59 protein-coding genes (1 of these 59 only partly in view) are annotated in these 57,498 nt (G+C 43.6%); 16 read left to right on the top strand and 43 right to left on the bottom strand.

Going from position 1 to position 57,498, the window contains the following annotated elements; translation table 11 throughout:
- From pyrH to rpsB, 3 genes are all read right to left on the bottom strand, one after another.
- A protein-coding gene (pyrH, locus tag RH40_RS12745) for a UMP kinase (protein WP_009601954.1) crosses the window boundary here: on the bottom strand, positions 1 to 402 show its 5' portion. It extends 330 nt beyond the left edge of the window; only the first 402 of its 732 coding nucleotides appear in the window; the start codon lies at positions 400 to 402; its stop codon lies off the left edge, out of view.
- A 148-nt stretch (positions 403 to 550) separates the two neighbouring features.
- On the bottom strand, positions 551 to 1,393 hold the full coding sequence (gene tsf / locus RH40_RS12740) for a translation elongation factor Ts (protein ID WP_009601953.1): 843 nt from the start codon (positions 1,391 to 1,393) through the stop codon (positions 551 to 553).
- Between the two features lie 132 nt (positions 1,394 to 1,525).
- Positions 1,526 to 2,254 (bottom strand): 30S ribosomal protein S2, encoded by a 729-nt coding sequence (gene rpsB / locus RH40_RS12735; protein ID WP_009601952.1) that lies wholly within the window; start codon positions 2,252 to 2,254, stop codon positions 1,526 to 1,528.
- A gap of 389 nt (positions 2,255 to 2,643) precedes the next feature.
- Here rpsB and map point away from each other — a divergent pair, with 389 nt between their 5' ends.
- The 3 genes from map (at position 2,644) to RH40_RS12720 (ending at position 6,774) form a co-directional block, all read left to right on the top strand.
- On the top strand, positions 2,644 to 3,522 hold the full coding sequence (gene map, locus RH40_RS12730) for a type I methionyl aminopeptidase (RefSeq protein WP_009601951.1): 879 nt from the start codon (positions 2,644 to 2,646) through the stop codon (positions 3,520 to 3,522).
- A 95-nt stretch (positions 3,523 to 3,617) separates the two neighbouring features.
- Positions 3,618 to 6,251 (top strand): bifunctional uridylyltransferase/uridylyl-removing protein GlnD, encoded by a 2,634-nt coding sequence (glnD, locus tag RH40_RS12725; protein ID WP_009601950.1) that lies wholly within the window; start codon positions 3,618 to 3,620, stop codon positions 6,249 to 6,251.
- A gap of 139 nt (positions 6,252 to 6,390) precedes the next feature.
- Positions 6,391 to 6,774 (top strand): DUF3461 family protein, encoded by a 384-nt coding sequence (locus RH40_RS12720; RefSeq protein ID WP_009601949.1) that lies wholly within the window; start codon positions 6,391 to 6,393, stop codon positions 6,772 to 6,774.
- Between the two features lie 65 nt (positions 6,775 to 6,839).
- On the opposite strand, the gene pgpA is transcribed toward RH40_RS12720, so the two are convergent.
- From pgpA to RH40_RS12690, 6 genes are all read right to left on the bottom strand, one after another.
- Positions 6,840 to 7,346, bottom strand: coding sequence for a phosphatidylglycerophosphatase A (gene pgpA / locus RH40_RS12715; protein WP_009601948.1), 507 nt, complete (start codon positions 7,344 to 7,346; stop codon positions 6,840 to 6,842).
- Between the two features lie 12 nt (positions 7,347 to 7,358).
- A complete protein-coding gene (thiL, locus tag RH40_RS12710) occupies positions 7,359 to 8,324 on the bottom strand; it encodes a thiamine-phosphate kinase (RefSeq protein ID WP_009601947.1) in 966 nt (321 codons plus the stop codon).
- A gap of 85 nt (positions 8,325 to 8,409) precedes the next feature.
- Positions 8,410 to 8,877 (bottom strand): transcription antitermination factor NusB, encoded by a 468-nt coding sequence (gene nusB, locus RH40_RS12705; protein ID WP_009601946.1) that lies wholly within the window; start codon positions 8,875 to 8,877, stop codon positions 8,410 to 8,412.
- Entirely contained in the window at positions 8,877 to 9,347 is a 471-nt protein-coding gene (gene ribH, locus RH40_RS12700; protein ID WP_009601945.1) for a 6,7-dimethyl-8-ribityllumazine synthase, read from the bottom strand. Before ribH ends, nusB begins: the two co-directional genes overlap by 1 nt.
- 282 nt (positions 9,348 to 9,629) lie before the next feature.
- The gene (locus RH40_RS12695; protein WP_009601944.1) at positions 9,630 to 10,364 is read right to left on the bottom strand and encodes a VOC family protein; all 735 of its coding nucleotides are present in this window, start codon (positions 10,362 to 10,364) and stop codon (positions 9,630 to 9,632) included.
- 464 nt (positions 10,365 to 10,828) lie between these two features.
- Complete coding sequence (locus RH40_RS12690; protein WP_009601943.1) at positions 10,829 to 11,443, bottom strand: 3'-5' exonuclease; 615 nt, start codon at positions 11,441 to 11,443, stop codon at positions 10,829 to 10,831.
- 285 nt (positions 11,444 to 11,728) lie between these two features.
- On the opposite strand from RH40_RS12690, the gene RH40_RS12685 reads away from it, so the two are divergent.
- From RH40_RS12685 to arsB, 5 genes are all read left to right on the top strand, one after another.
- Positions 11,729 to 12,040, top strand: a complete 312-nt coding sequence (locus tag RH40_RS12685; protein WP_009601942.1) for a hypothetical protein — start codon at positions 11,729 to 11,731, stop codon at positions 12,038 to 12,040.
- A 41-nt stretch (positions 12,041 to 12,081) separates the two neighbouring features.
- A complete protein-coding gene (locus RH40_RS12680) occupies positions 12,082 to 12,777 on the top strand; it encodes a hypothetical protein (protein WP_009601941.1) in 696 nt (231 codons plus the stop codon).
- Between the two features lie 117 nt (positions 12,778 to 12,894).
- The gene (locus RH40_RS12675) at positions 12,895 to 13,491 is read left to right on the top strand and encodes a class I SAM-dependent methyltransferase (RefSeq protein WP_009601940.1); all 597 of its coding nucleotides are present in this window, start codon (positions 12,895 to 12,897) and stop codon (positions 13,489 to 13,491) included.
- Between the two features lie 132 nt (positions 13,492 to 13,623).
- On the top strand, positions 13,624 to 13,962 hold the full coding sequence (locus RH40_RS12670; protein ID WP_009601939.1) for a metalloregulator ArsR/SmtB family transcription factor: 339 nt from the start codon (positions 13,624 to 13,626) through the stop codon (positions 13,960 to 13,962).
- 45 nt (positions 13,963 to 14,007) lie between these two features.
- Positions 14,008 to 15,072 (top strand): ACR3 family arsenite efflux transporter, encoded by a 1,065-nt coding sequence (arsB, locus tag RH40_RS12665; RefSeq protein ID WP_009601938.1) that lies wholly within the window; start codon positions 14,008 to 14,010, stop codon positions 15,070 to 15,072.
- A gap of 154 nt (positions 15,073 to 15,226) precedes the next feature.
- Here arsB and RH40_RS20905 read toward each other — a convergent pair whose 3' ends face one another.
- Complete coding sequence (locus RH40_RS20905) at positions 15,227 to 15,376, bottom strand: hypothetical protein (protein ID WP_009601937.1); 150 nt, start codon at positions 15,374 to 15,376, stop codon at positions 15,227 to 15,229.
- 201 nt (positions 15,377 to 15,577) lie between these two features.
- The gene (locus RH40_RS12660) at positions 15,578 to 15,787 is read right to left on the bottom strand and encodes a cold-shock protein (RefSeq protein WP_009601936.1); all 210 of its coding nucleotides are present in this window, start codon (positions 15,785 to 15,787) and stop codon (positions 15,578 to 15,580) included.
- A gap of 582 nt (positions 15,788 to 16,369) precedes the next feature.
- On the opposite strand from RH40_RS12660, the gene RH40_RS12655 reads away from it, so the two are divergent.
- From RH40_RS12655 to RH40_RS12640, 4 genes are all read left to right on the top strand, one after another.
- Entirely contained in the window at positions 16,370 to 17,071 is a 702-nt protein-coding gene (locus RH40_RS12655) for a hypothetical protein (protein WP_009601935.1), read from the top strand.
- A 786-nt stretch (positions 17,072 to 17,857) separates the two neighbouring features.
- Complete coding sequence (locus RH40_RS12650) at positions 17,858 to 18,565, top strand: hypothetical protein (RefSeq protein WP_009601933.1); 708 nt, start codon at positions 17,858 to 17,860, stop codon at positions 18,563 to 18,565.
- A 349-nt stretch (positions 18,566 to 18,914) separates the two neighbouring features.
- Positions 18,915 to 20,384 carry a pesticin C-terminus-like muramidase gene (locus tag RH40_RS20100; protein WP_009601932.1) on the top strand — a complete coding sequence of 490 codons (1,470 nt, stop codon included), beginning with the start codon at positions 18,915 to 18,917 and terminating at the stop codon, positions 20,382 to 20,384.
- Positions 20,381 to 20,761 (top strand): lysozyme inhibitor LprI family protein, encoded by a 381-nt coding sequence (locus RH40_RS12640; RefSeq protein ID WP_009601931.1) that lies wholly within the window; start codon positions 20,381 to 20,383, stop codon positions 20,759 to 20,761. Before RH40_RS20100 ends, RH40_RS12640 begins: the two co-directional genes overlap by 4 nt.
- Positions 20,762 to 21,095: 334 nt before the next feature.
- Here RH40_RS12640 and ribBA read toward each other — a convergent pair whose 3' ends face one another.
- The 11 genes from ribBA to vcdP form a co-directional block, all read right to left on the bottom strand.
- Entirely contained in the window at positions 21,096 to 22,205 is a 1,110-nt protein-coding gene (ribBA, locus tag RH40_RS12635; protein WP_009601930.1) for a bifunctional 3,4-dihydroxy-2-butanone-4-phosphate synthase/GTP cyclohydrolase II, read from the bottom strand.
- Positions 22,206 to 22,259: 54 nt separating this feature from the next.
- The gene (locus tag RH40_RS12630; RefSeq protein ID WP_009601929.1) at positions 22,260 to 22,910 is read right to left on the bottom strand and encodes a riboflavin synthase; all 651 of its coding nucleotides are present in this window, start codon (positions 22,908 to 22,910) and stop codon (positions 22,260 to 22,262) included.
- A gap of 5 nt (positions 22,911 to 22,915) precedes the next feature.
- Complete coding sequence (gene ribD, locus RH40_RS12625) at positions 22,916 to 24,013, bottom strand: bifunctional diaminohydroxyphosphoribosylaminopyrimidine deaminase/5-amino-6-(5-phosphoribosylamino)uracil reductase RibD (RefSeq protein WP_009601928.1); 1,098 nt, start codon at positions 24,011 to 24,013, stop codon at positions 22,916 to 22,918.
- Positions 24,014 to 24,030: 17 nt separating this feature from the next.
- The gene (gene nrdR / locus RH40_RS12620; protein WP_009601927.1) at positions 24,031 to 24,480 is read right to left on the bottom strand and encodes a transcriptional regulator NrdR; all 450 of its coding nucleotides are present in this window, start codon (positions 24,478 to 24,480) and stop codon (positions 24,031 to 24,033) included.
- 102 nt (positions 24,481 to 24,582) lie between these two features.
- Positions 24,583 to 25,833, bottom strand: a complete 1,251-nt coding sequence (locus RH40_RS12615; RefSeq protein ID WP_039954700.1) for a glutamate-5-semialdehyde dehydrogenase — start codon at positions 25,831 to 25,833, stop codon at positions 24,583 to 24,585.
- A 10-nt stretch (positions 25,834 to 25,843) separates the two neighbouring features.
- Positions 25,844 to 26,977, bottom strand: a complete 1,134-nt coding sequence (gene proB, locus RH40_RS12610) for a glutamate 5-kinase (RefSeq protein WP_009601925.1) — start codon at positions 26,975 to 26,977, stop codon at positions 25,844 to 25,846.
- A 209-nt stretch (positions 26,978 to 27,186) separates the two neighbouring features.
- Complete coding sequence (gene crl / locus RH40_RS12605) at positions 27,187 to 27,582, bottom strand: sigma factor-binding protein Crl (RefSeq protein WP_009601924.1); 396 nt, start codon at positions 27,580 to 27,582, stop codon at positions 27,187 to 27,189.
- Positions 27,583 to 27,683: 101 nt separating this feature from the next.
- Positions 27,684 to 28,931: an esterase FrsA gene (frsA, locus tag RH40_RS12600; protein ID WP_009601923.1), complete on the bottom strand. Its 1,248-nt coding sequence runs from the start codon at positions 28,929 to 28,931 to the stop codon at positions 27,684 to 27,686.
- Positions 28,932 to 29,178: 247 nt separating this feature from the next.
- Positions 29,179 to 29,643: a xanthine phosphoribosyltransferase gene (gene gpt / locus RH40_RS12595; protein WP_009601922.1), complete on the bottom strand. Its 465-nt coding sequence runs from the start codon at positions 29,641 to 29,643 to the stop codon at positions 29,179 to 29,181.
- Between the two features lie 137 nt (positions 29,644 to 29,780).
- Positions 29,781 to 31,070, bottom strand: coding sequence for an NCS2 family permease (locus tag RH40_RS12590; RefSeq protein ID WP_009601921.1), 1,290 nt, complete (start codon positions 31,068 to 31,070; stop codon positions 29,781 to 29,783).
- A gap of 284 nt (positions 31,071 to 31,354) precedes the next feature.
- Positions 31,355 to 31,441 carry a small protein VcdP gene (gene vcdP, locus RH40_RS21345; RefSeq protein WP_500691345.1) on the bottom strand — a complete coding sequence of 29 codons (87 nt, stop codon included), beginning with the start codon at positions 31,439 to 31,441 and terminating at the stop codon, positions 31,355 to 31,357.
- Between the two features lie 327 nt (positions 31,442 to 31,768).
- Here vcdP and RH40_RS12585 point away from each other — a divergent pair, with 327 nt between their 5' ends.
- From RH40_RS12585 to rimK, 3 genes are all read left to right on the top strand, one after another.
- Positions 31,769 to 33,241: an aminoacyl-histidine dipeptidase gene (locus RH40_RS12585; protein WP_009601920.1), complete on the top strand. Its 1,473-nt coding sequence runs from the start codon at positions 31,769 to 31,771 to the stop codon at positions 33,239 to 33,241.
- Between the two features lie 259 nt (positions 33,242 to 33,500).
- Positions 33,501 to 33,935, top strand: coding sequence for an ATP-dependent zinc protease family protein (locus RH40_RS12580; RefSeq protein WP_009601919.1), 435 nt, complete (start codon positions 33,501 to 33,503; stop codon positions 33,933 to 33,935).
- Entirely contained in the window at positions 33,932 to 34,837 is a 906-nt protein-coding gene (rimK, locus tag RH40_RS12575; RefSeq protein WP_009601918.1) for a 30S ribosomal protein S6--L-glutamate ligase, read from the top strand. Before RH40_RS12580 ends, rimK begins: the two co-directional genes overlap by 4 nt.
- A 43-nt stretch (positions 34,838 to 34,880) precedes the next feature.
- Here the strand turns inward: rimK and RH40_RS12570 are convergent, their stop codons facing one another.
- The 3 genes from RH40_RS12570 to RH40_RS12560 form a co-directional block, all read right to left on the bottom strand.
- Positions 34,881 to 36,236, bottom strand: a complete 1,356-nt coding sequence (locus tag RH40_RS12570) for a sodium-dependent transporter (protein ID WP_009601917.1) — start codon at positions 36,234 to 36,236, stop codon at positions 34,881 to 34,883.
- 179 nt (positions 36,237 to 36,415) lie between these two features.
- Positions 36,416 to 37,174, bottom strand: coding sequence for a DUF2884 family protein (locus RH40_RS12565; RefSeq protein WP_009601916.1), 759 nt, complete (start codon positions 37,172 to 37,174; stop codon positions 36,416 to 36,418).
- A 60-nt stretch (positions 37,175 to 37,234) separates the two neighbouring features.
- Positions 37,235 to 37,711 (bottom strand): GreA/GreB family elongation factor, encoded by a 477-nt coding sequence (locus tag RH40_RS12560; protein ID WP_039954695.1) that lies wholly within the window; start codon positions 37,709 to 37,711, stop codon positions 37,235 to 37,237.
- Between the two features lie 329 nt (positions 37,712 to 38,040).
- Between RH40_RS12560 and dinB the strand changes: the two genes are divergently transcribed.
- Entirely contained in the window at positions 38,041 to 39,090 is a 1,050-nt protein-coding gene (gene dinB, locus RH40_RS12555; protein ID WP_009601914.1) for a DNA polymerase IV, read from the top strand.
- 190 nt (positions 39,091 to 39,280) lie between these two features.
- Here dinB and RH40_RS12550 read toward each other — a convergent pair whose 3' ends face one another.
- The 18 genes from RH40_RS12550 to RH40_RS12465 all read right to left on the bottom strand — a co-directional run.
- Positions 39,281 to 39,685, bottom strand: coding sequence for a protein-disulfide reductase DsbD domain-containing protein (locus tag RH40_RS12550; protein WP_009601912.1), 405 nt, complete (start codon positions 39,683 to 39,685; stop codon positions 39,281 to 39,283).
- The gene (locus RH40_RS12545) at positions 39,682 to 40,566 is read right to left on the bottom strand and encodes an FAD:protein FMN transferase (RefSeq protein WP_009601911.1); all 885 of its coding nucleotides are present in this window, start codon (positions 40,564 to 40,566) and stop codon (positions 39,682 to 39,684) included. Before RH40_RS12545 ends, RH40_RS12550 begins: the two co-directional genes overlap by 4 nt.
- Positions 40,556 to 41,779: a DUF3570 domain-containing protein gene (locus tag RH40_RS12540; RefSeq protein WP_009601910.1), complete on the bottom strand. Its 1,224-nt coding sequence runs from the start codon at positions 41,777 to 41,779 to the stop codon at positions 40,556 to 40,558. The genes RH40_RS12545 and RH40_RS12540 overlap by 11 nt, the downstream gene beginning before the upstream one ends.
- Positions 41,780 to 41,794: 15 nt before the next feature.
- Positions 41,795 to 42,265 carry a DUF4266 domain-containing protein gene (locus RH40_RS12535; protein WP_009601909.1) on the bottom strand — a complete coding sequence of 157 codons (471 nt, stop codon included), beginning with the start codon at positions 42,263 to 42,265 and terminating at the stop codon, positions 41,795 to 41,797.
- Complete coding sequence (locus RH40_RS12530) at positions 42,262 to 42,726, bottom strand: TlpA family protein disulfide reductase (protein ID WP_009601908.1); 465 nt, start codon at positions 42,724 to 42,726, stop codon at positions 42,262 to 42,264. The genes RH40_RS12535 and RH40_RS12530 overlap by 4 nt, the downstream gene beginning before the upstream one ends.
- A gap of 47 nt (positions 42,727 to 42,773) precedes the next feature.
- The gene (locus RH40_RS12525; protein ID WP_009601907.1) at positions 42,774 to 43,964 is read right to left on the bottom strand and encodes a Tad domain-containing protein; all 1,191 of its coding nucleotides are present in this window, start codon (positions 43,962 to 43,964) and stop codon (positions 42,774 to 42,776) included.
- Positions 43,954 to 44,553 (bottom strand): tight adherence pilus pseudopilin TadF, encoded by a 600-nt coding sequence (tadF, locus tag RH40_RS12520; RefSeq protein WP_009601906.1) that lies wholly within the window; start codon positions 44,551 to 44,553, stop codon positions 43,954 to 43,956. The genes RH40_RS12525 and tadF overlap by 11 nt, the downstream gene beginning before the upstream one ends.
- Entirely contained in the window at positions 44,543 to 44,971 is a 429-nt protein-coding gene (locus RH40_RS12515; RefSeq protein ID WP_009601905.1) for a TadE/TadG family type IV pilus assembly protein, read from the bottom strand. The genes tadF and RH40_RS12515 overlap by 11 nt, the downstream gene beginning before the upstream one ends.
- Positions 44,968 to 45,702, bottom strand: coding sequence for a tetratricopeptide repeat protein (locus RH40_RS12510; RefSeq protein WP_009601904.1), 735 nt, complete (start codon positions 45,700 to 45,702; stop codon positions 44,968 to 44,970). Before RH40_RS12510 ends, RH40_RS12515 begins: the two co-directional genes overlap by 4 nt.
- Complete coding sequence (locus RH40_RS12505; protein WP_009601903.1) at positions 45,699 to 46,553, bottom strand: type II secretion system F family protein; 855 nt, start codon at positions 46,551 to 46,553, stop codon at positions 45,699 to 45,701. The genes RH40_RS12510 and RH40_RS12505 overlap by 4 nt, the downstream gene beginning before the upstream one ends.
- On the bottom strand, positions 46,550 to 47,458 hold the full coding sequence (locus tag RH40_RS12500; RefSeq protein WP_009601902.1) for a type II secretion system F family protein: 909 nt from the start codon (positions 47,456 to 47,458) through the stop codon (positions 46,550 to 46,552). The genes RH40_RS12505 and RH40_RS12500 overlap by 4 nt, the downstream gene beginning before the upstream one ends.
- Entirely contained in the window at positions 47,455 to 48,792 is a 1,338-nt protein-coding gene (locus tag RH40_RS12495; protein ID WP_009601901.1) for a TadA family conjugal transfer-associated ATPase, read from the bottom strand. Before RH40_RS12495 ends, RH40_RS12500 begins: the two co-directional genes overlap by 4 nt.
- The gene (locus RH40_RS12490) at positions 48,792 to 49,955 is read right to left on the bottom strand and encodes a CpaE/TadZ family protein (protein ID WP_009601900.1); all 1,164 of its coding nucleotides are present in this window, start codon (positions 49,953 to 49,955) and stop codon (positions 48,792 to 48,794) included. The genes RH40_RS12495 and RH40_RS12490 overlap by 1 nt, the downstream gene beginning before the upstream one ends.
- Position 49,956: 1 nt before the next feature.
- Positions 49,957 to 50,577 (bottom strand): CpaD family pilus assembly lipoprotein, encoded by a 621-nt coding sequence (locus tag RH40_RS12485; RefSeq protein WP_009601899.1) that lies wholly within the window; start codon positions 50,575 to 50,577, stop codon positions 49,957 to 49,959.
- Between the two features lie 12 nt (positions 50,578 to 50,589).
- The gene (locus RH40_RS12480; RefSeq protein ID WP_009601898.1) at positions 50,590 to 51,972 is read right to left on the bottom strand and encodes a type II and III secretion system protein family protein; all 1,383 of its coding nucleotides are present in this window, start codon (positions 51,970 to 51,972) and stop codon (positions 50,590 to 50,592) included.
- 20 nt (positions 51,973 to 51,992) lie between these two features.
- A complete protein-coding gene (gene cpaB / locus RH40_RS12475; RefSeq protein ID WP_009601897.1) occupies positions 51,993 to 52,832 on the bottom strand; it encodes a Flp pilus assembly protein CpaB in 840 nt (279 codons plus the stop codon).
- A gap of 23 nt (positions 52,833 to 52,855) precedes the next feature.
- On the bottom strand, positions 52,856 to 53,038 hold the full coding sequence (locus RH40_RS12470) for a Flp family type IVb pilin (RefSeq protein WP_009601896.1): 183 nt from the start codon (positions 53,036 to 53,038) through the stop codon (positions 52,856 to 52,858).
- Positions 53,039 to 53,110: 72 nt separating this feature from the next.
- On the bottom strand, positions 53,111 to 57,498 hold a 4,388-nt coding region (locus RH40_RS12465; protein WP_009601895.1), incomplete at its 5' end, for an Lcl C-terminal domain-containing protein.

Here is a 57,498-nt window from a genome sequence, read left to right as displayed (position 1 = left end):
GAAAATGACAACTCGACCTTGGCGAAGCTCACGTATAGCATCAGCCCAGTTATAATCATCACAAACCCCTTTAAGAGGTATTGCAGACATAACACGAGCGTTAACATAAGCTCTATGTAGCGCATCTCGCATCGCCAGGCCATTCATTACTGTAGCCAGCATACCCATATGATCGCCAACCACACGGTTCATACCAGCCTCAGCAAGGCCTGCACCACGGAACAAGTTACCACCACCGATAACGACACCAACTTGAACACCGAGTTCAACCAGTTCCTTCACCTCTTGTGCCATGCGATCTAAGATTGCAGGGTCAATACCGAAACCTTCTTCACCTTGTAGTGCTTCACCACTGAGTTTTAATAGAATACGTTGATAGGCTGGTTTAGGGTTAGTTGTCATGGAGTTTACCTTCCAAAAGAGAGTTTTATTAACAGTCATGGATAAGGACTCGAAAATTCTTATCCATGACGGCTAACGGTTCATTACTATAGTCATAAAAAGACCGCAGCCTTGGCTACGGTCTAAACTTTGTGCATAACTCTAAAGGTTAACCTTTCTGAGCAGCAGCAACTTCTTCAGCAAAGCTCATCTCTGCTGCTTTTTCGATGCCTTCACCCACTTCTAGGCGAACAAAGTTAGCAACTGATACGCTCTTCTCTTTAAGCATTTCGCCAACAGTTTTCTTTGGCTCCATGATGAACGCTTGACCTGTCAGAGAGATTTCGCCTGTGAATTTCTTCATACGGCCAACAACCATCTTCTCAGCGATTTCTGCAGGTTTACCTTCGTTCATAGCAATTTCAACTTGAACTTCTTTCTCTTTTGCAACTACGTCAGCAGGTACATCTTCTGGGTTAACGTACTCTGGCTTAGAAGCTGCAACGTGCATTGCAACGTGCTTAAGTGTTTCAGCATCACCTTCACCAGCAACAACAACACCAATTTTCTCACCATGACGGTAAGAAGCAATTGCTGCACCTTCAATGTAAGCAACTCGACGGATGTTGATGTTTTCGCCAATTTTTGCCACAAGAGCAACACGCTCTTCTTCAAATTGGTCAACAAGTGCTTCAACGGTTGCTTTAGAAGTAAGAGCTTCTGCCGCTACTTTTTCTGCGAACGCAGTAAAGTTACCATCTTTAGCAACGAAGTCAGTTTGACAGTTAACTTCAAGAAGTACAGCAACACCATTTTCTTCTTTAATGATGATCGCGCCTTCAGCTGCAACATTGCCCGCTTTCTTAGCAGCTTTTGCTGCACCAGATTTGCGCATGTTTTCAATCGCTAGTTCAATGTCAGCATTCGCTTCAACTAGCGCTTTTTTACATTCCATCATACCTGCGCCAGTACGTTCGCGCAGTTCTTTAACTAGAGCAGCAGTAACAGCCATTCTCTATTCCTCGGTTGATTCTGAATTTGATAAGAAACAGGGGCCCTTTTATACGGCCCCTGCTGATAACTATAACTTAGTCTGTGTAATAATCAGATTACACAAGATGCTAAGTGTGACTAGGAGCGACTATTACTCAGTTTCTACGAAACCGTCTTTTTCAGCAGCTTCTGCAACGTCTTTGTTACGACCTTCTGTCACTGATGCAGCTGCAGCGTTTAGGTAAAGCTGTACTGCACGGATAGCATCATCGTTACCTGGGATAATGTAGTCAACGCCGTCTGGGTTAGAGTTTGTATCTACCACTGCGTATACTGGAATACCTAGGTTGTTCGCTTCTTTAATCGCGATGTGCTCGTGATCAGCATCGATTACGAATAGAGCATCAGGCAATCCGCCCATATCTTTGATACCACCAAGAGATTTCTCTAGCTTCTCCATTTCGCGAGTACGCATTAGAGCTTCTTTCTTAGTTAGCTTGTCAAACGTACCGTCTTGAGATTGACCTTCAAGCTCTTTTAGACGTTTGATAGACTGGCGAACCGTTTTGTAGTTTGTAAGCATACCGCCCAACCAGCGGTTGTTTACGTAGTACTGGTTGCTCGCGATTGCAGCTTCTTTAACAGCTTCAGATGCAGCGCGTTTAGTACCTACGAAAAGTACTTTACCTTTTTTCTCACCAACTTTAGCAAGATCTGCTAGAGCTTCGTTGAACATAGGTACAGTTTTTTCCAGGTTAATGATATGAACTCGATTACGAGCGCCAAAGATGAATGGCTTCATTTTTGGGTTCCAGTAACGAGTCTGGTGACCGAAGTGAACACCAGCTTTAAGCATATCGCGCATTGATACAGTTGCCATTTTAAATTCCTCTATGGGGTTAGGCCTCCACATTCCCCATAATTCCGACCAATTTTTCATTGGCACCCCGGAATATGTGTCGAAATGTGTGTGATTTAAAAATATAGTATTTAGAATGTAGCAAGCTTCGCAGACTTTATAGGTTTAAAGCAGAGAAAACTGACCACTATTCAGGCGCGCTTTATACCATAGAAAGCCTGCTTTTGGCTAGAAAAAAATACTTCCACCTCGATAAGAAGTGGATTGCTGGTTTCGTCATGTCAGAATAGAAGTCGCGTAAACATTCTCATCATCATTGCTTCCTGATAGAATAAGTGCATTTGCAACAGGTTATACCCAAGTCGCCTCAAGATGCTGGGTATATTCTCCAGAATTAAATAGAGAAACCCATGTCAATCAAAATCAAAACAGCTGAAGAAGTTGAACGTATGCGAATTGCTGGCGCTTTAGCCGCTGAAATTCTCGAAATGATTGAGCCCCACATCAAGGAAGGGGTAACAACCGATGAACTGAATCAAATTTGCCATGAATATGGCTTAGAGAAAGGCGCATACTCTGCACCTCTCGACTATCATGGTTTTCCAAAGTCCATCTGCACATCGATTAATCACATCGTATGTCACGGAGTGCCTGCTTCTGAAGATGAAATCGGCAGCAATGGCCAGTTAAAGCCAGCTGTTTTAAAAAGCGGTGATATTATTAATGTCGATATCACGGTTATCATCCCAGATGATAAAGATGCCGATCTCTCCTCTCGCCCGAAAGGATACCACGGTGATACCTCAAAGATGTTTTTGGTTGGAGATGTATCCCCTGCCGACAAACGTTTGTGTATGGTTACTCAAGAAGCCCTATATATTGGAATGCGCAAAGTCAAACCTGGCGCAACAGTCGGCGACATAGGCACAGCAATAGAAAAATACATTAAAGACAATAACAAGAAAAACCCTCGTAATAAGTTTTCAATTGTTAAAGATTTTTGTGGTCACGGCATCGGTAATGAATTCCATGAAGAACCACAAATTGTTCACTATAAAAACAGCGATCGCCGCGTCTTGAAAGAAGGTATGTGTTTTACCATAGAGCCGATGATCAATGCGGGTAAATTTGGTGTAACGGTTGACGCTGAAGACGATTGGACGGTTTACACTGGTGACGGTAAAAAATCAGCGCAATATGAACACACGGTGTTAGTTACTAAAACTGGGTGTGAGGTTATGACACTGCGCAGTGATGACACCATTCCAAGAATGATGAACAATCTATAACCACATTCAATATCCCCCAACTGGGGGATATTTTTTATCCGTGATAAATCTGCTAAATTGGAACAAGCTCGCTTATTAATGCATGGAATCGCTGTATGTCATCTCGCTCTTCAAGTTCTGCTCAAAGCCAATCGATTGACGATCTCAAATTACAATTAAGTGACTTTTCTGCGCGACAAAAAGAGTTATTTGTCAAACGACACCCCGTCTCAGAGTTAGTGTTCGGACGAGCCAAATTTATTGATACTGTATTACAGAACCTATGGTCTCAATACGATCTCTCTCAGCAAACAAACATCAGCCTGATTGCTGTCGGTGGCTATGGGAGAGGTGAGCTACACCCGTTATCTGACATTGATATTCTTATCATATCTCCAGAAACACTTGAGCAGAAAACTGCAGATGTGGTAGGGCAATTCATCACCACGTTATGGGACTTACATTTATCCGTCGGGCATGCAGTTCGCACATTACATGAATGTTCAACCATAGGTAAAGACGATCTGACGGTTGCCACAAGCTTGCAAGAAGCTCGATTTATAACAGGCTGTGAAGATCTCTTTCTTCAGCTAAAAGGAATCGTCCATTCTGATTTATTTTGGCCCAGTGAAACATTTTATCAAGCAAAGCTAGACGAGCAACGCCAGCGTCACGCTAGGTATAATGATACCGCTTATAATCTTGAACCAGATATAAAATCAACCCCCGGAGGGCTGCGAGACATACACACCCTGAGCTGGATCGCGAGAAGACATTTTGGAGCAACCTCATTACTGGAGATGAGCCGTTATGGCTTTCTAACTGATGCCGAGTATCGGGAATTAGTTGAATGTCAGGAATTCTTGTGGCGAGTGCGTTTCGCTTTACACATTGAGCTTAGAAGATACGACAATCGTTTAACCTTTCAGCATCAACCTTCAATTGCCCATTACCTCGGTTTCGAAGGTGAAGGTAATAAAGGCGTTGAAATGATGATGAAAGCCTTCTATCGCACGGTAAGGCGTGTGGCTGAACTCAACAAAATGCTGCTTAAAATTTTCGATCAAGCGATATTAAATAATGATATCCAAGCAGATATTGAACCTTTGAATGACGACTTTCAGCGCAGGGGCCACCTTATTGAAGCTAAAATGCCCGCTTTATTTCAGTCTCGCCCCGAAACCATTTTAGATATGTTCCTGCATATCGCTAACGATTCAACGATCGAAGGCGTTGCGCCCAGTACTATGCGTCAGCTCCGTACCGCTCGAAGAAGACTTAACAAATTTCTCCACACCATTCCCAAAGCGAGACAGACCTTCCTTGAGCTCTGCCGTCACCCAAATGCCCTACACAAGTCTTTTCGTTTGATGCACCGGCTGGGGGTACTTTCTGCCTACTTACCGCAATGGAGCCAGATTGTGGGCCAAATGCAATTTGACCTCTTTCATGTTTATACCGTTGATGAGCACAGTGTAAGGTTACTCAATCATATCAATATGTTCAACGATCCCAACAATCGTGACAAACACCCAATATGCTGCGAGCTCTTTCCTCGTATTCAGAAGAAAGAGCTGTTGATTATCGCTGCAATTTTTCATGATATTGGTAAAGGTAGGAAAGGCGATCACTCGATCATTGGTGAGGGAGAAGCGTACGAATTTTGTATTGAGCACGGCCTTTCAAAACCTGAGGCAAACCTAGTTGGCTGGCTGGTCAGGTATCATTTATTGATGTCTGTCACCGCTCAAAGAAGAGATATCCACGATCCCGAAGTCATTACCGAATTCGCACGCCAAGTGCGTGATGAAGAAAGACTCGAGTACCTGGTTTGTTTAACCGTTGCCGATATTTGTGCGACCAACCCAGCGCTATGGAACAGTTGGAAGCGTACCTTGCTTGCTGAGCTATTTTATTCTACCCAACGCGCACTTAGGCGCGGCTTAGAGAACCCGGTCGATATCCGTGAACGCATAAGACACAATCAGCAAATGGCCATTGCGATACTTCGTAAAGAAGGCATCAATAGCTATGATGTGGAACGACTTTGGCAGCGCTTCAAAGCGGATTATTTTTTCCGTCATACACATCAACAAATCGCTTGGCACTCGCGCCATATCGTCAATCACCAAGATAACACTGCACCTTTGGTTCTTGTCTCAAAAAATGCCACCCGCGGGGGAACCGAGGTCTTTGTTTACAGCAAAGATCAACAGGCACTGTTTGCTCGCGTTGTCGCTGAACTCAATCGACGCAATTTAAATGTCCACGATGCGCAAGTCATGACCAGTAAAGATGGGTTTATTCTCGATACTTTTATGGTACTAGACAACAAAGGCAAAGCGCTTGAAGCAAACCGCCAACAAACCATTGTTAAAAACATCACCAAAGCTCTTGCCGATTCTAAGCCATTAAAAATTAAAGCACGTCGAGCACCAAAAAACTTACAGCACTTTAAGGTCAAGACAAGAGCAGAGTTCCTGCCAACCAAGCATCAAAAACACTCCTTACTGGAATTTATCGCGCTTGATACACCGGGACTACTCGCAAAAATAGGCGCTACCTTTTCAGAACTGGGTATTCATCTGCATGCCGCTAAGATCACAACCATAGGTGAAAGAGCAGAAGATCTATTTATTATCACAGGGGAAGAAAAAGGGAAATTAAGTGAACTCGAAGAAACAAGATTAAAGGAAGCCTTGTTGAAACAGTTCACTAAGGTCGATAATAAGCTCCTGAGCAAGACTTAGTCGATCACGAGCACAAGTTCTCAACTTAAGCAGCAAATCTTCTATCTAGTCTGCCACTTGACTGCTAAATTATTCTAATCTGATTGTTCCAGATCCGGAGCGCCAGTTTGAAGAAGTCATCATCACACAGAGGCCGTCTATGTATACACACCTAAACAGTTTGGGGATCCACGAACCCGAAAAAATTGAGCGCTACGCATTACGTCAAGAAGCCCACAAAGACGTGTTGAAGATTTACTTCCACAAACAAAAAGGGGAGTTGTTCGCCAAAAGCGTTAAATTCAAATACCCACGCCAAGTTAAAAATGTCCTTGTCGATAGTGGTAGCCATCAATATAAAGAAGTCAGTGAAATCAACCGTAACCTAACCCTGGTCATTGATGAGCTGAATAAAATCACCAAACCACAAAAACTATCAGAAACAGACATTAAAGGAAAAATCCTGTCTGATTTGAAACACCTAGAGAAAGTAGTAACCAGTAAAATTGCTGAGATTGAAGCCGATCTAGAAAAAATGAAGTGATGGTGGCCTAATCCACCTTGACGCTTTAAGTAAGAGAAAGGGGAAAGCACTCCCCTATCTTTGAATCAAATAAACCAGGCTAGGTATTTACCAATGAGGTAAAGTGCTATCGCAGACATGACGCCCGCGACGATATCATCAAGCATAATTCCAAGGCCACCATGTACCCGTTTATCCAACCAACCGATCGGCCATGGTTTTACCATGTCAAAAAAGCGAAATAACACAAATCCGGTCAGTAGCCATTTCCACTCTGTTGTTGGTTGATTGAATAATGGAACAACAAGCATGGTGATCCAAAAACCTGCAAATTCGTCCCAGACAATAGAGCCGTGATCATGTACTCCCATATCATCCGAAGTCACTTGGCAAATTTTAATGCCTAATAGGCAGGCAATGACCACTGCGACAATATAACCACTTAAGGATAACTGCACCAAAAGAAGATAAAGTGGGATCGCAGCGAGCGTTCCCATTGTGCCTGGGATCACTGGAGATAAACCACTACCAAAGCCCGTCGCCATCAAGTGCCAAGGGTTTTTAAGTGAAATAAATGATAATGGAGCCTTCATCTCAAAGCCTTTCTATTTAAAATGATCATAGCCACTAACCTCCCACTCGATGGGCTGGCCAGAATAATGAATATCAAAAACGCCCTTACTGCGTATTTGACCAATACAGGTAACTTTGACACCACAATGAGCTAACCGACTGTCCAAGTTTTCTTTGAGTTCATCAGGTACAGTAAAGCACAATTCATACTCTTCCCCGCTTGATAAAGCGTATTGCTTGGCGAGTGTTGGATCATTCAAAAATAGCTCAAGATGTTCAGAGGTAGGAAGCTTTGCTATATCAATACTAACGCCCACATCAGAGCGATGCAAAATATGTTTAATGTCAGAAATAAGGCCGTCGGATAGATCGATTGAAGAGGTTGCAAAGTCCAATAAGGCCTGACCAACTAATACTCTTGGTGTTGAAAGATAGTGCGCTTTTTCCAAGGTCTGGGCATGTGGTCTATGACACAAATCCGGATTCAATATAACATCTAATCCTGCCCTGCTGTCTCCAAGATTGCCTGTCACAAAGACCCAATCCCCCACTTTCGCACCATCGCGTCGCAACGCATTATTGGCATCAACCAAACCATGCACGGTTAAAGTGATACTCAGCGGCCCCTTGGTGGTGTCGCCTCCAACCAATTGAATACCGTAATAATCGGCTAATTCAAAAAAAGCAGTACAAAATGGTTCTAACCAAGCCTCATCAACCTCTGGCATAGTCAGTGCGAGAGATACCCATGCTGGTGTGGCTCCCATCGCCACCAGATCACTGATATTGGAGGCAAGTGCCTTATGCGCAACCCAAGCAGGATTGGCATCAACTAAAAAGTGGGTTCCCGCCACTAAAGTGTCGGTGCTAATCGCAATCGCCACATCATTGGGCGCTTTTACCAGCGCGCAATCATCGCCTGCCGCCAAGACAACGTCCTTACGGGGATGTTGCCTTGCTACAAAGTATTTCTCTATCAGATTAAATTCACCAACCATGGTCTAAATATTCTCTTTCAAGGACACTAAAATGTACAAACGAAAAAAAAGTCAGCGAGTGCTGACCTTTTTTCAAATTTGGGGATTACTTTTTACGAACATGTGGTGCAGCTTTATCTAAGACCCCATTGACGAACTTATGGCTCTCTTCTGCTGCAAACACTTTGGCTAATTCGATAGCTTCGTTAATCACGACTTTATAAGGCACATCTTCACGACGCGTCATTTCATACATCGCCAAACGAAGTAGCGCCAGTTCCATCATATCCAAATCTTGCATTGGACGTGCGGTATAAGGGCGAATTTTACTATCCAATTCAGTATGACTAAGCACAACTCCGGTCAGAAGATCTCTGAAGTAAGCAACATCCGTATCTGGTGTAGAGAGAGCGGGCTCTTGGGCATGATGTTCTTCTTCATCATACTTATCTCCCGATAAAAACTGCTCTTCAATATTGGCAACATTTTCTTTAGTTATTTGCCAAGAGTAGATTGCTTGTAAAGCAAATCGGCGTGCATTACGACGTGCGGCTGGTTTCACACTGGCCCCCATTAGGAATCGATTTCTGAAAGAACGTTTATCATCTCAAGCGCGCTCAGTGCAGCCTCTGCACCTTTATTACCAGCCTTGGTTCCGGCACGCTCAATAGCCTGATCTATGGTATCAACGGTCAAAACACCAAACGCCACTGGAAGACTGTACTCCAGAGAAACTTGGGCAAGACCTTTGTTGCACTCACTACACACGTATTCAAAGTGAGGTGTGCCGCCACGAATAACCGAGCCAAGAGAAACAATTGCATCGTACTTCTTCGTTTTTGCTACGCGCTGTGCAACAAGAGGAAGCTCAACCGCACCAGGACAACGAACAACAGTAATGTTGTCTTCGCTAATTTGACCATGGCGTTTTAAAGTATCGATTGCACCAGACAATAGACTTTCGTTAATAAAACTGTTGAAACGAGAAATAACGATAGCAATTTTTGCATTTGGCGCTGGGAAGCCACCCTCGATCACTTTCATAAGCCTTCCTTTAACTGTATTCATCAAGTGAGAATCGCGGAATTCTAACAAAAGATGTGACCAATATCTAGCGAATGTTCACCTCTTGTTTATGCGCTTCTTTACCGAGATTTTCTATGAACAAAAAAAGCGCGGCTCCCCATGTACTTGGGCATCAAACCGCTCTGTATTAGCCACATATTTTGCAGCTCACACCGAGCACGTAAGACGAGTTGGTAAACCTGAGCCGCATAGGCAAGGAAAAGGGCGTCACAGCATTAACTCTTTAAAAAATGGTGATTATTACCGAGCTAACCCTGCCTCTATAAGACTTCTGCCGTTGATAATCAGTCCACTCTCTGTTGCAATTTCAAACAGACCACTTTTGTTCTCTTCTGGCGCAAGAAAAGGGGGAGCATTATCAATCACCTGAAACTCTAACAAGGTATAAGGACGCTGCCACAACCATTCACGATTAGCGACAGAGGTTAGTTCTGGTTCAGGCAGTGTCTCATCCACCCAACTGAAGAAATACAAGGTAAACCCAAAATCAAGCGCTGGCTGGATAGATTTCAGTACCATACCTTGCTGTTGACACCACGACATCATTTGCTTCTTATCGTGACACCTCATACTAATATGGGCTACTGTCGCACCAGAGCTTATCGGGTGAAAGAGTGTCGTTGATGGCGATGAATTCGAGAACGTGGTCTGTAATAACTCGATCGTCATGCCGCTTGGATCACTCAGGTGTGCAAGGTAACCAATATCTCTAAACTGTCTTGGTTCAGTGACAAAAAAACCCTGTTGACGTAACCACTGGCACGCGAGATCAAGATTGACGACCGTAATACCAATTTTCCAAAATAAATCGTCAGATTGAGTTTGATAAGGCTCGGGAATATGGGTAAAGGATAAACGCGCTCCCTGATTCTCAAACCCCCACCCTTGATCAGTGAGTGTCATCCCTAAAATATTCTGGTAAAAATTATGATGGTCTTTGGCTAAGTTGGCTTTTATCGACACGTTTGAAAACATAAATGGCTCCGCTCTACTCTCTATTCGCACAGGGGCGCGATGAAAACTTTGATACCACCCCAGATATACCCTCAACAAAACCAACCCATTGTATTTCTTTTCCTGTCAAAGAAATCTCAAGACGTTGATATAACCAAGTAACCTCAAGATGCTAGGTTCAGCGAGAATGGCTTGCTTTACAGGCAAGGCAAGGATTTTATATGCAACACATATAAACAAGGACAAATTTACCCTAATCATTACATCAGAAAAACAAGCCTGTTAGAAAAGTCTGTTTGATAAAACAAAACAATCATGCGGTAAGACATCATCAAGAAAGGGAAATTAAGGGGGCTTTATGTCCAAGTAACCTCAAGATGCTAGGTTCAGCAAGAGTGGCTTGCTTGACAGGCAAGGCAACGATTTGAAAATCTAGTCATCTAAAAAGCGCACCAGTAACACCAGCACACTTGGGCATTAGAGTTTTAAGCCCGATGGTTGGCAAGTAGCTGATCCACTTTGCTTTTGGCTGTTTTACTGATTCTCTGCATAAATGTAAAACTTGGCGAGGTAATGCCGTATTGCTCAAGCTCTTCTACCATTAGCAGCCACAACTTTGCCGTTACCTGTGCATCGGCCAAAGCGCGGTGAAATACGCCGTCGTTTTCAATATTTCGGTGGCGAACCAACTCACCAAGTTTGTGTGAGGGGGCATCTTGAATGAGCCGCCTTGCGACTAATAATGAGCAAGCGAACTCGCCAGAATAACCGCAGTTGACTCGCTCTAGCTCCGCATCCAGAAATCGCTTATCGAAGGAGGCGTTGTGAGCGATAAGATTCTCTCCCGCAATAAATTGGCTGAACGAGGTCATGACCTCATCGCAGCTCGGCGCTGTACGCAACATATTATTGGTGATACCTGTATAGCCTTCGATGAAGGTGCTCACTCGAAAACCAGGATTCATTAATCGTTGGAAACTATCGACAACTTGACCATCAACAAGTTTAACCGCACCGATTTCAATGGCGCGATCGCCCATATTTGGAGAAAGGCCTGTGGTTTCAAAATCGAGCACGACAACAGAACTAGCTTGAGTCATGAGGTTTTCCGCTTGAAAATTAAAGCGCAAAGTATCGTTGAAAGTACTAAAAAAGGAAAGATAGCAAGCTCAATATTACTTGGGTATATACCAACAACTTGGTAAGAGATGACTATTTCGCTGCGTTATTTTCCTTGAACTCAACACTGTGATATCGCTCTGAACCCTGCACTTTGAAGTCACTTGGGTATACTATAAGCGTTTGGCATTTGGGGCATGCTCAATATTATTTGAGACCATTCTAGCCAAAGCGGTTGTAAAGGTATTGATTAGGAAGTTGGCGGTATGCGTAAATCAGATAAGAAAATCGAAAATCAAATCAGAGAGGTGTTAACCGACGTTTGTGAGGACACATTAAAAAGCTACGATGGCTTTCTATGGGTGACTCATACGGTCAAATATTCTTCTTTTCCACAGAGCTTAAACATTATCTGCGTATTTGAAACCCATCAAGCGAGAACACACTTTTTAACCGGAGAAGGTCAACTTGACGTCTCTAGTGCTATCAAGAGGGGCTTTAGCCAAGCTGGGATCGATATAAAAAAAGTAGAGAAGCAGATCCATTACGAAATAAAAGACAAAATTAGCGCGGAATAGTCTTTCACAGACACTCAAAGCTTAGAAGGAGTATCTTAGCGATGAAATTAGAGTTCAAGGATTTAACTCAAACAAAGCTATGGCTATCTGAGTCTGAACGACAAGCAATTATTCACATAATAAAAATTAGTTTCTCCAACATCACACCAGAAGCGTATCTCGCTAAGTACTTCGATAGTTCAGACGCATTTGAACGTAGACTGAGACTCTATTTCGACCAAGGTAACCTAGTAGGCTACTGTCTACTTACGTTCAGCGACGAATCAACAATGATCGTAATTCGAGCCTCTGCTGGATTTATCCCTCAATACCGAAAAGGTGATAATACTTTTGTATTTTCTCTATCTGAAAGTTTTAAGTGCTGGCTACGTCGCCCGTGGAAAAAGATCTATTATGCGGACACAATGCTAAGTCCAGCCATGTATCGTGCAATAGCTAAAAACACCGGGATTATATGGCCTCACCCTCATCATCCCGCGCCAGAGAAGGTCTTTGATCTTTTTAACTCTGATGGTGATTTGAGCTCTGCTGAGCCTTTACGTTGCCTAGTTTCAGTCAATCGGTCCAGCAATTACTCGGCAGCCGAATTAACCTCTTTTGCAACGAGTGATAAGTTAGAGATCCAGTATTATCGGAAGTTGAATCCAGACTTCAATAGCGGAGTGGCTTTGTTTGTCATCATTCCAATACACTTTAAGCAGTTTTTAAAGACAGCATTGAAGAAGTTTTATGCCTAATACGTGGTATAACAAATGAAGGTTATGCGCCACATTGCCAAGGTTCAACCCTGTCGAGTTGACTCAAGGCAAACAAGGAATACTTACCTCCAATCTATTCATTAAAATCAGATTCTTATGAACAAAAAAAACCAAATTTGGCATCAATATTATCAAAAAACACTCGCTCGGCCGCATGCAAAACGGACTGAGTTTGCCGTTCAACTGAATCAGTCCAATCTCAGAGTAGCGACTGACTGTGGTTGTGGCACAGGGAGCGAAATTGAATATCTTGAAAAACAGGGATTTACCGTGCATGGCTTCGATATTAATCCTGATTCGGTTGCCATTTGTCGAGACAGGTTTAGTTCAAAGCCATTCGTGGATATTTCAGAGTCTTCGTTTGAATCTTTTGACTATCCCAAATCCGGTGTTGTTATCGCAAATTCCAGTCTGTTCTTTGCAGATCCAAGCCAATTTGACACAACTTGGCACAAGATTGAATCTTCTATTGAGGTGGGCGGCGTATTCGCTGGTGACTTTATGGGGCTCAAAGACACTTGGGCGAAAAACCACCATAGTCCAACAACACCTTTATCGGAATTAGAAGTAAAAGGGTTATTCTCTGATTTTGAAATAATCAGATTCTTTGAACGTGATGAAAATGGCAAAACATCGTCAGGTCAAACGAAGCATTGGCACACATACTCTGTGGTTGCAGTAAAACGTAAATAACAAGCGACTCTTAGTTCTTTTGGTTTCCTAAATTTATTTGCCTCTCCAAAGCCGATGTTTAACGAAAAAGTTGACATATATGGAATTCCATATATATGATATTTCATATATGTTTTTCATTGAAGAGTTCCTATGCTCAATCCAATCCTTCTTTACAAAGCACTTGCTGAGGAAACTCGGCTTAAATCTCTACTTTTAATGCAAAAAAAAGGGGAGTTATGCGTTTGTGATCTAATGAGGGCGCTTAATCTCAGCCAACCCAAAGTCTCTCGACACCTTTCCGAATTACGAAAACACGGACTGGTTCTAGATGAGCGACGCGGTAAGTGGATTTACTACCAAATCAACCCCATGCTCGCACCTTGGGTCAAGCAAGTGCTGGAGATCACCCTCAAACATAATTTGACACTTATCGAGCCTGAGTTGCAGTTCCTCAAAGGTAAGTCGTGTTCAAACGGTGTAAGCGAATGATGTTCAATTTCGCTGGCTTATTAATTTCAATTGAAAGAGGTCTGTATGACTAACATCTCAAGCTGTGTCGAAACCAGCGCATCTGAAAAAATGAGTTTTCTCGATCGATACCTAACCGTATGGATTTTTCTTGCCATGGCCTTTGGTGTCGGAGTTGGCGTATTATTTCCTCAAGTCGCTCAGTGGAACGAGAGTCTATCTGTTGGCTCAACCAATATTCCACTTGCCATTGGCTTGATCTTAATGATGTATCCGCCACTTGCAAAAGTGAACTACAGCCTTCTAGGGGAAGTGACTCGTGATAAACGCGCGATAACGCTTTCTTTGGTGATGAACTGGCTGGTAGGGCCTACCTTAATGTTCCTGTTAGCGATTGTTTTCTTACGAGATCAACCCGGCTATATGGTGGGACTCATCCTGATCGGCCTGGCCCGATGTATTGCTATGGTGTTGGTTTGGAATGACATCAGTGGTGGAAATAAAGAATACGGCGCAACCCTCGTTGCACTAAATAGCGCGTTTCAAATTGTCACCTACAGTTTTATGGCATGGCTATTTATTACTGTTTTACCTCCTTACTTTGGTCTGGAAAGTTTTGTTGTCGATATTACTATCTGGGATATTGCCCAGAGCGTGCTGATTTATTTAGGCATTCCTTTCTTAGCTGGCTTTTTAAGCCGTAAACTCTTGGTCTCAGCTAAAGGTGAACAGTGGTACAACGACGTCTTCATTCCGCGCATTTCCCCCATAACTCTGATTGCACTGTTGGCTACCATCGTTTTGATGTTTAGTCTAAAAGGTGAAATGATCATCGAGTTACCCATGGACGTTCTGCGCATTGCCCTGCCACTGATCATTTATTTTATGGTGATGTTTTTTGTAAGCTTTTATATCGGAAAACGTTTGGGGATCCCTTACGATCAAAATGCGTCTATCGCCTTTACTTCATCAGGCAACAACTTTGAATTGGCCATCGCCGTATCCATCGCTGTATTTGGCTTAAACTCTGATCAAGCGTTTGCCGGTGTTATTGGGCCCTTGGTTGAAGTGCCTGTCTTAATCGCTTTGGTTAACGTTGCTTTGAGAATGAAGCGTAAATACTATGCTTAGAGCCGTTATCGAAAATAACGCGAATATTGCCATGTCTGGTTTAGATATGGCATCTCCTCTAGTCACCTGACTGCGCCTTAATTTTTAATCAAATGGGTGTGTGTCTTGAATTATTTTATCCTGAATCGTTTTATTAAAGTATTGACCACTAGAGCTATTCCTCCAAAACAACACCAGCTTGACCACTTACAATTCTCTGTAGAAGACTATTCACCTTTATTTTTTCATTGATTGACTTTTTTGTATTTTGAATAGCTTTATTTTTACTAATTCTATTCTCGTTATTTATGATTTGATTAGACATATTATGCCCCTTAAAAAATTAAAATTAGAGTGCACTGGACATAGGTATTATTTTAGGATAGAGAATTAAGGTGATTACAGAGAGAAACTTGCTAGGGATGACGCTGGAAAACTATCTTTATATATTATCTTGAAACAACTCTTTGTCAGAGCGACGACCTTGTCGTTCTTATGACAAGGTCATTTAAATTCAACGTTAAGACTAAATAGTCGTTACATTTTCAGCTTGAAGACCCTTTGGACCTCTACCTACAGTAAAAGAAACTTTATCACCTTCAACAAGCTTCTTAAAACCATCGCCTAAAATGTTCCGGAAATGAACAAATAAATCATCACTATTTTCTTGAGAAATAAAACCGAAACCTTTAGTTTCGTTAAACCACTTTACTGTACCAATTACTTGATTAGACATATTATGCCCCTTATAAAATTAAAATTAGGGTGCACTGAACATAAGTATTATTTTTGGGATATAGGATTAAGGAGATTACAGAGAGAAACTTGCTAAGGATGACGCTGAAAAACTTTCTTTATATTTTATCTTGAAACAACTCTTTGCCAGAGCAAGATTCAATATACAGGCTTTTTTAATTAAAGATACCTTTATTTTCAATTTATCTATTCTTACACGTTGAAGTTAGCTACAAAGAAGCACTGAGCTGTTATGGCTTTTATTAAGTGTATCTTCTGAATTCTTCATAGAAACCAACTAACTAAACAAAGATCGTTACTAGCTCTTTTGGTGTGTGTCATCAATTACCGATTTAGTGAGGTTTTAGTAATAACTCCAAGTGTGACAAGGCTTAAATTTTCTTACAACAATCCCATCAATAGAGTTGGTTTATTATTGACCCGTATTGTTTCATGTGTGTTAATTTTGTTGCATTCATTCGTGGCTTATAGATAAGTGTATTTTTTAATATGCCAATTCATCAAATTAAATGAATGCTTACTAAAGCAAAAAATTAGTCAGCTTTTTATGGAGTAAAGATAGATGGACGAACAGAAAATGGAAGATTATCAGACAAAAGGAACTGTGGTTTATGGTACTAAAGGAAGTCTGATTAGCCATTACGATTCTCATGCAAGCGTGAAATTGATTGAACGATGCGAGCTATCTAACACACAACGTAATTTATCCTCCAAGACTGCTGAATCAGTTGTGAGTAAGCTCGATTCCCTAAAAAGTACAACGGGAATTATGTCCTCTGAAAAAGAGCAAGAAGAATTCAAAGTAACTTTGAAAAATACTACTAACCACATATATGTTCCAAGAGAGGTAAGAATAAACGGGGATCTATACGCGCAATCTAGTTTCACTACTTTGGGGCCGGGAGAATCTGGTGATTTGAAATTGACAGTAAATAACAACAAAAATTTAGAAAATGGAAACATGGGGCTTAATATTAAAGGTCTAATTGTGGGCGGAGATTCTGACGCGAGTGGTTCAGTTGAATTTGATATGCACATTGATAGACCTGACACTGACTCATTATGGACACTTTACAAAATTAATACTGACATTTATGGAAATATTAACTGCAATGATAATGTCTCAGGTGAAAGAAAACAGATTCTAACCTTAGTTGAGTTTGAACCAAAAGATACTTTTTCTTCTACTTATCCTAGCTTTTGTATTGCATCGTATTCAGCCTCTGAAACAGCACGTTCTTTTGTCGTAGAAATTTGCTTATAATTTAATCAATATACTGCTTAATAAGGTTTAGATACGAAAGAATGAAAAGTACTAATCATTTAACTTTAACCAACCATAAAGATACTATATTTTTTATCTAGTAAAACTATTTAGGACACTCACTGTAAATATACACTAAAAGAGTGATTCTTTAGGTATTTTTATTGGTGTGTGTCCCGAATTATTTATCTTGCAAAAATATAAAATAAGGGTAAATATTAAAATGTTTATTAAAATTTCATTTATCGCATCCTTTCTTCTTCTAAATAATCAAGTTCAAGTAAATCTAATAAATAATGATATTAGAGAGAACATTTCATTTGATCACCTGTCACAGGCTAACACTCTATTAACTTGCCCTATTGGCGATATATATTGTGATGTGATTTTGAGAGATTTATAGTCTTTATCAGGCCAGCTGTAAAGCTGAAGGTGTGTCTCATTTTCCCATTTTAGTACCTTATTTCATGCGTAAATTCCATTATTCAGGACACACACTTTTAACAGTTAAACCTCTGAGTTAATAAAAATAGAGAGATAAACGTTCTGTATATTGGTGGCTTTGAATATTTATTTTTTAAGTCTCAAATCGATTTAATCATAGGCCAAGGCGCTGAGATGATAACAACAAAACTAGGACGTCCAACATCCGTGTATCTCGCCAGTGAGAGTGACCTGTTACTCATTCAAAAAAATACCAGAGTATAGATAGCATAGCGCAATATTCGCGCTCAGAAGTAACACCTGAACAAATTTTTTTCTAAATCAACCTGTAGGAATTAAATAATGAAAAAAGTCACCACTTTAGCAGCCCTAGTATTTGCTAACTCAACGTTTGCGATGAATGTTAATACTATGCTTTTAGTAAGCGATGAGTATGGAAATGGTGTATTTACTGTATCCAATGAAAAAACGATACCTGAATTTATACAAACGAAAATTATTCAATTAAAAGTCCAAGACAATGAGCTAGTGAAAACGCCTTATACCGAAGATAACTTTGATGACTGGAAAGTTACCCTTACTCATCCCAAAATGATTGTCGAGCCTGGTCGAGAAAAAAACGTAGGTGTTCGTTCTCTTTGCGGAACCAAATGTGACTTTAGTAATGATCAATATTTTTTTGTAAGCTTTGAACCCTCGAACTATGATCCTGAAGGTAAAATAAAATCGGAAGTAAGTAATAACTTCGGCTATCGTCCCATATTTGTTATACCAGCCAACAAGCAAAAAATAGATTTTTCAGTAATAGTGAAAGATGACGAATTAGTTATGGAAAATAAAGGGAACACTTTTATTAAAGCGCACATAGACCAGTGCAATGATAAGGTTAACTCAGAATGCCAGCTAACTGCCCTCTCGCTCGCTGGTCGAAAACAAGGCTACAAGTTACCTAAAAATATCGACACAAAAAACCTAATGGTCGAGGTTGTCAATCATGACCGAAGCTACAGTGAGAAAGTTCATCTTGATGAGGGAAAAATAATGAGATAGCTGGTCATTCTCTCCCTATTATTTTGGTGTGTCCTGAATTATTTTCGTGGAAGTTTTTTAGGTGTGTGTCCTGAATAACTTTCACCTTTAACACCCTCCCCTCTCCATCTAAATATGTCTTGATTTTTACTCAAGTCGTTGTGTGTCATTAATTTTTCCCTTTGCTCTGAAAATCACTCTGGAAGCATGCGGCTTTATTCAAGAGTTCAAAATATTCGCTAGGTGCTCTCGATAGGCTTCTAAATGTTGTTTTTAATAGTGAATTTACCTATTTAACAGGTTGCCTATATTATACACAAAGAAAAATCGCTATGATTTTATATTCTTTATTCAACAATGTGAGTAAACCATGAGTAGTAATCCTCCACCGAAAGGTCGCAACTATCCATTCGCACAGCGCGGTAGTGCTTTTTGGGAAAAGTGTCATGTCACCTACGATCAAGCCGTTGATATGTTTTATGACCAAACCGCGATGCAGCAATATTTAGGGCATGATCCTATCGTCTATTCTATGGTCTACAAAAGAGTAAAGTATCCAAGCATTTTTGATGCACAAAAGGCATATTCACAGGATCAGAATTCCCTCTACCAAAAGAAAGAGCAGGAACAGCTTGAGCTTGAGGCAAAAGGTTTCGAGGAATTTAAAAAAAAGAATGATGCGATCCGTGGTCGTTTAAATCCTACCGAAAATGGTGCGGCTGATCCGCTTGGGCGTCCCTTAAAGCCAATGGGTGATCTATCAAAAGGTACATTTGATCAAGGTATTATTGAAAATGCTCATGAACCGTCAGATAGAATTGAAACGAAGACATCTCCAGCACCTTCACCTCAACAAGCCACTGAATCTGCGAAAAATGACTCTGAAGATGAGCTGATACTCAAATCATCGCTAAAACAATCCAAGCCGCTCAATGAGCTAGCTGCTGGTAAGTTTAACGCCCTTAAAAAAGGCTCAATAGAGACTGAAGAGATCAAAAAAGTCCAACAGGCTCTGATTGACTGTGGCTTTAACTTAGGTAAATTTGGTGCAGATGGCGATTTTGGCCGCGCGACAGAAGGCGCAGTTAAACAGTTTCAAGCTCACTATAAACCTACACATACCACACATAAAAGTTACCAATTTGGTAACGTTGATGGGATTGTAGACAAAAATACCATTCTCGCTTTAGATGAAGCTATTAAAGAAGGTTGGAAGTTTGTTGATGATGAGATGGACCAGAAGTGGTTAACAGTGCCCAAGGGACAGGTGACTTTTAACGCCGAAGGTAATGATGCAGAAAGTTCAAATTACTTCTCAAGGAAAATTCATTGGCCAGGAAATAGCAATTCAGGTGTGACAATAGGGAGGGGGTATGATTGTGGTAATAGGAGTCAGGAAGAAGTACTAGCAGATTTGACGAATGCTGGAGTTTTCCCTGATATAGCAAAACTGATATCAGAAAGTGCGGGATTAAAAGGAGAGAACGCCAGTCAGTTTGTAAATCAAAATATAAATAAAATAGATGCGATTACAAGAAAGGACCAACATAACCTCTTTACATCTATCTATCCGGAATATGAAAATAGAGCTAAGAATAACTACTGGAAATGGACAAAGAATAAAGAAAGTAGGGTGAATTGGCTAGAGCTTGATAGTAAGATCAGAGATATTCTGGTCGACTTCGTATATCAAGGGTTTACAAAAGGCCCTAAACCAATGACAAAAGGTATGTTAAATGATAGACAAGTCCTAATTGATTATATTGAAGGAAGCTCTGTGTTGAACTCTTATGAATCAGGAAGACAAAGAGCAAATTACTTGAGAGGACAGGGTGAATGAATACAAAACTTATAATTTCTACTCTTATTTTTCTTTTTTCAAGCGTATCGGTATCTGCTTGCACTAATTTAAGTTCATCGAGCGAGCTTTTAAGCTGTAAAAAAGAAGTTGAGGCTACATCTAGAGCTAAAATGCAAAAGGCGTATTTGAATTTGGATGAGTATTTGTCTGGTGCTGTTGATTATCAAAAAAAGATTAAGCTGTCTCAAGAATCATGGGCTAAATCAGCTACTCAAAATTGCGATGTTTATTCCTACTTTGCTGAAGAGGGCTCAATAGCACATGATATTGCTATAAGTGAATGTATGGCAAGTGAATACAAGAGTAGAGAAGAATTTATCATTTCCTTGTCTGATGTAGTAGAGCAATTTTTTTAGGCAGTTGAGGCCAAACATAAAAAAACTATCAACATAGCTGATGGGGATGATCAGTTTATCGTAACAAAGTTCATCACCTTTAAACGATGAGCGTTACTCGTTTTTAGCGTTATCTTTTCTTGGTGTGGAACTGCTAGCAGGCAAGGGAACATGCTCGGGGGCAGGTCTTTTATTTTGCCCTAACTAAATTTATCCAAATATCCGGCATTCATAAGAAATTGCAACACAGAAATGGCCAAAACCCTCACAATCAGCACCTCGCACTTCAATTCTGTCCCCCAAAACCAAAAAAGGCCCCACCCGGAGCCTTTTTCTAAACCATCATCTAACCCATTTACTCACAAACGTACTCAACCACATTCAGGCCAAAACCGCCTAGAGCGTGGTATTTCTTATTGGTTGATGAGAGCAAACGCATATCACTAACGCCAAGATCAGCAAGAATTTGAGAGCCAACCCCTACCCGTCTTGAGGTGCCTTGCTTTTTAGCAAGCGTTGGTGCGTTGCCTTTATCTTGCGCTTCAAACATTTTCACTCGGTGGATCAGAAGCTCAGTGGACTCCTCGTTACCAAGGATCACCAATACGCCGCCATCTTCACCGATACGCTTCATTGCCGCTGATAGCGTCCAGCTACGCTCTGCATTTCGGTCGCTATACAAGAGGTCAGTAAAGGTATCTTGCAGGTGAACGCGCACCAGTGGCGCTTGCTCTTTGATGTCACCTTTGCACAGGGCATAGTGGATTTGGTTATCTATAGTATCGCGGAAGGTCACCAGCTCAAATTCACCAAATTCCGTTGGCAGCATACACTGAGCAACGCGCTCTATGGTGGTTTCGGTGTTATTGCGATACTCAATCAAATCGGCAATGGTGCCAAGTTTAACGCCGTGTTTCTCTGAGAAAATCTCAAGGTCTGGGCGACGGGCCATGCTGCCATCGTCTTTTAAGATCTCAACAATCACGCCAGACGGCTCAAGCCCGGCAAGACGCGCTAAATCACAGCCCGCTTCGGTATGCCCAGCGCGAGTCAAAACGCCGCCGTCTTGCGCTGCGAGCGGGAAAATATGCCCAGGTTGAACCAAATCTGCCGCTTTGGCTTGCGGCGCAACGGCCGCTTGGACTGTGCGAGAGCGATCAGCCGCTGAAATCCCGGTGGTCACCCCTTCTGCTGCTTCAATTGAAACAGTAAAGTTAGTGGTATATTGCGCGTTGTTGTCTTGAACCATAGGAGGCAGGCCTAAGCGCTCACAACGGTCTTTAGTCATGGTTAAACAAATTAAACCACGGCCATGAGTTGCCATAAAATTGATTGCCTCAGGCGTTACCTTTTCGGCCGCCATGATCAGATCGCCCTCATTTTCACGATCTTCGTCATCCATAAGAATGACCATTTTTCCTAGGCGGATATCTTCGATTATTTCTTGGGGGGTACTGATCGGCATTGTAATTGTCCTGTGATTTAATTTTTTGACTGACTCAAAGTGCAATATAAAAAGTTAGGCAAAGCCATTTTGCTGCAAGAATTCCATCGTCAACCCAGAAGATGGCTCTGACTGACGCCCTGTTAATAGACGCTCCATGTACCTTGCTAGGATATCAACCTCTAAATTGACCGCTTGCCCAACTTCAAACGAGGCGATGGTGGTTTCTTTACTGGTATGGGGCACTATGGTGAGCTTAAACGCATCTTTGCGCAGTGCATTCACCGTTAAGCTGACGCCATCCACGGTTATTGAACCTTTCTCAGCGATATAGCGAGTCAGATCCGCAGGCACAGAGACCCAAAACTCCCAAGCGCGTCCAACGCTGATCCGCTCGGTGATTTCCCCAACGGCATCCACGTGACCCGAAACAATGTGACCACCAAAGCGTGTGGTGGGCAACATGGCTTTTTCTAAATTCAGCTTGCGACCTATTTGATACTGATTAAAACCAGTTTTACGCAGTGTTTCCAGTGAGAGATCGGCACTGTAACTCGACTGAGTGAAGTTCACCACGGTCAAACACACGCCATTGGCAGCGATGCTATCGCCCAGTTTCACATCTGACATGTCGAGTTTGCCAACATCAATCGTGACACTGACGTCCTCCCCTTTGGGGGTCAATTCAGTCAGGGTTCCGACGGCTTCAATAATACCTGTAAACATGATTACTATTCTTTACTAATAGGGTTAGCGATTATACGCAAATCTTTACCGACCATTCTGACCTCTTTAATATCAAGGTCAATGGCTTGCTCTAAGCTGGTTAAGCCTAAATCACCCAGCAGCCCTCGGCCATCATTCCCCATAAGTTTAGGTGCAATATAGAGAATGAGTTCATCAACCAAACCTTCACGGATCAAGCTGCGAGATAAGGTTGCGCCCGCTTCAACCCACAAATGATTAATGCTGTAAGTTTTGGCTAAAGTTTTGAAGATCGGTAACAATTCAAGTTGTTTAGACCAATCGAGCTCATCAAAATGCTCATTACTGGGTGCAATGATAATCGACTCACTCTGTGATTGAAAGAATCTCAGATCAGAGGTCAATGTTTGCTTGCGATCAAGAATGACACGTGGAGGTTGGCGCAGCGCCTTTTCAGGGTAAATCGCTTGAATGCTGGCTGGAAGTTCTGACCAGCGCACCGTCAGTGATGCATTGTCTTCTATCACGGTTTTACTGGTGGATAATATGGCGCCGCTTTGCGCTCTGAATGCTTGCACATCTTGGCGAGCTTGACTTGAGGTGATCCACTGGCTTTGACCATTTTTTAACGCGGTTTGCCCATCAAGGCTGCCAGCCAGTTTGAGCTGAACAAAGGGTAAGCCACTACGCATGGTTTTGATAAAAGCGCGATTGAGATCAAGCGCATCTTGTTCAAGCAAACCGACATCAACCTCAATACCTGCGCTGCGCAGCATTTGGATGCCTCGCCCAGACACCAAAGTATTCGGATCTTGCATGGCGCACACAACGCGCCCTACTTTGGCTTTTATCAAGGCTTCTGCGCATGGAGGAGTGCGCCCATAGTGAGAGCAAGGCTCAAGGGTGACATACACCGTCGCCCCAATAGCGCGCTCTTTGGCCGCTTGCAGCGCATGAACCTCTGCATGAGGCTCGCCAGCGCGATAGTGAAAGCCTTCACCGACCACCAAGCCGTCTTTAACGATAACACAGCCCACTCTGGGGTTTGGGGCTGTGGTGTACTTCCCAAGTTCAGCGAGCTTGAGAGCGCGAGACATATGGGTATGATCTTCTATGGTGAACATCCGAAAACCTTGATCAATTAATCTTCTAGTTTGGCAATTTCTTCACCGAACTCTTTGATGTCTTCAAAGCTTCGATAAACAGAGGCAAAACGAATGTAGGCAACTTTATCGAGATCTTTAAGTTGCTCCATCACAAGATTGCCAATCATGTCACTTGGTACTTCTCGCTCACCGGTTGCACGCAGACGAGATTTAATCATGCTGATCGCCACATCGACAGAATCCGCGCTTACTGGTCTTTTTTCTAACGCTCTTTGCAAGCCTCCGACCATTTTGTCTTCATCAAACGGCTCTCGATTGCCGTTCGACTTAACGACTTTCGGCATGACAAGTTCTGCGCTTTCAAAGGTAGTGAAGCGCTCACTACAAGCTAAACACTGACGACGACGCCTGACTTGGTGTCCGTCGGCAACCAAACGCGAGTCAATGACTTTTGTGTCATTCTCAGAGCAAAAAGGACAATGCATATCACCTCCATATATGAGAATTGTAGTCTAACGGATTCCCTTGATTTATGGAAAGAAAAAGGGGCATATCGCCCCTTTTCTATCATGATTGTTTTGCAAAACTTAAGGACGAGACAAATAATTTGCCTTGCCAATCCATTTGTAGCTGGTGAGCTCTTCAAGACCCATAGGGCCTCTTGCATGAAGCTTTTGTGTTGAGACAGCAACTTCAGCGCCAAGGCCAAACTGTGCCCCATCGGTAAAGCGCGTCGAGGCATTGACATACACAGCCGCAGAGTCAACCGAGTTAATAAATAGCTCCGCATTTTCAATGCTATTGGTCATAATCGCATCGGAATGACTGGCATTGTGCTCACGCATATGTTCAATCGCCTCAGCAGTGCTCGCCACCGATTTAACCCCTAAGGTATAGCTCAACCACTCAGTATCAAAGTCCCCATCTTGCGCCAAACGCATGTTAGGCACCTTCGGCATTTTTTCACAGGTAGCAGATTCAACTACATAGGTAATCTTGTCTTTGAGTAACTCGGCCAACATCGCCAAAAACGGCTCAGCAACACGCTCGTGAACCAATAACGTATCAAGTGCATTACACGCCGATGGACGTTGCAGCTTCGCATTCGCCACCACTTGAACCGATTTTTCAAGATCAGCGCTTTCATCAACGAAGACATGGCTGATACCAAATCCACCGATGATGACCGGAATTGAGCTGTTTTCTTTACACATTTTGTGCAAGCCTGCGCCGCCGCGTGGAATGATCATATCAACGTACTCATCTAATTTGAGCAGTTGCGATACCAATTCACGATCGGGTTTGTCGATGTACTGGACAGACTCCGCTGGCAAACCGGCTTTTTCTAATGCCGATTGAATCACTTTGACCAACTCAATATTGGAGAAGAAGGTTTCGCTGCCACCACGTAAGATACTGGCGTTGCCGGTTTTAAGGCACAAAGCCGCAATATCGATAGTCACATTTGGGCGCGCTTCGTAGATAACCCCAACCACGCCAAGCGGTACACGGCGCTTCGCTAACGATAGGCCATTTTCAAGCACCTTACTCTCAAGTTCACTGCCAATGGGATCGTTGAGCTTTATGACATTTCTGACGTCACCAGCAATATTTTGCAAACGCTCTGGATTGAGTAATAGTCTATCCAGTAGAGCCTCTGACATGCCTGACTCACGGCCTTTCGCGATGTCTTTCGCATTGGCCGCTAAGATCACGTCTGCTTTGGCTTCAAGCTCATCAGCAATGATAGCCAGTGCTTCGTTTTTTTTAGCCGTCGATGTGGTGGCTAGTTGAAAAGCCGCCTGCTTGGCCGCTTTTCCCATCGAAATTAGTTCCAATTTTACTTCCTTACTCATGGATTATGACCATGTCATCTCGGTGAATCACTTCAGTGCCGTAATCGTAACCTAAGATTTTAACAATGTCTTTGCTGTGCTTGCCAACAATCTGAGCCATATCTTTACTTGAATAGCTGGCAATGCCTCGTGCGCAGACTTTATTATTAACGCCTTTAACGCACACCACTTCGCCGCGAGCAAATTCACCACTGACTTTGACCACGCCTTTTGCCAGTAAACTGCTCCCACCTTTCAACACAGCTGTGACAGCGCCTTGGTCGATAATGATATCGCCAGAGGTACTTGGGCCCGCTAAAATCCAACGTTTTCTATGCTCAAGCGCTTCTTCGCTTGGCAAGAAACGAGTGCCTTGCGGTGTGTCGCTCAATGCATCAAAAATCACATTGGCCGAGCTCCCCGCTGCAATCATCACTTCAATGCCTGCTCTTCTGGCAATATCTGCTGCCTGAAGCTTGGTCGCCATACCACCAGTGCCGAGCGCTGTTCCGCTCCCTCCTGCGATATTTCTCAGCGTATCATCGATGGTTTTGACTTCAGTGATAAGCTCTGCATTAGGATCTTTTCTTGGATCGGCGGTGAAAAGACCTTTTTGATCGGTAAGCAGCAATAATTTATCAGCAGAACATAAAATCCCTACTAGCGCAGAGAGATTGTCGTTGTCACCCACTTTGATTTCACTGGTGGCAACGGCGTCATTTTCATTCACGACCGGAATAATATCGTGCTTAATCAGCGCTTGAATGGTATCACGCGCATTGAGAAAGCGTTCTCTGTCTTCTAGGTCGGCGCGGGTAAGCAACATCTGACCAATTTTGATGCCATAGAGGGCAAAGAGTGACTCCCAAGTCTGGATTAACTGACTTTGACCCACCGCCGCCAACAGTTGTTTGCTTGCCATGGAGTTGGGAAGGGTTGGATACGCAAGGTGTTCACGACCAGCAGCAATCGCGCCAGAAGAAACCAATACCACAGAATGTCCCTGCTTTTTTAACTCTGCACACTGGCGCGCGAGCTCGACCATATGAGCTCTGTCTAATGCAAGTGTGCCACCTGTTAATACGCTTGTTCCCAGCTTAACCACTACGGTTTGGGATTGAAATGATTGTGCGCTTTTTTTATCCATTGCCCTACTACTTTAAAAATACATGATATGTCCGGTCCGACTCGCTCTAAGGCGAGCCTTTGACGTCACTGAGTCTTATTCACCACGAGGTTGTCGTGAGCAAAATAATCACCGAGACAGAGAATCATGTTTTAGCAATGTCGAGACAATTTCACAAGTAGAAAAGGCGCTGTGAGCGCCTTTTTGTTCAACTTAATGGTAAAGCCCCTTCAGGCTTCTACAAACGTATGCGATTCTTCGTGTAAGGTAACGGAAATTTCGAACTCTTTCTCAAGCATCTTAACCAGCTTTTCGTGAAATACCGCTTGGGTTCTTGTCACATCTTGGATGGTTTTTTTCGGCAGTGATTTTTCTTTCCATTCCCCAGCCGAGTCATACAGTCCAGAGCTGTAACGTGCTTCAAAAGATTGGTCCGTTTGCTCTAATTGCAGCCACCAGCCCCAAAACTCCCTTTCTTCTGGTGACTTTTTGTCATTCACACACACGGAAAGACAATCAAAAATATACGTGCCATCTTGGCTCAATGACTCACGTAAATAAGGCCCAATCGCTTTAAGCGATGATAATAAACGATAGTGAGTCGGTTGCTTGGTTTGTTCAGACATAATGAATCTCCATATTCATTTTATTCTCAATTTTGAGAAACGGGACTGAAAAGTTTGGGTAGGTCTTTACAGTTTAATTGTTGTCTGGATTAACAAAAAAGTCACCTTTTTAGCTCATCTTCTATCCACTTTATCGCTAATTCGAGGGATTGCTCATACCCTTCTGTAATTGTTTTGGCTTTGATTTTCTTTGCCTTGCCATAATCGCTAAATAGCGCAACCATCTGATTATCACTGTGCGGCGATACAGGATCGTTGTCCATACTCATCGCCAATATAGGCACTCGAGTTTTTCGACTTGAGAGTAGCCCTTGCACTTTTAAAGACCAGGCCATCATCTGTCCAGCCAAACTATGAATATCCACCACATTTTTTCCCAGACGCGATGCCAGCACATCCAAGTACATTTTGGGCATATTCTTGAGTTTCTCGGGAGAGGTGAATAAATCATGGATGGGCGCTCCCATAGCAACGCACGCTTTGATTTTGTCTTGTTCAAAAAATGACAAGCGTACCATGGCATTGCCGCCAAAACGAAAGCCAATCAAAGCGACTTTGTGATGATCAACCCAAGGGATGCTGTACAACTCATTCAAAACCGCTTGATGAAGACGAGACGTGTCTTCGGTTAAATTCCAATGGCTATTGTGCCCTACACCAGGCATGTCAATAGTCAGCATCGCCAGACCTTTGTCGGCCAAGTGGTCACGGTATAAATGCCACAAATCGGTTTGCAAACTATCTAGTCCTGCGCTCACTAGGACCACAGGCTGAGGCGTCTCTGTGGTTTTTAAATGCAAATGAGCAACGATGACTTTCTTTTCAAAGGGGATTTCAATTCGTTTGATGATGTGTTGCGTTTTTTTCGTTGCTTCAAGATACGCATTACTGGCTAATGTCTGCGCCTGAAGGGCAAGGTTGTCGTTTTTCAGGTGAGGGTAACCTGCCACACTAAAGCACAAAGAAGCATGGAACAATGAATCCGCCGCTTGTTCGCCATCACTAGAACGCGCCTTTTTCTGGTATTTGATCCCAAGCTTAATCCACTCATAAGCCCAATTGCCACCGTGATAGCCCATCACAGTATCAATCCATTGATCGTCCGTCCTGGAATGGGTTGACGCTGCGATTTTTGCCAGCACTGAGTCGATATCAATCGGATCAAGGCCTTGCCATGCCCATTGAACGCGGCGCAAGGTTCGATACCAGTGCGCTGGCGTGCTCTGTTTTTTCTCGGTCAACAGCGCTTCACTCGTGGGGAGATAACGTATGAGGTTGGACGTTTCTTTTGCCTGTTTATGATTGATAAATAAATTTTCAGACAGGTTTTTGCTGACTTCCTCAGACATGTGAGTCACTCTCTTGTTGACGGTTAATGATCTACCCAAAGACGACGAACTCGCAGCATGGTTTCGGCCGCGAGCTTAAAGAAAAGGTAGCCCGACTTAGCTAAGTCCTTTTCAAATTAGTTACGATAACATCGACTCTGTGATCAGCGACCAAAAGACGAGCTTACTTGGGTATTGACCTATGATAATAAAAAATGGCCCAAGAGAGGACCATTTTTCATCGGCAAATTGTTATCTAAGCAAGCAATTATTTTTGTTTGCGGTTAATCGGCTCGATATATTGAATCGCCATATCCCAAGGTTGCTCAATCCAAGTATCTTGCGCAATATCGACAACGTAGTCATCAAGCAGCTCTACGCCTGAAGGTTTTGCACAAACAGCGATCAGTTTCGCTTTTGGATACATCGAGCGAAGTTGACGCGCGGTATCCCCACTATCAACCAAATCTTCAATGATCAAGTACCCTTCACCGTCGCCCTCTGGCGCTTTAAGTACGCTCATATCACGTTGGTGATCATGGTCGTAACTTGAGATACAAATAGTATCGACATAACGGATCCCAAGTTCACGAGCCAAAATCGCCCCAGGAACCAAACCACCACGGCTGACCGCCCAAATTCCTTTCCATTGCTCTGCAGGCATCTGCATCTCAGCCAACTCACGGCAGTATGAATGCATTTGATCCCAAGTAATAATAAATTTTTTACTCATGTAAATAACCTAAACAATTTGACATCGCGCTTTGGCGACCCAAGGTCCTCCGCGCACAATGCTCTGATAATCGAATAAAAACAAAAACTCTATAAAATAGCTCTGCTGATGACTTACTATCATCAGCAGAGTAAGGATCAGCTGATCAGATACTTAATAATAAAGATGGCAGATAAGACCCAAACACTGACTGATACTTCACGGCCTCGGCCACTGAGTAGTTTTATTGCTGCGTAAGAAATAAAACCAAGCGCAATACCTTCCGCAATGGAATAGGTCAAAGGCATAAGCAAACACGTCACCACCACTGGCGCTGCTTCAGTGAGATCTCGCCAATCAACGCTCACTAAGCCCGACATCATTAATATCGCAACATAAAAAAGTGCGCCTGCAGTAGCATACGCTGGGATCATACCAGCCAACGGAGAGAAAAACAGGGCTAAAAGGAATAAAATACCGACAACAACCGCAGTCAAACCCGTACGACCACCCGCCGCAACGCCTGCTGTAGATTCAACAAAAGAGGTCGTGCTCGATGTGCCTAGTACCGCACCGACAGATGTCGCGGTGGAATCCGCAAGTAGCGCCTTACTCAAGCGTGGCAGTTTACCATCTTCTTTGATAAATCCAGCTTTGGATGCCACGCCGACTAATGTGCCAGCGGTATCAAATAGGTCAACAAATAAGAAAGCAAATACCACAGATATCATGCCCACTTGGAACACATCAGCGATGTTCATCTCAAGAAAAGTAGGTGCAATACTCGGAGGAACTGACATCACGCCTCCCCACTGCACGTCACCAAGCAATAGCCCCAAAGCTGTAATGGCAAGAATTGCTATCATTACCGCACCGCGAACGCCGCGATAAACTAGACCGATAGTAAGAAAAAAACCAAGTGCTGCCAGCGCTGGTTTTAAGTCAGTAATGTTGCCAAGTCCAACCAAAGTTGCCGGATTGTCCACCACTAAGCCTGAATTTTGCAAACCGATGAAGGCAAGAAACAGCCCTATACCAGCGGAAATCCCAGTACGCAGAGACATTGGGATCGAATTGATCACCCATTCACGAACTTTGAAGATACTCAAAGCCATAAAGATCAGCCCTGATACAAACACAGCGCCCAATGCCACTTGCCAAGTATGTCCCATACCTAACACAACACCATAAGTAAAAAAGGCGTTTAACCCCATACCTGGAGCCAAGGCTATCGGGTAGTTGGCAACAAAGCCCATGATAAAGCATCCAATGGCTGCAGCAAGACAGGTCGCCACAAAGACCGCCCCTTTGTCCATTCCAGCGTCTGCTAACATGGCTGGGTTTACAAAAATGATGTAGGCCATTGTCAAAAATGTCGTAATACCAGCAATAATTTCAGTTCTGACATTAGTGCCATTTTCGCTGAGCTTGAATAATTTTTCGAGCATGTTCGAGTCCTAAAAAGGGTAAATATAAACGGTTGCGTAATCGATTGGCCGGGATTATAAAGTCATCAAAAAGTAAATTCCACATTCAATTGCCGCTTGCCGCTATATTTATTCCAGCTTGTGGGTAAGGAAAGCCGTACACCAAAATATAAATGGAGAGAAATGGAAGTAGGTTCAGAAGGTTATATATATCGACTTAGACAGAAGTCACTCAAACAAAAATGCCACTTAAATCAAGTGGCATAGAGGATTGGCTTGCAACACCGCTGTGAGTTTTTTACAAACTAGTAACCAAAGCTGGTTGGATAAACAAAGCGGCTAGTGTAAATGGCTGTATTGAGCCAGTAAGGAGCGCAGGGTAAACCTTTCATAATAATCACCTTTGAATCAAATTAAACGTATTGATTTCTCAGTTCCATGGAGGCGAACACTCGGACTCTTCCTGTGAGCATTTTTTGCAAACTTAGTTTTTGCACTATACCACAAAGACATCGATTTTCAATAAAAATGTGACCATAGTCACACAAAGTCACCGCGAAGCGGGCATAAATTGCGCAAAATAGAAGCCTAACGACAGTGGTCCCTGGTTTCTTTCCCATCAAAGCAAGGTGATATTACCCAGTTGTGCCATCGTATGACATAATGATTCTTTAAAGTGAAGAGAGACGTCGCTTTTATTGTCAATTAAGGAGATTTCTGTGTCTGAATTCCATTCTGAAATAAGTAACCTATCCCCGAGTATCCTATGGCAATTTTTTGATAAAATTTGCTCTATTCCTCACCCTTCAAAACATGAAGAGGCGTTGGCTGGATACATTGTAGGATGGGCAAAGGAACAAGGATTAGAGGTAAGAAGGGATTCAACAGGAAACGTATTTATTCGTAAGCCTGCCACTTCTGGAATGGAAAACAAAAAAGGCGTTGTACTCCAAGCTCATATCGATATGGTTCCGCAAAAAAATGAAGATACCGTACACGACTTTACTAAAGATCCTATCCGTCCTTATATCGACGGTGATTGGGTCACAGCCCAAGGCACGACTCTAGGTTCTGACAATGGTATTGGTATGGCTTCATGCCTTGCTGTTCTGGCTTCAACCGACATTAAACACGGGCCACTTGAAGTGTTACTCACCGTTGATGAAGAAGCGGGAATGACGGGCGCTTTTGGACTCGAAGCTGGTTGGTTAGAAGGTGAAATCTTACTCAATACAGATTCGGAGCAAGAAGGTGAGGTCTATATGGGCTGCGCTGGTGGTGTGGATGGTGAAATCACCATGACCATTCATCGCGAAGATGTACCCTCAGGTTATACAACCCGAGAGTTGGTAATCAAAGGCCTAAAAGGTGGCCACTCAGGCTGTGATATTCATACCGGACGCGCCAACGCCAATAAGCTGATGGGGCGTTTCCTAGCGATGCATGCTCAAGATTTAGATCTGAGACTGAGTGAGATACGTGGCGGAAGTTTACGTAATGCCATTCCGCGCGAAGCTTTTGCTACCGTTGCGCTGCCAGAGAAGAATTTACAAGCGCTGGAAGCCGCCTTCAATCGCTTTACTGATCTGATCAAATCTGAACTTGGCAAAGTTGAAACGGACATTGTGTCTTTCAATCAACCAAGTACGTCAATCACGTCTGTGATGGCGGCTAACGATCAGTCAAAACTTATCAATCTACTCAATGCTTGCCCTAACGGTGTAATGCGAATGAGCGATGACATAGAAGGCGTAGTAGAAACATCGCTGAATGTCGGTGTGATCACTACACAAGAAACTCACGTCAGTATCTTATGTTTAATTCGTTCTTTGATCGACTCAGGACGTGAACAAGTTGAACAAGTACTGACATCTTTGGCAACATTAGCCGGAGCAGAGCTGGAATTTTCCGGTGCTTACCCTGGCTGGAAGCCCGATGCAGACTCTGAAATCATGGCTGTTTTTAGAGACATGTATAGCCAAATCTACGGCCACAAGCCAAATATCATGGTGATTCATGCCGGCCTTGAGTGTGGACTGTTTAAAAAGCCTTACCCGCAAATGGACATGGTCTCTTTTGGCCCCACAATCAAGTTTCCTCATTCTCCTGATGAAAAAGTCAAGATCGACACTGTCGGCCTGTTTTGGCAACAAATGACCGCGCTACTTGAAGCCATCCCAGAAAAAGCCTAAGTGCTTGATAAAAAGGCCAGCCAATTTCGCTGGCTTTTTTATTGCCCTTTCAAGCACAACACCAAAATAACTGCAGCAGCTCTGCCGCTTATTTTTGTCGTATCGACAATTATTTTTCATTGTTCATTTTATTGCGCCATTGATAGATTCGCGCCTCATCAAAACCTTCCTCTAGATCCTCAACTTAAGTGAACCGTTGTTACCCTATTACGCGGTCTGGGATCGAGTGAACGCGACTTATTAACCAATAGATATCAAGATGAATAAAAAAATCTGTGCTGGCTGGCGTGAGACCATGAGTTTACCTGAGCTCGGCATCAAAATGATCAATGTTAAACTGGATACAGGCGCAAAAACATCGTGCTTACATGCGCTAGATATCAAATTATCAGCGCAAAATGGCATTCAATGGGTCAATTTTCGCTACTCATCAAGTGCCACAAGCGATCTTAAGTGCAGAGCAAAACTGATTGATCAACGTGTGATCCGCAATTCTGGTGGCCATGATGAGACCCGTTACATCATTGAAACTCTCTGCCAGTTTAACTCGCTGCTGTGGCCGATAGAAATTGGCCTAACCGATAGAAGCACAATGAAATACAACATGTTACTTGGGCGCTCTGCGATGAAACAACACATCATCGTCGATCCTTCATTGTCATTTTCTGTGCCTTTTGAGGATATCCAGTCATGAAGATTGGGATTTTATCTCGTGATGCTGAGCTTTATTCAACTCAACGCCTCATTCAAGCCGCACAAAGTAGGGGCCATGAGGTGAAAGTGATTGATGTTTTGCACTGCTATATGAACATTAACTCAGACAAACCAGAAATTCATTACCAAGGAGAGGAGCTTGCTGGTTTTGACGCTATTATTCCAAGAATAGGGGCGTCTGTGACTTTTTTTGGTACGGCCGTTTTACGTCAGTTTGAAATGATGAATGTTTACCCTGTGAATGAATCTGTGGCGATCACTCGCTCAAGAGATAAATTACGCTCAATGCAATTACTTTCTCGCAAAGGAATAGGTATGCCGATCACCGGTTTTGCCAGTAAGCCCGGCGATGTAAAAGACTTGCTTGATATGGTCGGTGGAACACCTGTGGTGATAAAACTGCTCGAAGGCACTCAAGGCATAGGTGTCGTGTTAGCCGAAACGCGCAAAGCCGCTGAGAGTGTTATCGAAGCCTTTATGGGGCTAAAGGCCAACATCATGGTTCAAGAGTACATCAAAGAAGCCGGCGGTGCAGATATTCGATGTTTTGTTCTCGGTGATAAAGTCATTGCAGCAATGAAAAGGCAAGGTGCCGATGGTGAGTTTCGTTCAAATTTGCATCGCGGAGGCTGCGCTTCTTTAATTAAGATCACTCCCGAGGAGCGCCGCACAGCCATTGCTGCCGCCAAGATCATGGGACTCAATGTGGCAGGCGTCGATTTGCTCAGGTCCAATCGAGGGCCATTGGTTATGGAAGTAAATTCGTCACCAGGACTTGAGGGTATTGAACAAGCAACAGGGAAAGATATCGCCGCTATGATCATTGGTTTTATTGAGAAAAACGCGCCAAGTAAAAAAACCAAAACTCGCGGCAAAGGCTAATGCAAGGGAGAGTAGAGCTGTAACGCCTACTCTCCATCAAGTGCTAAGTCAGGGAGGCCCAAATCACGACAAAAATAAACAGCGGGCAGACGAATTTGGTATAGATTGGCCACACTCTACCGAATAAACTGCGTCCAAAGCTTGGGTTGCCCTGCTCTAACTCCTGTAGCTTAGGTGCTTTTTTCCATACCCAGCCAGCAAACACACAAAATAGAAGCGCTGCTACAGGCTGCAAATATTGTGTCGCTACCATGGCAACCAAACCAAATAAAGATTCAAAGTGATAAACAATCACGGCGCTTACTAAGGCAATAGCCCCACCCAGAACCCAGCTTGTCACTGAGCGTTTTGTGTTAAAACGTTCACTGACCAAAGAGACCGGGCATTCCAACATTGAGATTGAAGACGTCAGCGCCGCTATGGTCAGAAGTAAGAAAAAGAGTATCTGGAAGACTTGCCCAAACCAACCTAAGCTCTCAAACATCAAAGGTAATACGGTAAAAACTAACGTATCCGAACTGAGTAGTGAGCCATCAGCCGCATAAATTTCGACCCCTTTTTGCATCGCGACATACATCGCAGGCATAACAACGAGACCAGCAATAAAGGCGACACTAGTATCAACTAAGGTGACACTCATCGCCATTTTAGGCAGGTTTTCATTTTTACTCAGATAAGAGCCGTAGATGAGCATTGAGCAACCACCAATGGTGAGTGAAAAGAACCCCTGCCCCATCGCAGCCAAAATCAGTTTACGGTCCATCACCTTGTCAAAATCAGGGATCAAGTAATGTTTAAGCCCCTCAACAGCGCCTTGCTGAGTCATGATGTAAACAAAAAGGAGCGCAAATAACACAAACAGTGCAGGCATTAAACGAGTGGACCACTTTTCAATACCTTGTTTAATGCCACCTTGAACGATCAAGATGGTCAAAAGATAAAATACCAGCGTACCTAACAAGTTTCTTTCTGCGCTAAAACCTTTGAGCCAAGCCGCGGCTTGGTTGAAAGAAAAGAGGTCACAAATTGCGCCGAAGAAGAAGCAGATCAACCAGCCGCCGACGATACTGTAAAATGCCAATACCAGACTGGGCACACTCAGACCAAACCAGCCAATAGCAGCACCCATGTTTTTTCCAGCAGGCGATGCCGTCAGACTTCGCATGCTATCGACTGGGTTTGATTGACCATGACGCCCAATCGCCATTTCCGAAATCAACATAGGAAAGGCGACAACGACGATCAAAGTGAGATAAACAATAAGAAAAGCACCGCCACCGTTACTGGCAGCCTGAGTAGGGAATCCCCATATATTCCCCAGCCCAACAGCGGCACCTGCAGCGGCAAGAACAAAACCAAGGCGAGAACTAAAATGCTCGCGAGTACTTTTCTGTGACATAGGTAAAAACTCTAAAACTAGTGAGCTAGTACATTATTACAGAGTAGCGTTTTGCTCAAGTATAATTCTCTAGGTTGATTTCTTTTGACCAATTATTAACCTAAATATCGTACGTTAGCTTCTATTGCTCACTGTATAAAACCTCACAATAAGTTTTTTTGACTATTAAAGAGCCAGTTCTATTGCTTTTTCTCAAGGTTAAAAATCGAGTAGCTGGCAAGTTCAGGGATTTTCTGATGCAAATCTTGCTCTGCTTTTGCAGAATCTTGTAAAGATTCACACATCTTCTTTGCCTGATCCTCAATGTCTTTTTGATGATCAGCAAAATCTTTACTGACACGCGCTTTAAGTTCACTCATCGTCGTTGCTAATTCAGATAAATTTAGGCCACCTTCCTTATTCATCTTGGTGGACATCGCCTCAAAAATATCGGTGGTAAACTCTTTGTCTATCAGATCCGTTAATCGTGACAATTCCTCAGTGCCATTTTTTTGCCAATCAGACAGAAGATTAGCCGGCAGGATCAAGTCTCCTTTATCTTGATAACGAGCTTCAATATCGGAATAAAACTGATGAACCGACTTTTTCACGCCATCAAGAGAGCCCTCGATTTTAAAGCTGCTAGAGACATCAGCAATAATATTATCCACCAGCTCTAGGCCACTTTTAGTCATGTCCTGAGCTTTGACAATATTATCGTTAATCTTGCTACGGTAACCTTCCAGTGCTTTCTTTTGCTCTTCGTCAAGCACCATCTTATAGCCTGCAATACTTAAGTTACCTTGCTCATCAAACACCGCCTTTTTGCCATCGCTTTGATTGACTTCGACACTTTGGTCATTGACGCGAATTCCATTTTTCAAATCGACATTACATTGCATTGCATTGCTTTGACTCGTTGCCAACAAAAGGGCAAAAACTAACGTTCTTTTGATCATTATTTACTCTTCTCGTTTCTATTCTCTCGGTAACGATATAATAAATTTTTCTATTAAGTGTTAGAAAATCGTCTCAACTTGATAATATTTGGTTTCATTACCAACCAAATACTCGACATCATCGCCAAGCTCTTTGCCTCTCAATGCTTTACCGAGGGGCGATTGAAAGGTAACCAGAATAATTGATAATCCTTGCCAATTCACTTTTAACCCACCGGAAACAGGAGACACAAAAAACCAATGCAGTGAAGCGTTTTCATCACGCAATGCCACTAAGCAACCCAGCGTAACTTGGTCAGGATTTTGCGGTAAGTCTAACGCCAAAAACTGACGGATCCGCTCTTCACTTTCAGTCACTCTCATTGCTTGACCATGAGCGAGGTAAGCGGCCTCAAGCGCCAAGGTATCGTATTTGTGCTCGGGAATGGTCTCTTTGTCTGTCGCAGAGGCAACCGCTTGATTGACAGCATCAAGGGTAATGTTATGTTGCTGCTGCAACATACTGACAATTTCTTCTTTTAACTGTGATTTATTCATATCCACTATCATATCTGTGTATACCCAAGTAACCTCACGATGCTAGGTTTAGCCAGAATGGCTTGCTTTACAGGCAAATCTAGTCACCTGAGTTATTACCTCATGAGGTTTTAGCGCTACATTAACACTAATTAGACGGATTGCTCTGCCATTTTACCGTTTCGGTATCTCACGGTTAGTTGCAAACCATCACAACTTCCATAATTCCGACCACCCAAAGACTGTATATTTAAACAGTATCTGATATACTTTATTGCTCGCCATTTTAAACGCATAACTAAGGGCATAGTGCTGGAAATTATTGTATTGGACTTGTTAGGTTAATTTTTGTGCAGAAAATCATACACATAGATCTTGACTGTTATTACGCAGCCGTCGAAGCCAGAGACAACCCCGAACTACGAGGGATCCCTATTGCAATTGGCGGCTCTCAATATGGACGTGGGGTTCTTTCAACCTGCAATTATGAAGCTCGGCAATTTGGTCTTCATTCTGCCATGCCTACAGCCAAAGCTCTCAAACTTTGCCCTCAGTTAACCCTTGTTCCCAGTAACATGGATAAATACAAAGCCGTTTCCAAACAGATCCGCGATATTTTTTCTCGATACACAGACCTCATCGAGCCACTTTCATTAGATGAAGCTTATCTGGATGTCACAGACTCCACGCTTTTCCAAGGTTCAGCCACCTTGATTGCTGAGGATATTAGGAAAACAATCTGGAATGAATTAAACCTGACTGCAAGTGCGGGGGTAGCTCCGTTGAAATTTGTTGCTAAAGTGGCCTCTGATATTAATAAACCCAATGGTATCTGCGTTATTCCTCCGCACAAAATGGATAGTTTTATTGAGCAGCTTGAGTTAGGGAAAATATCAGGTGTCGGCAAAGTTACTTTAGAGAAATTGCATAAGCTTGGCTTTTATAAAGGTAAAGACATCAAAGAAAGTGACCATCATGTGCTTTTAAATCATTTTGGTAAATTCGGCCAAGTCTTGTGGCAAAGGTGTCATGGTATCGATAACCGTAAAGTTGAAACAAGTCGGGTTCGGAAGTCCGTTGGCGTAGAAAGGACTTTTCAGACTGACATTTATTCAGAGCAACAATGCATTGAAGCCATTGAAACCCTGTATCCAAAGCTGGTTGAAAGGCTAGAAAAAGCCTCACGAGATAACGACATCATCAAACAAGGATTAAAACTGAAGTTTCAGGATTTTAAGCAAACCACTGTCGAACATAAAAAATTACACCTAGACAAAGGTTATTTCTTAGAATTGCTCAAAGAAGGTTTAGAAAGGCAACAAAATAGAGGTATCAGGCTTATCGGTATCTCCGTTAGTTTGAACACAGAGAAAGACAGCGATCAAATGACTTTGTTCTAGGGAGAACTTTGCCTCGTGTAATCTCTGTGACGTCTAGCTTGATCGTTTTCCACTTAACCCGTTTTTCTGCGCCCGTTGCATTAGCAAAAATCTCTTTTTCTATCACTTTGAACGATACACGCCCATCAGCATAAAGGTCGACCAATACAGCCTAAACTTTTGATGCACTCTCTAAAAACTTTGATAAGCCCTAGGTCTGTTCTGGCACTGGCACAGTGATCGTCTTAGGTAAGTAGCATAGGCCTTTATTGGCACAACCTTGATAACGTATTTTGATTTCCCCAATACCACTGTACGGCAGTGTTATGGTCACGCTTTTATCGAACACCTCAACCTGACCAAAATACGGGTCTGTTTTAGACCTTCCTGCCCAAGAAAACTCCGTCTCTCCCAGTTTAACGGATTGGTCAGCGCTAAAATTAAAGCGTGACTTGTACAAGTAATAATCAGGATGAACAGCAAAGTGGAGCTGTAAGCCCGCCTCACTCACAGACCACTGATAGGGGAACGCTTGCTCTACAGGAAGAAAATCATCGTCTTGGGCCCATAAGGCAAAGGAAAGAAGCATCATTAAGGTAACAATAAACTGTTTCATTGAATTAAAAACTCCGTATCTTGATGGATTTTGAGCTGATCATCGATAAAGATGACAGCGACTTCTTCAGGGACTGGAAGTGAGGGGGCAATTGTCAGAGCCGTGCTTATTGCTCCTGCTTCTAAAGCACTAGGAGCAACGACACTCACCGATAACACTTTCGAATGCGTTCCTTTTTCAGACAAAATATGAGAGCTTTGCCCATCAGAAAATTGCGTTTTGCGCTCATAATGAGCAGAAGTCGTCAAAGCCGAATTGACTAGCGGTAACGAAAAAAACGCTTGTGTTGATTCATGAGGGTTAACCACCGCAACATTAAATGCCTCTTGATTTGGTTTAGTTCCCAGCACACGGATGTCGCCACCAAAATTAATGAGTGCTGCTGATACTCCCATGCTTTCAGCAAAATTGATGGCTTGATCAATAGCAAACTCTTTGATCACTCCACCGAGATCAAACCGCGTCTCATCATGGCTGATAATCAGTTGGTTATTCTCAATATGCCAGGCAGCTTCCCCCATCATAGGTTGAGCAATTTGGTAAGCCTGCGTACGACTTAGGCTTGCGTTGTTGTTTAATAACCACTTGAGCGAACCTACCGTAGGGTCAAAAACGCCAGCAGTCCCCGTCACCAGATTTTTTAGCGTTTGAAAAACGACGAGTGATTCATCATCTAGCAAGACTGAGTGACCAGTACGTTGATTTAATTCACATGTCAGCCAAGATTGCTCAGAGTAGAAGTTATATTTTTGCTCTAATCGATAGGTGTTTTGTTCAATCACCGCAGCAATTTGGCTCGCATTAGGCGAGCCAAAAAGTTGCACTTCACATGGCACTGTCATGGCTTTAAAACGATGAATAAATGGCAAGTTAGAAGGCATAGGTCGCTCCGATGGCCCACCATTGCGCTTCAAAACCATTGGATTGCTCATAATAGGCTCCAAGTAGATTAATCTTGACGCCTTTAGACACATTCACACTTGCTCCTAACTCATAGCTATTAGCGGTATAGTTGCCTAAACGAAGATCTGATGTCGCATAACCCGTTGCAGCGAACGTTTTATCCGAACCGTATGGGTCGCGATAGAAATCAGCCTCGCCTTGGGTATACCAAAAATAACCAGGCCCTAGCGTTAACCAATCTGTTACCGCCCAAGACAGTTTTCCTCCAAGTTGGTGAGACATCACCCCCCAATCATCTTGGAACCATTTGTATCTTGGACGAACGACCAAAGAGTCCGTGATCGACCAAAAGGCTTGTAGGTTAACACCACCAGACAACCTTTTATCCGGTCTTGAGTCTTGAGCTAAAAACAGCTCATCGATGCCAATTTGGCCATTATCATCTATGTCTATTTCACGCAGTACCGTTTGATAGTGGTTACTCAGATACCCTGAACGGTAGCCCGCATAAACTGTAAAGACCGCATATAGATTTGGCGTAAAGACTTGCGAAAGCCCAGCTTCAACGCTGCCAGTAAAAATGTTTTCCCACTTTTGGCTGTTGGCGTAATTTTCATATTTTTGGAACGCCTGCGTTTTATCAAACAGAGCTGCAATACCTAAGCTGTATGAGCGATTCTTTTGTGAGTCAGCATAGATAAGCCCCTTCCCGTTAATGCCTATACTTTTGTAGTCTTCTTCAACGGAAAAGTTATGGCCGAACGTCCATTCATTTCGATCTTCATCTCGATAAGTTGCACTCGCGCTAAAGGATTTACGCTTATCCTCTAGAGGTACTTTTTGAACCTTGTAGCCACTTGCATGTGGGTCGTAACCAGAACGAATAACTTGATCTGTTTTTGCCTGAGCCTTTTGCGTCATCTGAGCACGGTTTATTGCATCGTCTGTTCCGGAAGGTGGTGTCGTTGCTCCCCAAGCTGGTGAAGCGCCCGATACCGTGTCATAACCAGCCTCTAGATTAATGGTCCAATCTAAACCGATGCTTTTCTCAAATGAAACGACGCTATCGCCTGCTTCGACTTTATCGTCATATTCTTGGTAATTGAGGTAATGCACCGAAATATGATCTTCAGCCATGACATTATTGGCCACTGCGACTGCACTGAGCAGCGTTAAAGGAATTTTTTTCATTGTATTTTTATTTATTTAGTTACAACCACAGCCGCCGCCACCGACGCCACTACCACCAACCGATCCTTGCTTGTAGGCAAACACCTTTTCTGAGAACAAATCAAACTCTGGGACTGGACCACCTGGCTTCATCTCTTTTTTTGCCAGTGTGCCTTTCTCCCATGGTTTAACGGGCTTAATGCCCAATGCCTTGTCGACAAATTCAAACATAGATTTGTTCTCTTTTTTCGGTTTGCTGAGTTTGAGTTGAGTCTTATTTGGCCTAACCATCTCAACTTTTGGTCTCACCGAAAGCATCGCACCGTCACTGCTGTACACTTTGCTTGAAATGACTTCTTCTTCAACAATACCCGAATCGTTTGTCACCTGTGTTTTTACTGGCTTTGCTTTACCTAACCCACTCAAATCTACTTTGGGTGTACTTAGTGCCAGAGAAGGAAACAACATCGCTAATGCGACATAAGTAGCGCGAGTAACAAGCCTCATAGTTCTACCCCCATTTCAGCTAGATCTTCCGTAATTACCTTGCTGATGTTGTTTATCGCTCCAAAACGGACTTTAAGTATTTGTCCTTGGTAGATGTAGTAGAGCGCAGGCATACCGATAGGCGTAAATTCATTGACCAACGATTGCTGAGGGTCATTCACCACTGGAAATTTCAGACCGAGTTCTTTTTGAAACGCCAGTCCCACTTCAACATCTTCATCGACATCAACACCCACGACAGTGACACCGGTACTATCAAGGGTTTGGTAAAGAGAATTCACTTCTGGCAATTCATGACGGCATGAAACACACCACTCAGCGAAGAAATCCACAATCGTCAACTTTTTAGGATCAAGAGATAGCCCTGCAGATGCCGTATCCGTCAACCTATCGCCTTCTTTAAAAGCCAACGCTGGTAATGACATTAATAACGCGAGAATGACAACCCATTTCTTAAACATTATTTCTCCTTAAACTTATGTTTTTTCGATTGTAAGTCTTGGTAGACTTAGTTATTGCCAAAGTTCAATTTTGTGTCGTATTGAACGCTCAGTAGCTGCGAAAAGTAGTGGTCGAGATCCTGAGTATCAGAAGCTGAAAAAACACCCTTTGGGTCCACTGCACAGCGAGTAAATTGTTCAAGTCGAGATCCATTGACACCGAAGCCAACAAAATTCAGCGCAATCCCGTAGTCTTTAGCCCTATCGCACAAACCGGCATTGATTAGATCATCAAAATACCTTCCGTAGTCATTACCATCAGTCATTAGCACTAACTTACGTTCAACCTTATCGACATTGCGGTTCGGCCCTACTTCCCAAGCTTTTTGCCAATTTGGTGTGAGCTGTCTTAGCCCCCAAATCAAGCCTTGATAAGAAGCAGTACCACCTTCGGTTCTTAGTGAATCGACGGTATTCGTTACTTGATCTAAATCCGCAGTAAGAGGCAAGGTGAAAGATGCTGCACTACAACTCTCCCGCCACTTATTCGGTTGAGAGAGCTTGACTGAAATTTGGTCATGAGTGATATCCAAATTCGCCACCGTGCGCGCCGCATAAAACTTGTCTTCAGATTCAGTGGTGCCATCAACACAGAAGGTTCTTGCGTCATTGAGCCAAGGGGCGTTATTGACTGAAACTCCAGTGGAAAAAGGAATGATGGAGACTTTGATATGATCCTCACTCTGAGCATTATTTTGCTGCTCTTTTAATGAAACTATGCCGCGCTTTAAAATCGCTTTTAAATCATTAATAGCACCGTACATTGAAGTTGAAATATCCAGCACAATGACCAACTCAAGTGGGTCGCTCACAACATCTTCAGTTACATAGGCTTTTTCATTTGCCGTCGAACTCACAACAAACGAAGTATCTGATAATGTCAACGAAGTGAATATGGTTGATAAGCTATAACCCAAAGACATATTGCAGCCACTGTTCGTCCTAATTTGACCTCTCACTTTGTCAATTTTTGGTTGATAGTAATCGAGGTAACTTTGAGTCAAGGCTTGGTCATATTCGCCTTTAAACTCACATGCAATACTTGCCGCATCTGCGGCTTGCATTGCTCGGTTAGAAAGCTGTACCTGGTAACCAATTACAATGGTTGAAGCCGCTGCAATGACCATAGGAATTAGCATGGCTAAATAACTGATCGCAACTGATCCGTGATGCTTTACAATCGATTGATTAAAGTGCATAACGCCCCCCAATCATCAACGCTTTACTTGTCAAACGATTCGGTAATACAAGCCCAATAAATTCAAACTGCGAATCGAGACTAAATGGATTTTCAACACATATAGTTGCCTGGACTAGAGTTGCCGTTCGACCTTTCAGTGCTTTTTCATCTCGTTCACTTTGTGGGGCTAAGCCAGAAAAGTTTTTGATAGAAGATGACACAATACAATTTGCTCCGTCTATCAATGGAGGCAACTGTTCGATATCACCTGAGGCTGAATTTTGGCGTAGCATCTCTAATTTCAAACCCACGTTCTCTGGCGCAATTCCCATCGGCAAGGTGCGTCGAGCAATCGTCAATAGCTCCCTAGCAGTAAACTGCGCATAGCTCCGTCCATCTGACGCTATCGCTGGGTTAAGCTCTTTATCATCAAAGGTTCGTGCAACAATATCGGCGAGCATAAATGCGGTACTGTCGAGCCTTGTCTGGGTATACATCAGGCGATAAATGGAGACTAAACCAAATACAATCACCAAGCTGCCAACGACAATAAATGGGAACTCAATTGAAGCCACACCACGTTGCTTTGATGAGGTTTTACTGGTCATATGCCACCACCATCACCCTTTGCAACGTCATCGATTCTTGCCACACTGCACTGAGCCTAGGGATCAACAAGAATGAGAAATGATACTTCACTGTGTATTGGCCTAACTTAGCTTGCGAAGCAGACGTCATATGGTAGTAAGCTAAATCACTGACAGAACCTGCATAGCGAGGAGCTGAAAGTTCGATCTTTTCCTCTTCTAGCAATGGAAAGGAGGCCATCTTTTCTTTGACGCTTTGTTCGGCAGCGGATGCTGGCGGTATGACACGCGCAACCCGCATGGCTTGATTAACCGCTGAATCAAATACCATATTGAGCCAAAGAAACCGCGTCAGTTCGAATATCGCCAATAACAGCAATACAAAAGGCAGCACTATCATCGCAAACTCTAAAGATTGGCTGCCTCGTTGACGTTTCATTGTGTTTCTCCGCCAAACTGCTTCGCTAGATTTGAGTAATATTGCTCATTGTGCTCGAGCTCAGCTTGCGACAGGTCTTGAGCTGCGACATGTTTTGCTGCCTCAACATCCCCGCTCATGGCATACGATAACGCCAAATTAAGTCGCACTTTGCTGGTCGCCTCACCCCGTTGATAAATAGGATACAAGATACGGATACTCTGATGAGACATTCCATCCAACATCCAAGTAAGCGCTAGGTTATTTCGGTATTCAACACTATCTGGTACTAAGCCAATCGCTTGGGTAAACATCTCTCTTGCGTCTTGATACTGCCGTAACAATGAATGAGTGACACCTAAGCTATTTAAGGCCACATCGTCTGACGGCGCGGCACTAACGGCTTTAACCAGCGCAGCTCTCGCTTGTTCCAAGTGACCCAAAGCAAGGTGAGAGCGACCAATTTCACGCTCAAACTGGTGTGAAGGAGAAATCTTCTGCCCTTTCTGTAGGTAATGCAATGCTTCGTCATAACGATCTGACTGGTTACACGCAGAACCTGCAAGAAAAAGCAGTTCGGCATCATCAGGAGTCGATTCCAACCTTTGCTTGTATATCAGTAGTGCATTATCCGCATGACCGTTTAGCAACGCAGTACTGGCCAGTTTTAAGTCATCGGTTTCTTGCTGCGGAGCACTTTGACAGCCCATTAAGGTAAACCCCAACACAAGGGCGGTAATTGACTTTTTCATAATTGACCTATGGTTTGGAAGATGCTGAGTACCATTGGCGCAACGATGATGACAACCACAGGCAGCATAATGAATACGACTAACGGGAATGACATTTTCGCTGGGATTTTTCCGACCCACTCTTCGAGCTCTAACATATGATATTGACGGCTATCTGAAGCAATCAGTTTGAGTGCTTCTGCCATCGGTGCACCAAACTTCAGTGCTTGCGACATGGTGGCGATCATGTTGTTTATTTCCGGTAGTGCCAATCTCGCATCCAAATTGGTCAATGCCACTTGAGGTGAGTCCAACACTGCCATTTCCGTAGATGTCACTAGCCACTCTCTCGAAAGCGATGGCGAGATGCTTTTCATCTCTTGACCTACCGTATTAAAGGTCGCTTCAAGGTTTTGCCCTGAGGACACACACACCACCATCAAATCAAGTGCATCTGGAATATGTTTAGCGATCTCTTGGCGCACAACATTGACCCGCCAATCTAAAACTCTATCGATGGCGATACCCAACGACAAAGCAATCACAACCCCCTGAGCAACCCCACCTATATCAAAGGAGAGTTGTAGAAAGAAAAACCAGGCGATTCCAACACCAGTCATTGCGCTGGCACGTGCTGTCATAAAAATCGAATCAGCCTGTGAAGAGACGTATCCAAGCATGGCGAGCTTTTGAGCACGCTTTGGGTTTGTCGCCCAACGTAAAACACCGCCGCGAGAAGCTTGCTCAGCACTAAACCTTGCAACCCGATCAAGACGGATTTTAACGATGTCGTACTGGGTGGCACGAAGGAAACCAGTCATCCCCCCCAGAGCTCCTAACACAAGGCATGCGATACCAATCGAGAAGATCATGTAAACCTCTTATTTTTGGTCATCAAATGTAGTGTGATAGCTCCAACCAAAATACTCACAGCGCAGTAGATCAAGACCGACTGACCCGGTTCGGTTTCAATCAGTAAAAGAAATAAAGAGGGGTTAATCCAAGCGACTAACGTCAGCAAGCCAAGAGGGAGTAGTGAAAGAAAACGTGCCGCTGTACGAGGCTCCGAAGTCAAACTCTTAACCTTTTTTTGCATAGCGCGGTTTTCATGCAGAGTACGGCTTAAACTGTGTAATATTTCGCGTAGCTGACCACCATTACTTTGGTTTAATAACAGCGCAATAGTAAAGTAACGAAAAGCTTTATAAGGGAGGCGAATACAAGCTTCATTCAAGGCATAGCGCATCCCGTGCCCCAGGGCGAGCTGATCTTCAATTCGGGAAAATTCACGACTCATTAACCCACCTTGTGACTCAGTTACCTGAGAAATCGCCTGAGGTACGGATAGTCCAGCCGAAACCGCTCGGCTAATCAGACCTAAAACTTGCACCATACTCTGTTCGAACTCTTCAATTTGCTGTTTTTTACGCATCACAAATAACATCAGAGCCATCGCAGCGGTCGCGGCAAGCCCCAATGCAATTCTCCACCGAACATCGATCATACCGAGCACCATGAAGTTCAGCGCTGGGAGCCCAATAAGCAACGCCAAAAGCAAGGCTTTGTCTTGAGTGGAAAACAAGGTATCTAGACGCACAAGCAGTCGTGACATTCCCGTTGAAGGCGTGGCCTTACGTAAGATCGAAGGCGCACTATCTTGATGAGCCTGTGAATGTAATCCTATTAAACGCTGCGTTACTCTCATTCTGAGCGAGCGTCGCCATAGAGCATAAATAATGCTCCCCAGCAGCAACAGAACAACTGAGATATAAATCATGTCTCTAGCTCCATTGCGCGTCGAAGCAGTAGCTCTAACTGATAATAAGCCGCCTTGGTTACGAACTTAGGCAAAGTTCGGCTCGACTGGTAGACACCCTGCAGATTCCCTTGTACATCTTCCCCATGTATAACGTATCGGTATAGGTCTTGAGTGACATACTGTTCGCCTTCCAAACCGATGATCTCAGTGATGGCAACGACTCGACGTTTACCATCACGCATACGCTCTACCTGTACCACCACATCTATCGTGTCGGCTACCTGACGTCTAAGCGCAAATAAAGGCAAATTAGACTGAGCCATCATTAACATGTTTTCTAAACGAACCAGTGCATCGGTTGGTGAATTGGCATGCAATGTCGAAAGCGAACCATCATGCCCAGTATTCATTGCCTGCATCATTTCAAAAGCTTCTTCACCACGAACCTCGCCGAGGATGATGCGATCGGGGCGCATACGTAGTGAATTTTTCACTAACTCTCGTTGTCCAATAGCAGGCAGTCCCTCTGCATTAGCAGGACGCGTTTCAGCCCTTACGACATGAGGTTGCTGAAGCTTGAGTTCAGCAGCATCTTCAATCGTAACGATACGCTCGGTGGGCGGGATGCTAAACGACATAGCATTGAGGAGTGTTGTCTTACCTGCCCCTGTTCCACCAGCCACTAATACGTTGAGCCTCGAACGTACGATGACATCGAGTAACTGAACCATATTGATCGACATCGAACCATTAGTCGCGAGTTGATTCAAAGAGAGTTTGTCTTGTGAGAACTTACGAATAGAGATGTAAGTTCCGTCCAAAGCCAGCGGAGGAATCATCACATTAACACGGCTGCCATCTTGTAAACGTGCATCCACAAGGGGCGATGTTTCATCAATACGGCGGCCAATCTTGCTGACGATACGTCTTGCTAAGTTAAGCAGTTGCTCTTCACTTCGAAACACCACGTCGGTTTTATGGAGTTTCCCCAGCTTTTCGACATAGACCTCTTTATAACCATTGACCATGATATCTGTGACTAGCGGATCATTAATCAGTGGCTGTAATGGCCCCAAACCACACATCTCATCAACCAGATGTTTCACTACAGTAAACACTTCACGATGACCAAGAGGAAGCTGCTCTGCAGAAACAATATCGGATACCAAATGATGGATACGCCCTTCAAGTTCAGCGGAGCTGAGGTTTACCACCACACTAGGTTCAATCGCTTTAATCACTTTGGCGTGGATCACTTGGTAATGATCCCTAACTGAATCGGACTGAGCATTCGTTACAGAAGTCGCTGTATTATCGAGCGATTCGAGCCTTTTTCTGGAGGTGGTGAACATTAGGCACCTCTCAACCAGCGATGGCGTTTGTTTGTCGTATCTCCACCAGTTGCTTTACTCGCTAGTAAATCAAATGCTCTTGATACTTTACGGTTACCCTTTAACAATGAACGACCCAGTGATTCTTTAGTTAAGAAATGGGTAGGTACATAAGGCAATATCACGTCCACCTCACAACCTAACGCGCGTTGAACGCCATGACAATTGATCAACGATGCTTTATCTGATTTGGTATGGTTAAGCACAATCAGATTGATCTTATCTGATTGACCATTCGCCAATGAGTCTAGTAAAGCCAGAATCTGCCCGATGTTGCGAATGGACGATAAGGTTGGTTCTAACACTAATACCCTAACATCCGCTTCAGCCAGCGAGCTAAATCCGATCTGGTCACGCATCGAAAACGAAGGTAAATCGAGAACCAAGGTATCCGAGTGCTGAAGCGAGAACTTTCTAAAGTGATCTAAGGCGCTTTTCTCAGGCCAAAATGGCGGAGAATCCAGTGATAAATAACCCGTAAACAAGGTCACGCGGTCCGAGACTTTAATCCCACTTCGTTCATACACTACAGGCTCTAGACGCTCGGGATACTGTAGCATCTCGACTAATGCTGTGTTGCCTTGCACATCGTATTGCAGATCTAAGTCGCCAGTCGCAAAGTCCATATCGGCAACAGTGAGTACTTCTCCTCGCTCCGCCAACTCGCGTGCTAAATTCGCCGCAATGGTTGATACCCCAACCCCCCCTTTAGCCCCAACAACAGCAATCACTTTCCCTGCTGTTGTTTCTGCTTTGTCTACTTGGAACTCTGTCTCGTTAAAGGCACTGATTTCAACTGGATTAAGTAAATACTCACACGCACCTGCAGAGACCATTGCACGATAAAAGGCGATTTCTCGATTGTCACCAACGGCAACAACCTGAGCCCCTGTTCTCAACTTAACGGTAGATAACATGGCTTTTGCTTGCTCAATCGACCTCAGGGAGACATCCAGCACCACAATTTCATGGCCATGTTTTACCACTTGTTTGATGATTTGTTCTTCATCCAATGTTGTTTGAATAAGGTTGCTGATGCCTTTTTCTGCCAATGCTTGAGTCAAACTATAAATATCGAGATGCTCTGATGCGGCCACCAACACAGACAAGGTATGTGTTTTCATATCAGTTACCTCCAAATTCTGTCGATGCATTTCCTTCACTGGTTGTTTGGCTACCAGAGTCTATTGCAGGCGCGATGTAGCCCTCTATCGTTGCAACCGCTTTAGCCCCATTGGTTGCACCTAATTGCTCACCAACAACTAGGTCTTTCGGGTTTGCTACCATTTGACCCAATGCAACCGATGTGGCGCAGCCAAAAGATGGATGTGATTTGTAACTGTTAATAAAAGTATTGCTGGGCTTCTTTACTCGGCACTTTGGTATTTTGGCTTTAAATGACTCAATCAGGATCTGGACGTCACCCTTGCCTTCCTTCGTCAGATGTTCACGATGAATATTTTTCACTGCAATACCTTGCTCGATGAGTAACGCTTCAACCTGATCTAAGCTACGTTGACCGCTTTTACTTAAACTCACCAACTTGACGTTCAAACCATAGGGAGAGCCTTTACGTTGAACAAATTGCTCAACGGCTTTACTTTGCTCTGCACTTAAAAACGAACCTTGCATGACAAACGTAAGCTTATTGGTCACCGAAACCACATCAAGCGCTGGTGCTCTCTCAATCGGAGATGAACTGCACCCACCCAGTAATACCAAGGCAGGTAAAATGTATTTGATCATGATGTAATTACCTTAGTAGTAGAAACCATTGTCACCGAGCAAACGGGGAGCTCGATTGTCCGTGTAAGTATCTTTGCCTTTTACTTGCTTCTGCTTGCCACGCTTACGAGGGAAGGCCACGAGTAAGCGCTCCAAATCGCTGCGCGGCAATAAGTTATCTGTCGGAAGAGGTAAGGTGTCATTACGCACAGGCTCGACAAGATAAGCCGTCGCTATAATAATCAGTTCAGTTTCTTTACGCTGATACTCATTTGAACGGAATAGACCACCTAAAATTGGGATATCACCAGCTCCTGGTAGTTTCTGTAGTTGATCGATTTCACTGCTTTGAAGGAGGCCGCCAAGTGCAAAGCTTTGTCCGCTTGCCAATTCAATCGTGGTGGTAGCACGGCGTGAAGTGAATGATGGGTAAGTATTTCCATTCAATGTCGTTTGATTGCTGACCGACACACTACTCACTTCAGGTGAAACTCGCAGGCTAATACGATCAGGGCCAAGCACAACCGGTGTAAAGTTCAAGTTAACGCCAAAAGGCTTGTACTCAACGGTTGCTGTGTCACCGTTAATTAATGGTAATGGGATCTCTCCACCAACCAAGAAGCTAGCCTCTTCGCCTGACATCGCGGTTAAGTTCGGCTCAGCGAGAATCGACATCGTGCCATCAGACGCAAGTGCATCAACTAACCCGCTTAATGTTGGTTTACCCCAACTGCTTACATCCCAGGCCTTGGTATACAAAAAGCTTCCTATTCCTTCTCCTACTGAGCCCCACTTAATACCCAATTTGTTGGATACGTTCCGGGACACTTCCGCAATACGAACGCGAATGTTCACTTGCGTTGGCATAGTAACCACCAGTTGGTTGATGAGTTCATCTTCGTTTTCATTACCACGACTATGAGTTGAGCTATCAGGTGAAGTCGAACCCTTTTCTGATTGCGCATTAGCAGTCACAGGCGACAAATACCCTTTTGCTACGCTAACAATGCTATGGGCCATAACGGGGGTTGGTACATTACCTTTTAACCACAGCTTTCCACCCAAAGATTCAGAGTGAACCGATGCTTCTGGAAACTGCGCTGCGATCAAAGAATCCAATTCCTTGGTATCATGAACAACACGAATTTTGTTGTTGTAAATGACACGCTCTTGGGCATTTAAGATGGTAATAGTCGCGGTGCCGGCCTGCATACCAAACACCATAATTTTGGTATTGGTCATCGGCTGATAGTCCGCAATGTGTGTGTTAGAGATGAAGATCGATTTCGCATCTTGCGACAAGTTAATCATCTTCGCTTCATTTATATTTACTTCTAGTGGTTCTGCCCATGAAGCAACTGAGAAAAACAGACCAGGAAGCAATAACAAGCTCCACCAGCGGAATGCTTTATTCATAGTGTTGTTTCCTATCACGACTAGTTATCATCTTTTGTTGGTCGAAGCTGAATCAAACCTAAATCTGGCGCTACCAGCTTACTTTCAGGATTGATCAGTGTTGAAGTAACGGTATATTTCTCATCGACATCAGAAATCGCCTCACCCGCTCCGCGTAGCGACAATGTCAGCTTGCCAATTTGATTCGCTAGTACAATTTGAGTCGCTTGTTCAGGGGTAACTTCCAAAGAAACCGAGCTGTTATCAGGAATATCTGCACCATAAGCACTACGATTTTTCTGAAAATCTTGTGGGTCAGCATACTGATTAAATGCCAGTACTCTCACGTTAACAGCAATGGTAGTTACATAAAGACCTGCAACTTGATTGTCATACTTCTTGAGCTCTTCGACTTGGGAACCCAACAGCAAGATATCGACCTTGTCACCGGGCTGAACAAATCCAGAGTTGGCCGTTACCGCATCGACTGGAACTGATATTGCACGATGGCCATTTTGCACTTTAAATGCCATAGAGATGCCACCGTTGGGAGTTTCAAAGTCATCCTTGGACATGACTTGACCAGACTGAATTGCCGTATGAGCGATACCTGACTTTAGGTCTAGCCGAGAAAAGTCTTCTTCTGAGATAAAGTCAAGATAGTTACTGAGTTCTTGCTCCGATACTTTTTCCCATTGGAACATGTTGAGTGTATAGGGCTGACCCACCACTACTCTCTGCTTAGCCACAAGAACCCGCTTGAAGATTTCAGCCGCAGCTTGAGATTGTTCGAATTGAGGCTTACTTGGATTGAGCAATAGGATGGCGATCCCCACCGATGACAAAATCAAAGAAAGCAACATTAGTCGTTTCGCTGTCATGATTTTTCCTTAATTTAACAAAACTATTCGCCTGAATCTGCAGACTCTTCTAATGACGTGATAACTTTGTCATAAGCTTTTGTGAGTGCCTGGGTTAGTCGCCCTTCACTACCACCAACTAACGTGAGTAATACGACCGACATCGCAGCAGCCAAAATTGCGTATTCAATTGCGGCAGCTCCGCGTTGTTTTCTCTTCTTCAGCATTAATAGACTCCTAAACCTTGAGAGTCAGCCTCCGACGGAGGCTGGATAAGTTATTACTTTTAGAGATTTGGATTATTTAGCAACGAGGCGATACAAGAACTTAGTTCGACTTGTAGTGCTATGATAAGTAGTGCTTGATTCACCAAGCTCCATTTCAATATATTCGATAGTACTTTCTGTCGTACCATTCGTAACGTAGTAGGCTTGGTCGTAATAATCGCTAGGCGCTGGCGCTGCATATGGGAATACAGCAACATCTGTTGGGATTAGGCTGCGCATATCATCCACAGATGGTAAACGCCAATTCGACTTACCACACATACTATTTTGATAGTTAGCGAGCTCCGTTTGGATGTCGTTAAACGTCTTATAACGCTCACTCGGTGCTGCATTTTGGAAGATCTGCCAAACTTCCCCTGTTACTGGGTGCTTAGCGCACTGGGCAGCGGCACGGTCAGCAACACTTGAGCCGTCACTAGCGATATAATCCCAAGCAACCGAATCTTCGCGCATTAGCCGTGCCATAGTGACTAACTGGTCATTGCTATCACCACTTGGATCAAACGAACGTCTGCGAGATTGCTCACTGGTATTGGCAAATACATAAGCGTATTGTTTCGAAGAACTTGTAGCGGCACTCGTCCAATAGTAGAACTGGATACCCCCATTGTAATAAGACTTATCATACTCTGGAACAAGGCCTTTGTGATTCGGGAACACATTGACATCAATCGTCTTGCTCGCGCCATTAAGTCCTGCAACAGTTGCTGTTGCCAATGAATAAATTTGATTTGGATGAGGTACTTTCCAGTCATTGAAACCACAGAGATTGGTATTGTTTGCTGTCTCTATGACGCCTCCAACCCCAACAACACTGGGTAAATCCGCCCCCGCTGCATCATAGACGACTTCATCCTTACTGCCCGGCAGACCATTTGTTAATAATGTCCAAACGCGCTTCGTCCCCGATACACTGCTATCAAGCACACAACGCCAACCCTGCTGATAAGATGTCGCTTTAGGCAAGTAACGGCCTAATGAGTCTAACTTTGCAAATTGCCCATCAATGAGAGCATCAGCTTGCGAAACGACAAACCCGGCGGAGTGAGCACGGTTTAATCCATCCTTTGCTGTAGTATGCAATGTATCGGTATTATGAACGGTAATCGTTGAATCTAACTCTGCAACCAAATCTGTCATCGTAGAATTCAACGCCGCGAATTGGCTATCGATACTGCTCAATGCATTATTGAAAGCGGCTTTTAACGCGTCTGTGGTGTCATAATCATTTTCAAGATCAAACAAGGCCGCATAAAAGGTTAAAGTCGCTTGGTGAATTGCGCTACCTGAACTTGCTGCAAGCAATGTTGCTCTCGCAAAAGTCATTGAGTCAGAATTTGCTTGAATATTGGCAAGCTTCCCTGCGAATGCAGTGGCTTCGATCACTGCCGCAAGCGCGACATTATTTTTGCTTAGCTGTGCAAGCTTGTTGTCAAACTCTGCCACTTTAACAACGAAGGAAACACTCTCGCTATCGGTGCGAGATTGAGCGATCTTCGCTTCAAAAGCTAATTTGCCGACGAGATCTTGCTGCTGCGTTTTTTGTGCATCCCAACTCGCCGTTAGCCCGTTGAGAGTACTCAGCTTCACGCTAGCTTCGCTACTTAGCGCTGTGTAGCTCTTTTGCTTAGCTTGATTAGTTGCCAACCAAGTCGTTAAAAATGACGTTGCTTGAGTCAACTCATTCGACTGCTGGGATAAGAAACTATCTATTGCTGACAGTTTAGTATTGATGTCTGCCAAAAGCTCAGTACCACTCGCAAGCTGCCATTTTGCGAAAGCGTATTTACTTGAGTAGCGGGAGGTATCTTTTACTCCATTTTTATACGCTACCGCTGTCCCTGCCTCATTCAACCAAATCGCTACGCCATCTGATATCAGGTATGGTTTCGCGTAATCTGGTAGTGTGTCTCGACTACGAGTCGTTAGCAGAAGCGCTTCTGCCGCTGTAGGTAATTGCCAGTGTTCAATACCGCAAGTCGTTAGCCTTGAGACTCTAGTAAATACATCTTCAGCTCTTGATACTGAAGTGGAGACCCAAAATGTCGGTTCACCTTCGCCGTTGCTATCGTATTGGGCAACACACTCTGTGTCGTAGTTATCCCAACCACGATATAAACTGAACTCGGATGCCTTATTCCATGTTTCCATTGGTACATACTCAAACGTACCAAACTCACCGTTCAAATCTGTCGCCCAAAGGGGCGCGCCCGCACGATTCCCTCTATCCGGAATCACATTCTGTTTAATTCGAATCCCTACATTACTCTTGTCATAAGCTTTAGGACCCACAAACTGAGGGTTACTTGTAACAGCGTGCCAAGTTGTTCCTTTATCCACGGTGAACTCGTAATATTCAGCGCGATCATAGTTCTCACCACTATTGACGTAATCCCAACTGATCATATTTGGCACTACACCGTTATTAGCTATTTTGATGGCACCATTACTTGGCGCAGGCAGTTGCGGCGTTTGGGTATACGCTTGCGTCGTTAGTGCCGCAGCCCCTGCGGGGCGACCATTTTGCCCATTGGCACGGACACGAATTTGTACCTCACCTGCCTGTTTTGCAATATCACCAACTGTGATTGGTTTCGCCACTGCTGGTGTCCATATTGAACCACTATTGGCTGACCACTCATAATCAGCGACAGAGGTAAAACCCGCAACAACTGTCCAATCCAAGGTATTTTCGGTGTCATTAACGATGAGAGATGTCGGTGCTATGGGCGCGTCAGGTTGCCTAGTAAACTCTTGAGCATTAGACAAAATCGCCCCTGCCTCACGACCATTGATTGGATTATGCTTAACTCGAACTTCAATCGTATCATTGGAGTATGTGCGGTCTTCCAGCTGCACAGGTTTGGTTTGAATCGGTTGCCAGTTACCTGCTTCAATTCTAACTTCGTAATCTTGGATCGTTTCGAAGCCAGAAACCCAGGTCCAATCGAACGTATTTAAAGCATCATCAATAACACCATTAGTTGGTGCTTCAGGTTTTTCTGGCGTCACTGAATAAGGCTTGTCATTACACAGTAAGCTGCCCGCAGTATTACCGCCCATCTTTCTTACTCGCACACAAACATCACCAATAGCAAAATTACTATCCGTTAAATCTTGAGGTTTGTTGCTTACATCGCTAAATGACTTACCGCCATCGGTCGAAAACTCATAGTCAACTAAGTCCTCAAATCCAGAGACATTGGTCCAACCAAAACGGTTCTTTGCATCATCAACGACAGGAATTGTCGGGCTAGAGGGCTTATTGGCGTCCCAGGTGAATGGTTGTGTAACCACGAGCACTCTACCTGCAGGGCGGCCATTAGTAGAATTCTCTTTAACACGCACTTGTATTGTATCAGAGGCAATATCGACGTTACCGATCTGTACCGGGTTTTTCGTCAGTTCGCTCCAACCTGAACCAAGATTAATTTCATAATCGCTAATACGAGGGAAGCCTTGAACTAAAGTAATCTCTAGTATATCCGTGCCATCATCAGCTCGAAGCAGTACCGGAGCGGTTGGCTTAGGCGGTGTCACCGTTAGAGGTTGAGTCGATTTCGCCATTAGACCGGCAGAGCGTCCTTGGCCCTCATCCGCTCTGACCCTTAACCTTAATTCACCCGGTTCTAGAGCAATGTCACCGATATATTGAGGTTTTTTTGTTACCGATTTCCAAGTTTTACCGCTATTGATGGAGTATTCGTAATCTAAAGACGTAGTGAATCCGGTAGCAAATACCCAATCTAGCTCATTTATAGCATCATTGAGGTTAAGAGCCGTTGGTGCAGGAGCAACAAGCGTCTTTGTATAAGCTCTATCAGAAACCACGACTGAACCAGCAACAATCGATCGTTCAGGCTTTGCTGCAACACGGACTTGGACATTCCCCTTAGGAATGGAACCGGCACCAACATTAATCGGCTTTTGTAAAACACTTTGCCAGCTCAAACCAGCGTCTAAAGAGTACTCGTAGTCAGAAACTGCATAAAAGGGTTTAACCCAAGCCCAATCAAAGGTATCGGCAGAATCATTGACTGCTGGATTTTTTGGTGCTTTGGGTCGAGATAAGATCTTATCACCCTTGATATCATCAAGGGTGATTGTTAAATCATTTTTATAGACATCAGCAATGCCAGCGAAATCGGTATTTTTCGCTCCGTAAGGGAGCTCGTCTGTACGCTGCTTTAGCGCCACTACATCCAGATTCGCGAGTCGCTGAATTGAGCCTTTTCTTGCTTGTTCCTTGGTAACGCCTCCTTCCCTAACTGAGCTTTTTTGAGCGGATTGGAGAACTTTGGTGAGCCCACGTGCTAGCATATGAACCTGTCGACTTTCAGGGGTTGAGTTGCCGACATAATCAGACCTAATCGTCTGTTCTGAAACATTCAGGTCGTCAG

Source organism: Vibrio caribbeanicus ATCC BAA-2122 (assembly GCF_000165125.1).
Taxonomy (GTDB): domain Bacteria; phylum Pseudomonadota; class Gammaproteobacteria; order Enterobacterales; family Vibrionaceae; genus Vibrio; species Vibrio caribbeanicus.
This window is presented reverse-complemented; position numbering and strand designations above follow the sequence as displayed.

What these genes read in the sequence shown, in the direction of transcription:
- RH40_RS12650 (WP_009601933.1), top strand. Translation starts at nt 17,858, where the DNA reads ATGAAAAAAGTCACCACTTTAGCAGCCCTAGTATTTGCTAACTCAACG.
- RH40_RS12580 (WP_009601919.1), top strand. Translation starts at nt 33,501, where the DNA reads ATGAATAAAAAAATCTGTGCTGGCTGGCGTGAGACCATGAGTTTACCT.
- RH40_RS20905 (WP_009601937.1), bottom strand. Translation starts at nt 15,376, where the DNA reads ATGTCTAATCAAATCATAAATAACGAGAATAGAATTAGTAAAAATAAA.
- RH40_RS12590 (WP_009601921.1), bottom strand. Translation starts at nt 31,070, where the DNA reads ATGCTCGAAAAATTATTCAAGCTCAGCGAAAATGGCACTAATGTCAGA.
- RH40_RS12670 (WP_009601939.1), top strand. Translation starts at nt 13,624, where the DNA reads ATGCTCAATCCAATCCTTCTTTACAAAGCACTTGCTGAGGAAACTCGG.
- tsf (WP_009601953.1), bottom strand. Translation starts at nt 1,393, where the DNA reads ATGGCTGTTACTGCTGCTCTAGTTAAAGAACTGCGCGAACGTACTGGC.
- RH40_RS12535 (WP_009601909.1), bottom strand. Translation starts at nt 42,265, where the DNA reads ATGAGGCTTGTTACTCGCGCTACTTATGTCGCATTAGCGATGTTGTTT.
- RH40_RS12695 (WP_009601944.1), bottom strand. Translation starts at nt 10,364, where the DNA reads ATGTTTTCAAACGTGTCGATAAAAGCCAACTTAGCCAAAGACCATCAT.
- rimK (WP_009601918.1), top strand. Translation starts at nt 33,932, where the DNA reads ATGAAGATTGGGATTTTATCTCGTGATGCTGAGCTTTATTCAACTCAA.
- RH40_RS20100 (WP_009601932.1), top strand. Translation starts at nt 18,915, where the DNA reads ATGAGTAGTAATCCTCCACCGAAAGGTCGCAACTATCCATTCGCACAG.
- nrdR (WP_009601927.1), bottom strand. Translation starts at nt 24,480, where the DNA reads ATGCATTGTCCTTTTTGCTCTGAGAATGACACAAAAGTCATTGACTCG.
- RH40_RS12515 (WP_009601905.1), bottom strand. Translation starts at nt 44,971, where the DNA reads ATGAAACGTCAACGAGGCAGCCAATCTTTAGAGTTTGCGATGATAGTG.
- nusB (WP_009601946.1), bottom strand. Translation starts at nt 8,877, where the DNA reads ATGGGGGCCAGTGTGAAACCAGCCGCACGTCGTAATGCACGCCGATTT.
- RH40_RS12690 (WP_009601943.1), bottom strand. Translation starts at nt 11,443, where the DNA reads ATGACTCAAGCTAGTTCTGTTGTCGTGCTCGATTTTGAAACCACAGGC.
- cpaB (WP_009601897.1), bottom strand. Translation starts at nt 52,832, where the DNA reads ATGACAGCGAAACGACTAATGTTGCTTTCTTTGATTTTGTCATCGGTG.
- ribD (WP_009601928.1), bottom strand. Translation starts at nt 24,013, where the DNA reads ATGTTCACCATAGAAGATCATACCCATATGTCTCGCGCTCTCAAGCTC.
- RH40_RS12485 (WP_009601899.1), bottom strand. Translation starts at nt 50,577, where the DNA reads ATGATCAAATACATTTTACCTGCCTTGGTATTACTGGGTGGGTGCAGT.
- RH40_RS12640 (WP_009601931.1), top strand. Translation starts at nt 20,381, where the DNA reads ATGAATACAAAACTTATAATTTCTACTCTTATTTTTCTTTTTTCAAGC.
- RH40_RS12540 (WP_009601910.1), bottom strand. Translation starts at nt 41,779, where the DNA reads ATGAAAAAAATTCCTTTAACGCTGCTCAGTGCAGTCGCAGTGGCCAAT.
- RH40_RS12495 (WP_009601901.1), bottom strand. Translation starts at nt 48,792, where the DNA reads ATGTTCACCACCTCCAGAAAAAGGCTCGAATCGCTCGATAATACAGCG.
- RH40_RS12530 (WP_009601908.1), bottom strand. Translation starts at nt 42,726, where the DNA reads ATGTTTAAGAAATGGGTTGTCATTCTCGCGTTATTAATGTCATTACCA.
- RH40_RS12680 (WP_009601941.1), top strand. Translation starts at nt 12,082, where the DNA reads ATGAAATTAGAGTTCAAGGATTTAACTCAAACAAAGCTATGGCTATCT.
- vcdP (WP_500691345.1), bottom strand. Translation starts at nt 31,441, where the DNA reads ATGAAAGGTTTACCCTGCGCTCCTTACTGGCTCAATACAGCCATTTAC.
- frsA (WP_009601923.1), bottom strand. Translation starts at nt 28,931, where the DNA reads ATGTCTGAGGAAGTCAGCAAAAACCTGTCTGAAAATTTATTTATCAAT.
- RH40_RS12525 (WP_009601907.1), bottom strand. Translation starts at nt 43,964, where the DNA reads ATGCACTTTAATCAATCGATTGTAAAGCATCACGGATCAGTTGCGATC.
- RH40_RS12490 (WP_009601900.1), bottom strand. Translation starts at nt 49,955, where the DNA reads ATGAAAACACATACCTTGTCTGTGTTGGTGGCCGCATCAGAGCATCTC.
- RH40_RS12565 (WP_009601916.1), bottom strand. Translation starts at nt 37,174, where the DNA reads ATGATCAAAAGAACGTTAGTTTTTGCCCTTTTGTTGGCAACGAGTCAA.
- RH40_RS12560 (WP_039954695.1), bottom strand. Translation starts at nt 37,711, where the DNA reads ATGAATAAATCACAGTTAAAAGAAGAAATTGTCAGTATGTTGCAGCAG.
- arsB (WP_009601938.1), top strand. Translation starts at nt 14,008, where the DNA reads ATGACTAACATCTCAAGCTGTGTCGAAACCAGCGCATCTGAAAAAATG.
- proB (WP_009601925.1), bottom strand. Translation starts at nt 26,977, where the DNA reads ATGGATAAAAAAAGCGCACAATCATTTCAATCCCAAACCGTAGTGGTT.
- RH40_RS12480 (WP_009601898.1), bottom strand. Translation starts at nt 51,972, where the DNA reads ATGAATAAAGCATTCCGCTGGTGGAGCTTGTTATTGCTTCCTGGTCTG.
- RH40_RS12505 (WP_009601903.1), bottom strand. Translation starts at nt 46,553, where the DNA reads ATGATCTTCTCGATTGGTATCGCATGCCTTGTGTTAGGAGCTCTGGGG.
- rpsB (WP_009601952.1), bottom strand. Translation starts at nt 2,254, where the DNA reads ATGGCAACTGTATCAATGCGCGATATGCTTAAAGCTGGTGTTCACTTC.
- RH40_RS12510 (WP_009601904.1), bottom strand. Translation starts at nt 45,702, where the DNA reads ATGAAAAAGTCAATTACCGCCCTTGTGTTGGGGTTTACCTTAATGGGC.
- RH40_RS12660 (WP_009601936.1), bottom strand. Translation starts at nt 15,787, where the DNA reads ATGTCTAATCAAGTAATTGGTACAGTAAAGTGGTTTAACGAAACTAAA.
- RH40_RS12675 (WP_009601940.1), top strand. Translation starts at nt 12,895, where the DNA reads ATGAACAAAAAAAACCAAATTTGGCATCAATATTATCAAAAAACACTC.
- gpt (WP_009601922.1), bottom strand. Translation starts at nt 29,643, where the DNA reads ATGAGTAAAAAATTTATTATTACTTGGGATCAAATGCATTCATACTGC.
- map (WP_009601951.1), top strand. Translation starts at nt 2,644, where the DNA reads ATGTCAATCAAAATCAAAACAGCTGAAGAAGTTGAACGTATGCGAATT.
- RH40_RS12500 (WP_009601902.1), bottom strand. Translation starts at nt 47,458, where the DNA reads ATGATTTATATCTCAGTTGTTCTGTTGCTGCTGGGGAGCATTATTTAT.
- RH40_RS12470 (WP_009601896.1), bottom strand. Translation starts at nt 53,038, where the DNA reads ATGCTGAAGAAGAGAAAACAACGCGGAGCTGCCGCAATTGAATACGCA.
- RH40_RS12545 (WP_009601911.1), bottom strand. Translation starts at nt 40,566, where the DNA reads ATGCCTTCTAACTTGCCATTTATTCATCGTTTTAAAGCCATGACAGTG.
- tadF (WP_009601906.1), bottom strand. Translation starts at nt 44,553, where the DNA reads ATGACCAGTAAAACCTCATCAAAGCAACGTGGTGTGGCTTCAATTGAG.
- RH40_RS12720 (WP_009601949.1), top strand. Translation starts at nt 6,391, where the DNA reads ATGTATACACACCTAAACAGTTTGGGGATCCACGAACCCGAAAAAATT.
- ribBA (WP_009601930.1), bottom strand. Translation starts at nt 22,205, where the DNA reads ATGCCGATCAGTACCCCCCAAGAAATAATCGAAGATATCCGCCTAGGA.
- crl (WP_009601924.1), bottom strand. Translation starts at nt 27,582, where the DNA reads ATGTCTGAACAAACCAAGCAACCGACTCACTATCGTTTATTATCATCG.
- RH40_RS12655 (WP_009601935.1), top strand. Translation starts at nt 16,370, where the DNA reads ATGGACGAACAGAAAATGGAAGATTATCAGACAAAAGGAACTGTGGTT.
- RH40_RS12630 (WP_009601929.1), bottom strand. Translation starts at nt 22,910, where the DNA reads ATGTTTACAGGTATTATTGAAGCCGTCGGAACCCTGACTGAATTGACC.
- RH40_RS12550 (WP_009601912.1), bottom strand. Translation starts at nt 39,685, where the DNA reads ATGAAACAGTTTATTGTTACCTTAATGATGCTTCTTTCCTTTGCCTTA.
- thiL (WP_009601947.1), bottom strand. Translation starts at nt 8,324, where the DNA reads ATGGTTGGTGAATTTAATCTGATAGAGAAATACTTTGTAGCAAGGCAA.
- RH40_RS12570 (WP_009601917.1), bottom strand. Translation starts at nt 36,236, where the DNA reads ATGTCACAGAAAAGTACTCGCGAGCATTTTAGTTCTCGCCTTGGTTTT.
- RH40_RS12685 (WP_009601942.1), top strand. Translation starts at nt 11,729, where the DNA reads ATGCGTAAATCAGATAAGAAAATCGAAAATCAAATCAGAGAGGTGTTA.
- ribH (WP_009601945.1), bottom strand. Translation starts at nt 9,347, where the DNA reads ATGAAAGTGATCGAGGGTGGCTTCCCAGCGCCAAATGCAAAAATTGCT.
- glnD (WP_009601950.1), top strand. Translation starts at nt 3,618, where the DNA reads ATGTCATCTCGCTCTTCAAGTTCTGCTCAAAGCCAATCGATTGACGAT.
- pgpA (WP_009601948.1), bottom strand. Translation starts at nt 7,346, where the DNA reads ATGAAGGCTCCATTATCATTTATTTCACTTAAAAACCCTTGGCACTTG.